Raw genomic sequence first — 53,372 nt, 5'->3', positions numbered from 1 at the left:
GAGCTTTCGGAATCGTTCAATTCTTCGCCGAAGCGGTGATAACTGACACGGCCCCCAGAATTGAGAGTCATGAAACCGAAACAACTTCTATCGAAACGGAAACCGCCGAGAACGCTAAGACTACCGGGGAAGGCGGTGCCGGCATCTGCGGTCCAGCTCTCCTGTCTACCCTCGCCCTCTTGCCACTTCTCTTCAGGCGGCGCTGACTTTTCTCCTTAATTCTTAATGGGAGTGACCTCAGCGGGCGTGTATCTCCACAATGTCGCCGTCCTCAAGCACGTGGTCAGGACCAACCCTCTGTCCCGGGAACTTCACGCTCTTACCCCACACCCTCGCGTAGCGGAAGTTCTTGGCGAAGTCCTTGTGTATTCTCTCCGCCACATCGAGGACCGTTGAACCCTTCTTAAGGGCTATCGGAGGATATGCGGGCTCCTCACCTGGGCTTTTGGTGAAGACCCTTATTATGTCCGCTACCTCATACAGCGCCTCCTTCACGGCCTCGAGGTTTATTCCTTTCTTCGCCGAGACGGGCACTATCTTAAAGCGGTCCCCGTAAGCCTTAACTAATCTCTCGTAATTCTCCTTGCTACCCGGGGCATCCCCTTTGTTGGCGATTATTATAGCCTTCTTCCAGACGAGGCTGTCGTCGAGGGCATCGGCGAACTCCTCCAATGTCACGGGCTCCTTGACGGTTATCTCGGCCGAGTGAATTCTCTCCTCGCGGAGCATCCTCATAACTTCGTCCAGATCACCTTTTATGTTCTCAGCCCCGTTTATCACTATGCCGCCACTCGGTGTCTTCCTTATCTCAACCCTTGGCCTCCTTTTGTTCACCTTTATGCCCGCCCTCTCAAACTCCCTCAGAAGTATTTCCATCTGCTTGGCCGGGTCCTCACTGAGGTTTATGACGATGGCTATGGCGTCGGCGTTTCTGACCACCGCGAGCAACTGCGGCCCCATGCCCTTCCCGAGGGCGGCTCCCTCTATGAGGCCTGGCACCTCGACGAGCTGTATCTGGACATCCTTGTAGTTCATCATGGCCGGTATTGGCTCGGTCGTCGTGAAGGGATAGTCGGCGCTCTCAACATCCACTCCCGTTAAGGCCCTTAGGAGCTCCGACTTGCCAACGTTCGGGAAACCAACGAGGACTATTTGGGCTGCCCCTTCCTTCTTAACCGCCAGCGAGTAGCCGCCACCCTTCCTCTGCTGCCTTTGCTTCTCCAGTTCCTTCCTGAGCTCGGCGAGCTTGCGCTTTATCATCAGCCTGAGCTTCTCGGTTCCCTTGTGCTTGGGCACTGTGGCGTACATTTTCTCAAGTGCCCGAATCTTTTCGGGAATCGTCTTGGCGTTCCTGTATTCCTCCTCGGCTTCTAAGTACTCTGCCGTTACGTTCGTGGGCATAAACCTGCCCCTCCGTTCTCTCCTCTCAGGGGTCCTCTTATAAATCTATGGCCCACAAGGTTTAAGTGATTCGAGGTGATTATATCCATCGGTGGTTGCCATGGTGAAGGTGAAGTTCTTGGGGCATGCGGCTTTCTACATCGAGGGAAGCAAGAAAATCCTGATAGACCCCTTCCTGAGCGGAAACCCAGTAGCTGCAGCAAAGCCTGAGGAGCTTGAGGCTGACCTCATACTCGTGACCCACGCCCACGGGGACCACGTTGGAGATGCCGCCGAGATAGCCAGGAGGACTGGTGCCAAAATAGTGGCAATGTACGACATCGCCAATTACCTCGTCGAGAACAACAAGGGCATAACAACCGTGGGCATGAACTACGGCCCGACTGAGATTGACGGCGTCAAGATCGTCCAAGTTCCAGCCTGGCACTCCAGCAGCGATGGCAAGTACAGCATCGGAAACGCCTGCGGCTACATCATCGAGCTCGACGGCGTTAAAATCTACCACGCGGGCGACACCTTCGTCTTCAAGGACATGGAGCTCTTCGCAGAGCTCTATGGACCCATAGATCTAGCCCTGCTCCCGATAGGCGGCCACTTCACGATGGGCGTGGAGGAGGCCGCGAAGGCCGTGGAGCTGCTTAAGCCGAAGAAGGTCATCCCAATGCACTACAACACCTGGCCACCGATTTCCGCCGACCCCGAGGAGTTCAAGAGGCTCGTGGGTGACAAGGCCGAAGTGATAATCCTCAAGCCCGGTGAGATGATAGAGCTCTAAAGTCCCAGCTTCTTCTTTACCTCTTCCACGGTTTTTCCCTTCACGAGAACGTCCTTCTCCCTGCTCGTCTCTCCCCTGACTATCTCAACCTCGGCACCCAGTAGCTTTGAGAGGAACTTAACGAGCTCCCTGTTGGCCTTTCCGCCTACGGGCGGTGCTGTTACGCTGACCTTTATCCTTTCCCTCCACTCGTCGATTCCCTCAACCGCGTTCTTTTTCGCGTTGGGTCTAACGTAGAGGGAAAGGAGGACGCCATAACCGGTTTCCTTAATCATGCCTCCGCCTCCCCAAATATCCTCTCGATGAACCACTTCTCATCAAATGGCCTTAGGTCATCGTAGCCTTGGCCAACGCCGACGAAGAGTATTGGAGCGTTTATGACGTGGCTTATGCTCAGCGCAGCACCGCCCCTCGCATCCGCATCGAGCTTGGTGAGGATGACGCCCCCTATCCTCACGGCCTCGTTAAATTGACGGGCCTGCTCGACTATGGCGTTCCCAGCCAGAGCGTCACCGACAAAGATCACGAGGTTCGGCCTCGTGACGCGGGCTATCTTCCGCATCTCGTCCATCAAATTCCTGTTCGTCTCGCTTCTTCCGGCCGTGTCTATGAGAACGACGTCTATTCCCCTAGCCTTCGCGTGCTGGATGGCGTCGTAGGCGACGGCGGCAGGGTCAGCCCCGTAATCGTGCTTTATAACCCTCACCCCAACGCGTCTGGCATGCTCCTCAAGCTGCTCTATGGCCCCTGCCCTGAAGGTGTCGCTGGCCGCGATGACAACGCTCAGGCCATTCTTCTTGAGCCAGTGTGCAAGCTTTGCTATCGTCGTGGTTTTCCCCGAACCATTGAACCCGACGAAGAGTATCACGTAGGGCTTCTCGGACTTCTTTATCTCCTCAAGGAGATCCACTTCCCTCTCGGGCCTGAGGATCTCAAGGACGGCCTCCTTAACGGCCTCTTCGATAACTTTCGCCTTGTCCGTGCCTATCCGAACCTTTTTACCGACGAGCCTTTCCTTTATCTTCTCCCTGAGGGCGTCTACAACTTCCAGAGCCACGTCCGCCTCCAGAAGTTCGAGTTCAAGCTCGTCGAGAGCCTCATCAACGTCCTTCTCCTTTATCTCCACCTGAATAAGCCTGTCTAGGAGTCCCTTTTTCTTGGCCTCTTCCTCCTCCCTCTCGACGTTCTCCTCGACCCTCTTCACGAAGGCCTTCAGCTTCTCCCTAAGCTTTCCGAACATGCCCATCCCCACCTCCAATTCAACTCCGGGTTATAAACCGTTTCGTTCTTAAGGCCATGGGGGTATAAGGGCCACAAGGTGAACCGGATGAAGATCAGGCTGGAGCACGGTGCCGGTGGAGAGGTTATGGAAGAGCTCCTCAGGGATGTAATCCTGAAGAACCTAACGCTCAAGAGCGCCGGCGGAGTAGGTCTGGATGCGCTCGACGACGGCGCGACGATACCCTTCGGCGACAAGCACATCGTTTTCACGATAGACGGCCACACCGTTAAGCCAATATTCTTTCCGGGCGGCGACATAGGTCGCTTAGCGGTAAGCGGAACCGTGAACGACTTGGCGGTAATGGGTGCCAAGCCAATAGCCCTCGCAAACTCCATGATAATCGGTGAGGGATTTGACGGGGACGACCTCGTAAGAATCCTTCGCTCAATGGACGAGACCGCAAAGGAAGTGCCCGTCCCGATAGTCACTGGGGACACCAAGGTCGTCGAGGAAGGGATAGGGATGTTCATAATCACGGCGGGAATCGGAATTGCAGAGAGGCCGATAAGTGATGCTGGGGCCCAAATAGGAGATGTTATCCTCGTCAGCGGCACGATAGGGGACCATGGAATAGCACTTATGAGCCACCGCGAGGGGATAAGCTTTGAGACGGAGCTGAAGAGTGACGTGGCCCCTGTGTGGGAGGTCGTCGAGGCAGTAGCGAAGGCGATAGGATGGGAAAACATCCACGCCATGAAAGACCCGACGAGGGGTGGTTTAAGTAACGCCCTCAACGAGATGGCCAGAAAGGCCAACGTGGGTATACTGATAAGGGAGGCTGACGTCCCGGTGAGGCCGGAGGTCAGGGCGGCCAGCGAGATGCTTGGAATAAGCCCCTTCGACGTGGCCAACGAGGGCAAGGTCGTTATGAGCGTGGCGAGAGAGTTCGCAGAAGAAGCTTTGGAGGCAATGAGAAAGACGGAGAAGGGCAGGAATGCGGCAATAATTGGAGAAGTAATCGGCGAATACCGCGGCAAGGTCTTGATGGAGACGGGCATAGGAGGAAAGCGCTTTTTGGAGCCACCCGTTGGGGACCCGATCCCGAGGGTCTGCTAACGCCTCATTTCCCTTGGGAACATCTTTACGAAGCTGAGCACGTTCTTTACATCTTTTTTTATCGTCTCGGGCTCGGGCTTCAGGAAGACATAGATAACGTTGGTGCTAGGAACAAGGGATACGTGCTTCACGTTTCTCACGTTGGAAAAGCCCTTCACGAATTCGACCAGCCTCTCTATGTCCGCCCTCTTCTCGAAGAGAACCTCGAACTGAACGCCCCCGACATCGATTACATCCCTCACGAGCAGGGGCTCGTTCTCTATCTTCGGCTTGATCCTGTAGTAGCCCTTCTGAATGAGATGGATTTCCCTCGTGATCTCAAAGCTGGGCCTGACGACGATGTAAAGCTTGTCATGCCTGCTTATGAGCTTCGATACTGGAAAATATAGAAGGCTCTGCCTTGGTAAAAGGGTCAGCGTGTACTCGAACTTCTCCACGTTATCTCGTCTAACCTTGTACTCGGCCTTGAAGCCGACGTAACCGCCAAGCCAGATGTAGTTCTTGTCCTCCGGTCTCACGATATCCTCGATACTTTTAAGGTAATGTTGCATCAGGAGGAGGTTGATTCTACGTCCTTTATAGAACTGGAGGGTCGCGACACCCGCAAGAACCATCACGATAAGAATTACGTCAGAGCTCACCATGGGCCACCCTCCACTATAACCTTTCCGAGTTCAATCAGCTTCTCAAGCCCTCTTGGCTCCTCGGCCATCATTGGTATGCGGATGACCTCGACACCAGGAAACTTTTCCTCAACAAGCCCCAAGACTTTCTCCTGCGCTTCCATCTTTACCCTAAGCTCATCCGGTGGATTCTCTAGCCTCAGGATTTTGTTCATGACGATGAGGGTGAACGGAATGCCGAACCTCCTCAGCATAGCAAACGCCCTCTCCGTCTCGTAAAGGGGTAGCATCTCGGGGTTCATGACCGCCACGACGCTCGTCTTCTCGGGATCCGTTAGAACAGCCTCTATATCGCTAACCTCCTCCCTATAGGCCATGAGCTCCCTGAGAACAGCGTCTTCATGGGGGTCACTTGGCAGCTTGAACTTTCTCTCTCCGTGTATCTTCTCTATCGCCTTCCTTCTATCAAGTATCTTCAGCCTCAGCTCTATCAGCTTGTCGGCCCACGTCCTTGCTATGCGGGGAAGGGCGAGCACGCGGAGGGTGAGGCCTGTAGGAGGAGTATCAAAGATTATTACATCCCACTCATCGCCCCGGCTAAGTACTCTCCTGATGACCTCAAGGGTTGCATATTCCTCGATTCCAGGACTATAGCGCAGGACCTCAAAGTACTTCTCGAGGTTTATCACGGTAAGATACCTGTAGGTGTGCTTTAGGGTCTCCTCAATGTGCTTGAGGTAGGCTTTTATCATTCCCTCCATATCCACTTCGCTCGCGTAGAGATTTTCCGCGATCTCCCTGGGCCTGTCCTCTAGCCTGACCCCGAGCACGTCCCCAAGGTTATGGGCGGGATCCAGGGAAACCACGAGCGTCCTGTAGCCCTTCTGGGCAAGTGCCAAGGAGATTGCGGCACTCATCGTTGTCTTTCCTACGCCCCCCTTTCCTATGACGAACACCGCTCTATAACCTTTCTTGGGGAGGAAGCACTCTCTCATCTCACGTCACCTCGAAGAGGCCCGCAAGTTCGGCGAACACATCGTCGAGGTTCTCTGCACGCCTCTGCATCACGATGAACTCCCTGGCCATGTGGGGGAGCAACCTCAAAGTTAGGGTGGTGGGCGGACTGGGTATCCCAATGAAGGAGCCCATAAGGAGGAGAGCAAAAACGTTCTCGAGCTCTCTGAGCTCGAATTCAATATACTCGGTTGACTGATCCTTGAAGGACTGAAAGAACCCTCTTAGGAACTCCCTAAGGCTCTCCAAAAACATGACATCACCCCAAAAAAGAAAGGAGAAAAATCAGGCCGGAGTGGCCTCCTTTACGTACTCCTCCGCAGGTCTCTTCCAGGCGAGATAGAAGTCGTAGGCGAGGAGGACGTTGAGGACTAAGCCGACGAGGAGGGCGCCCTTGGTTCCGATTGTCGTAAGGAGGTTCGGTAGTGGTACCTCGAAGATGTACCAGATTATTGCGGCCGTCACCGTCACCCAGAGGAACAGTGCCGGTATCAGGACTGCGTAGCTCCACTTACCAGCTTTCTGCACCTTGGCCACCCAGAGGGCTGATGTCATGAGGGCTATCGAGGCAAGGAGCTGGTTCATTGCGGCGAAGGCCGGCCAGAGGACTTTATAGCCTGAGTTCCAAGCGAGGGCTGTTCCAAGAAGGGCTATTATAGCAGAGGCGACCCACTTGTTGGTTATTACCCTCATGATGCCCTTGCCCGTGTCCGCTATCATTCCGAAGAGCTCCTGCCAGGCGAATCTTCCAAGCCTCGTGGCCGTATCAAGGGATGTCAGAGTGAAGGCCGAGATCCACAGGGTAGCGAAGGTCTTGCCGAGGTCCATGTCAAGGCCGTAGAAGTCGTGGAGACCGTTCGCGTAACCACCTATGAAGGTTCCGAGACCTCCCTTGAAGATGTACTGGCTTCCCCACTCCGCCACGCTGACACCCGTTAGCTTGACGCCGTACACGCCTATGGCCGTAATGACTATGGTGCTGAGAAAGCCCTCAGTGAACATGCCACCATATCCGACGAGGAGGCCATGGAGCTCGTTGTCAAGTTGCTTACTCGACGTTCCAGAACCTACAAGAGAGTGGAATCCGCTTAGTGCTCCACAGGCGATAACGAGTGGTATTGTGGGCCAGAACGGGGAGGGTTGCTTGGCCACGACGTTAGCAACGAAGCCCGTGTAGGCTGGAGCTTCAAATGTCTTTGCAATGCCGATGAAGGCTATACCGCCGATGAGGAGGCCAAACCAGAGGATGTAAGCGTTAAGGTAGTCTCTGGGCTGGAGGAGCATCCAGACGGGCAGTGAGGATGCCACGATTATGTAAATCATCAGGATGATGTTCCAGTAGTGGTAGGCCGTTGTGTACGCGGCAACATTAGTTACATCCGTCTGTCCGCTGACGAAAATCAACGGATGCTTGAGGCCAATCCAGACTGCCAGGGCCAAGAGAATAAGCCCTATGGCCGTTCCAAGATAGAAGTTTATCTTGACCCTGTAGAGCAACCACCCGAGCAGTAGTGCTATCAGCAGGAATAGTATAGTCGCCGTGGCGGCCTGTGGCGTAGTTGTCAGTAGCTTAGCGGTCACAGCAACGAACGCTGCCACCACGAGCAGTAGCGTGAACCATATGTAGATCTCGAAGGCTACACCTGTCCTCTTGCTCATTATTTTGCCCGCTATCCACTGGATGGACTTACCATCGTAGCGGACGGATGCCATGAGGGCCAGGTAGTCATGCACTGCTCCTATGAAGACGTTGCCGAACCATATCCAGAGTATTGCCGGCAACCATCCCCAAGCTATGGCTAGGGCTGGACCAACTATGGGGCCAGCACCGGCTATGCTGGCGAAGTGGTGACCGTAGAGGACAAGGGGATGCGCTGGCACGTAGTCCACGCCGTCGTAGAGCCTGTGGGCAGGAGTGGGCCTGTTAGGGTCAGCCCTGACAACCTTGTTCTGGAGGGCCTTACCATACGTCATGTAAAAGAATACGTATATCACGGCCGCTATCAGGATGAGAACGGCCGAGTTCATAGCCACCACCAGACTTTAGTCGTTGTTAGTACTTAATATTGTTTTCGTTGTTCATTGAAACCACACAAGCTTGGCACTGCCGTTTTCCTCCAACCACCGCAGAAGTTCCTTGGCAAACGCGAATTTCTTTGCCTTGCTCTCCCACAAGGGAGCATGTTCTTTGAGCCACGGCTTGCTCCATTTGCCGACGAAGGAGCCGAAATCAAAGCCTACGAGGATTATCTTCTCAGCCCCAAGAGCCTCCGCAAGGAACGCTGCCCTGTCCCCATCCGTAAAACCTCCGAAGTTGTAAATTATGTCGAGGGGCTCCGTCTGGCATGTTCCCAAGACGTTATCGAAGAGGGCTCCATAAGCCCCGATTTTATCCATGTTGTCACCGTGGGCGTGAATCACCATGAAGGCTCCCTTCTCGTTGGCCTTCCTCAGATCGAGGAGCCTGCCGTCCAGGTCGGTAACAACTATGTCAGGAATTATTTCGCGTTCGAGGAGCGCTGTTGTTGCACCATCGGCTGCTATGAGCGTCCCATCTGAGAAGTCATGCTCTTCAAGGACCTTTTCAAGGCTCGGGCCGGCGCCGAAGACGTAAACCTTCTTCCCAACCACGACCTCGAGCTCCTCCTTCAGAAGGTACGTATCGTTCTCAAGGAGCACCGCCCGCAAAAGCTCCGCAGCTTCCCTATCCCTCTCCACGGAGTATCCCATCTCTCTCACTATCCGCTCGTAGAAGGGTTTCCACTCCTCCCACTCCATTCAACCACCTCTCAGCATCTTGTCCATCTTCACAATCTCCCTCCACTGCCTTCCAGGCCAGTATATCTGTCCACAACTCTCGCAGACGTAGAATTCGTCATAGGCCTCGTAAACGCTCGGTGGAACCTTTCCCCTAACCTCCTCCTTTCTTGTAGGCTTTATCGGGCCATTGCATTTGGGACAGCGGGCCCCCGCTGGGAACAGTTCCTCGAACTCGACACCTTCCTCCCTCAGTTGGGCAACCTGCTCTTCAAGGGAGTTGGCCCTAATCAAGATGACGGGAATGCCGAGTCGGGAAGCCCTTTCCGCGAGGCCTGAGTCCCGCGTGAGGATTATCCTCTGCTCGGCCCGGGCAATCCTGAGTATATCATCGTCGTCCTCAACACCGTAGAGGGTGTCGTAGCCGTAAAGGCGGAGCCAGCGGGCCAAGCGGCCAAGCATCATGTCCGCGATGAACTTCCTCATCGAAAGGTATTAATTTCGGCTGAAGTTAAAGCCCTACCGGTGGTGGAATGCACTACGAGGAAGTCAAGATGCTGCTCGAGCGCTCCTCCGACTTTCTCGAGTTCGCCAATAGGGCGTTTAAGGATGGAAAGTACAGCCTCGCGACTTTTCTCGCTGAGCAGGCAGTTCAGCCAAGAAAAGGTTGCCGAGTTCGTTAGGGAAAATGGGGAGCGACGTTGACCTTCTCATAAAGGTCAGAGAAGCGCCGAAAACTCCCCGCGAGAGGGCCGAGCTCGAGATAAGGATTGAAGAGCTGGCCGATCTTCCAGACAATCATCCCTTCGAATTCCACATCGTTGATGAGAAGGGCTTCCAGCGCTATATCAGGATTCTCGGCGTGAAACCCGTGAGAGTGGAGTAAAGCTTCTAGGAACATAAGCATGTGGGGGTAGCTTCTCACTCCTAAGCCCCGCTAAGGCTCGTCCCAGGCTTTAACGATCCATACCACAACAACGTGGATGAGGCAGCCGAGATCGGCCTTGAAATTGCGGAAAGAACAGTTCTGAGCCACATATCGCATAAGAACTTGCCTTTTCTGGAGCTCATCCGCTACTCCGCTACATAAAGGAGAGGTGGATCAGCAGGGTTCTCATAGCTACGACGGCTAAGGGTAGCGAAAGGAAGATAAACCCGACATCCAACCTTTGAATGCCCGAGGAGTACCTTGGGTTGCGATGACCTCGGGACCCCCAGGGGGCCGACATCTCCAAATGGCCCCCAATCCTTTTAAGCCCCGCCGGCGGTTTTTCTTCATGCTTGAGAATGTCATTGAGGATGTAAGGATCTTCGCAGAAGAGGTTGGTCTCTACGAAAAGAGGATTCTCGTCCTCTTTTCCGGTGGAAAAGACAGCTCTCTTACCCTATACCTGCTAAAAAAGGCCGGGCTTGATGTAGCCGCCCTGACGTTCTTCCACCGCTGGAGCTGGCCCGAGGTTCGCAGCTGGGCGATGAAATTCACAAAAGAGATCGGCGTCGAGCACTATCTAGTTGACATCACGGAAGGCCTCCTTCGAGAGGCTATAGGGCGGAAGGGACCTATCTGCATCCACTGCAAGAAGGTCATGCTGTGGAACGCCAAGTGGTTTGCCCTTAATAACGGCTTTTCCGTGCTTGCAAAGGGGGATAATGCCAACGATAAGATAATCGGGGCCCTCCTCGACCAGTGCCCCGGAGATATCAGGCTCTGCGAGCTCCCCAGAATAGGGATTCCCTTTTTCAGACCACTGATAAAATACAGGGCCGAAGAAGTCGAGGCCCTAGCCGAGGAGGCCGGGATAAGGCCCTACAGAATGTACGAGCACGGGAGAAGGAGGCAGTGGCGAGAAGGGTGCCCTCTTCAGTACATCGACAGGGAGGAAAGGATAACGCCTGAGCTTATGGACCTCGCCTATAAGGTGAACTACGTGATTAGCAGGCTGGCCCGAAGGAAGAAGGTGAGGATGAGCGTCAGGGTGCCAAGCTTCGAGGTGATGTGCTGGAACTGCGATGAGGAGACGCTAAGGGAGGCAGAGAAAATCGTGAAGAGGTTCAGTCAGTAGGGGAACATTATAACTGCGGCGATGGCGGCGGCGGGTCTGTCCTTGACGGTTATCTCGGCCGAGACAACCCTAAACTCTTTGAGCTTCCAGCCTCTGACTCGAAAGCCTTCCTCGACCATCTTCCTCACCATCTCCTCGGCCTCCTTCTTCGTGCAGTAGCCCGCGTACTCGTATATCAAGCCACCCTCGTTCCCCTCGCTTATGCCGACGCCGAGGGCTGCGCTTATCGTTGAACCGGGCTCATCGCTCTCTATGTGAGCATAAACGGTGGGCAAGAGCATCCCTATGGGGATGTTCTTAGGAAGCTCGTCGAGCCACTCGATGTGAGCGGGTATAACACTGCTGAGCTTGACGAGGTTAACGTTCCCGATTCCCATCTTGAGGAGGGCGTTGTCGAATGCGTTCAGCTTCGTACCGCCCTCCGCGGTTGCGGCGAGCATTATCGCCTTTTTGGGAGTCGTCCAGCTCATTCCCTCCCACCTCAGACGGTTTCTGGCCAAGGGGTAAGTTGGGAATTGACTTTTAAAGGTTTCGCAGGCCTTAAACTTTTAAACCTCTGAAAAGAGGCCTTATCTGGTGGGAAATGTGCTTAACACCATCGTGCTTATAAGGACGGACAGCTTCGACAAGGCCCTCACGGCACTTGCCGACCTCGTGAGGTACGGGGGAATGACGATAAGAGGGGAGCCAAGGATAATTCCTCCTGCCCTCTCGGACTGGGCCTTTGAGCAGATAGTGGGGGAGAAGCCGAGGAAGAAAGTGAGGGCGCACGTCGTGGCCCAGATAGACCTTCCGGCATCGAAGGCCATAGGAAGGATAAGGGACATACACCCGCCGGCCCACATAGTTGTTATCCCAGTGGGCACGAATGTTCACAGGGAGCTTCTCAGAATGTGGGGGAGCTTCAAGAAGCTAAAGGGGTTCTACCCCCCGAAGGAAAGGAAGTATCCAAATTTGGAAGGAGAATTTGAGCCTACTTCTTCCTCTTCCTGATCCTTATCCTCGCGATGTCCCCGAGGGTCGGCTCGTAGTCTCTAGGAATTAAAGGCCTCTGCTCGTAGTCGGCCTCCACCTTTTCCACGAGCTTTATCTTGAAGTACTTCTCTAATTTCCTCGCCTCCTCGATCGTGGGCATGTACTCACCGTGGGCAATCCTCCTCAGGACATTCACCGAGAGGCCAACCCTGTGGGACAGTTCCTCGTAGCTGAGGCCACTTCTCCTGATTGCCTCCATTACGCGCTCCGCGTAGTCCTCCACTATGTCCTCCGTTATTAATGGCCTTTCTCTCTTCACCTGTGGCCTCGGCCTGCTCACCGTCATCCTCCTGATGGGTTCCCTGCCCTTAGGCATTATGCTGAAGGTTCCCGGTTGCTTCCTGCCGTACTTCCGATAGCAGTCGTCGCAGACGAGGAGCTCTGCCCCCTCGAGCCTTACCACATGGCCCTCGCCCCGTATCTCCCTGCCGCAGAGCTCGCAGTACCTCGGCTTTGCCTTGGCCATAACCATCCCTCAAACCCAGTGAGGAATAATTATTAAAAAGCCTGCGGTTAACGACGCTTGGCGATGATGAGAGCGAATTGCGCCGAGAGGTGAGGAGAAGCGGGCGCTGAGCGAGGTGAAGCCCTTGGTAGAGGTTGATCTTAAGAAGACGACCCATGAGATGGTGCGAAACGGCACGTGGAAGTTCGAGGGCGGCATCTTTTGGCAGGCCTTAGAGGGGGGCGTCGTAGGGTTCGACGGAGAGACCTTCTTGTTCCCCGAGGAATGGGGCCGGCGAGAGAGGAAGATAGCAAAGGAAAAGATGAAATTCATCCTCGGCCTCGACACGGACCTCGACTCCTTTTACGCTGAGATATCAGATTCTAAGTTCGCCTTTCTGATAGAGGAGTTCTACGGACTGACGGTTCCGGCAGCCCCAACCCCCTATCAGGCCCTCGTTGAGGTGGTTGCCCAACAACAGGTGAGCTTCGAGTTCGCCCAGAGGACGATTAGGAATCTCGTAGAGATTGCCGGCGAAAGGGTAGGCGACCTCTACGTCTTTCCAACGGCAGAAAGGATAGCTGCTTTAAGCGAGAAGGATCTCCGAAGGGCGAAGTTAGGTTATCGGGCGGGCTACATAAAGTCCCTCACGGCCTTACACCTTCGGGGGGAGTTGGACCTCGAGCTGTGGAATCGGGAAGATGAGGAGGCAATAAAATACTTAATGAGATTCCGCGGAATCGGCCGCTGGAGTGCTGAGCTCTTTCTCCTCTACGGTCTGCGGAAGAACGTCTATCCCGCAGGCGATTTAGGGCTGAGGAGGGGAGTTGCAAAGATATTCGGCCTCAGGCTCAAGGAGGTCCGGGAGAAGGACGTCAGGGAGCTGATAGACCCGTACGGAAAGTGGAAGAGCCTCTTAGCCTTCTACGTCCTGTGTTACGACAGGAAGACCGAGATGGAAAGGGGGAGGTGATAGGATGCACATAAGGGAGTTTCAGGAGATGATAAAGGACATCTACTTCCACAAGGACAGGAAGAGGGGTGTTGAGAGGACATTCTTCTGGCTCGTTGAGGAGGTTGGGGAGCTGGCAGAGGCCATAAGGAAGGGGGACAAGGAGGCCATGGATGAGGAGTTCGCCGACGTCCTCGCATGGCTCGCGAGTCTCGCCAATTTACTTGGGATTGACCTCGAGAAAGCCGCGGAGAAGAAGTATCCAGGCGTCTGCCCCTACTGCGGGAAGAAGGCGTGTGAGTGTGAAGAGTGATTACGTCGAGTTAATGGTTGTGTTGTACACTTCACTGAAAGTTCTCTCTATGCTTGATTTCGTTCCATTGATCTTTTGGTATGCCATATCAGCCGCACTTCTCTCGTCTATCATGTACCTTGCTGTTATGAGAATTAAAATAAGCCCCGCCACGACGATAATAAGATATTCAATGGCACCCTGAGCTCTTTTCATACTTTTCCTCCTCCCATAACAAAAATTCAAGAAAGGAAAATTAAGAATTAAGAGGGACGCAATTTGAGATGTGTCATCCAGCAGTGCTCCGGTTGAGCTCATTGAGGGTCTCATTAATAGCTCCAGCTGTCTGTTCTATCCTTGTACCCTGCTCAATGCCACTTCTGCTAAGGTACCTAACGACCACCAAGATTATTATCAACGCCGCCGCTATCATGAAGAGATACTCTATTGCACCCTGGGCCCTCCTCATCGAGACCACCTCCTTGGAACTTTTCAGATTAAATTTTCGCAAACTCTATATATACCTTTTTCCTCAAATTTGCACTAAGTAATCCCCATTTCTGCGGGGGTGCAGAAATAATGTTGGTGATACTGCATTGTGAAGGGACAAACGTTGGAGAATGTCTAAAGAAGCTTGAAGAATCTGCAATGGAGAAGCTCCCCCACAGGGGTAAAATCAAGGGATCTAAGATAAGAATTGGGATGGGTGCATTCATGTCCGTGTCCGTCATTCTGACAATTGACCCCGCCGAGCCATATAAACCGGGTGTCATCACGGCATACGCGGTAGCAGGTAGCAAAGAGACCGCCCTCGAAGAGCTTCAGGCCAAGCTGAACGAAAGGATTAGGCCCGATATGGTTCTTGAGGACTTCGACGTGGAGGTTTACACGACCCCCGTAACTAGGAGGACATACGCTGTAGGTGTGGTAACATACAACCGCCCGGCAAAGGGTGAATTTGAGGACATGAAACTTGTCGACAGGAGGAAGCTTCTGGCAAAGCTCTTAGAGTTGCTGAATTACAATCCAAAGGCCTTAAACATATCGGAGCTTGCTAGGATGTTTGGAGTCTCGAGGGATTCCATATACAACGACATCCAGCAGATATTGGGGGAGAGGAGGGCTAAATCTTAAACCTAAGTATCGCGCCGAGGCCGCCAAAGGCCCTGTAGAACTGCTGACCCTCCTCGGTGTCGAGGGATATTATCTCCACGTCCGAGCCCGCCTCCTCGGCCATCTTTATGAGCTCTTCCGCGACGTCCCATTTCTCGAAGCTGATGTTTTGGCTCCCACACTTCGGGCAACGAGTGAGTCGCTTCTTATAGGTCTCGAACTCCTCCTCGCTCATCGTCTTGAGCTCCTCCCAGCCGCAGGCGTTGCACTTTGCCCTCACGCGGACCTTGGCGTATCCCTCACTTATGAGCAACTTGTCAACGGCTCCTATCTCAAGGGCCTTCCTAACTTCCCTCTCTCCATAGGTCGCGAGGCCCGTATCTTTGACAACATGAGTCAGAAACGTCTGAATGAGCTTTTTTTCCTTGATCGCCTCGTGGTCCCTGAGAATGTCGCTTGCCTTCTCCACGAGCTCTCTGAGACCGTATTCGCCGTGATAGCTGATATCGACAACGCCGATAATCTTCTTCTTGAGCTCGTGGTGGAGATAGTCTCCCTCGACGAATTCCTCCTTGGTCGGCCCTGGACCGCCGATTATTATTCCTTTCAGCTCTCCCTTCTCAAGAAGGGGCAGGAAGGCTCTATTAGCGTGCTCTCCTATTCGCTTCATGAACTCATGGGTCTCCTGTTCCCTTATCCTCTCGTATCTTCGAGCTGACTGACCGCCCGCCCTCGTCTTGCCCGGTACGTTCGATGTTAGCTCGTCAAGAACCTCGATGCGCTTGCCCCTGAGCAGGCCGATTGTGGCTTCGTTCTTCTCGACGGTTATGAGGCCGTAAGCGTCCTTTGTGCGAATCATCTCCTCAAGCGGCTCGGTGACGAAAGTCTGGTCACATCGATAGAGACGGACGTTCAGCGGCTCGGGCGGGATTATCGCCCAGAGCTTTATATCCGTTACTCCCTCCATCTCGCTGACGTTGCCCACGAATAGCGCCAGACCTGTCTCCGGGGTCTGCTTGTAGAGCTTTAGGTGCTGCATGGCCCTTTCAAGGGCTCCGAGGACGTTCTTCCTTGTCGTCTTTGACTTTATATTCTGCGCCGTCCCGTACTCCTCGCGAAGCTGCTGCATGACCTTGCTTAGGTCATAGCCGGCGGGAATATAAAGGGATACGAGTTCCGTCCCTCTCCCCCTTATCTTCTTTAGCTCTTCAATCTTCTTCCTGAGCTCGTAAAGTTGAGCATCACGGTGAGACATGAGCATCACCCCCTTCTCGCGTCCAAAGGTTTAAAAGCCGGCCCGTTTATAAAGGTTTGGCATGGGGGAGGCCTTTGAGAATTGAGAGAGTCTTCGTGGAGGGACATGAGGACAGGAACGTCCAGAGAGTTCTGCGGGAGTTAGGGGTAGAAACAACTGGGGATGAAGGGGCTCCAAAGTTGGGCACCTACTATCTTGAGGTTGGAGAAGTCAAGTTCGAGGCTAAGAACCTCGAAGGCCTGAAGTCGGTTTTTGAGAATTTACTGGGCACATACGTAGTCGTCCCGGCTTACAACGAGGAAAAAACCGTAGGGAAGGTTCTAGACGAGTTGCTCGAGTACTTTCCCCCAGAAAGGATTATCGTTGTGAACGATGGTAGCAGGGACAGGACCGAGGAGATAGCGAGGGAAAGAGGCGTCCGAGTAATAACGCATCTAGTGAATCGGGGACTCGGGGGGGCCCTTGGCACGGGCATCGAATACGCCCTTAGGAAGGGAGCCAGGGCCATCGTAACGTTCGATGCCGACGGTCAGCACAAAGTCGAGGACGCTCTAAGGGTCATGAAACCCGTCATTGAGGGCAGGGCCGACCTCGCCATAGGGTCGAGGCTCAAAGGAGATGTCAGCCAGATGCCTCTGATTAAGAGGATTGGAAATACTGCATTAGACTTGATAACGACGATTTTCTCAGGTCGATACGTCAGCGATAGCCAGAGCGGCCTCCGATGTCTCTCTAGGGATTGTGCCTCCCGGATTCGGATAACGTGCGATAGGTACGCTGTCTCGAGTGAGATAATAATCGAGGCCTCGAAAAAGGGATGTAGAATAGTGGAAGTTCCAATAAAGGCGATCTACACAAAGTACTCTATGAGAAAGGGCACGAACGTTGTGGAGGGAATTAAGATAGCCTTCAATCTTTTAATTGACAAGCTGAGGTGATGGCCATGTATATGGTCCAGCACATTGCCCTCCTCGTTATCGGGCTTCTGATGGTTCATGTGCTTAAGAAGTACAGGGAGAAGGAGTTTGAATGGGGAGACTTCATATTCTGGGAGGCCCTCCTAGCAGTGCTCCTCATGGTAAGCTTACGACCCGTCGAGATATCCCAAGAAATCAAGGAAATACTTGGACTGGGCAGAGGGCTCGACGCCCTCTTCGTCGTCGCGATTGGAGGAGTTTACCTCCTCGTCTTCCGGCTCTACCTTATGATAGACAAAGTTGAAAGAGAAATAACGGAGCTGACGAGGGAGGTAGGGATAAGGCTCAGGGAGCTCGAGGACAGGATAGAGCGAAAAGCTTAATTTCTTTCCCTGGCAAAATGACCATAGGGGTGCGATTTAATGGAGCCCAGCGAGTTCAAGCTGAATCAGGAGGGCCTCAGGGCTGTGTTGCCACCTCTAGAGGCTGAGATAATGGAATATATGTGGCAAGTTAAGGCAGCAACGGCGGGCGAGGTCTATGAATACCTGAAGAAGACTCATCCAGACATCAGACGCTCCACCGTAAGCATATTGATGAACAGGCTTTGTGAGAAGGGCCTCCTGAGCAGGAGGATGGAGAGGGGAAGGGGCGGTATCAGGTACGTGTACAGCGTCACGACAAGCAGGGAGGAGTTCGAGAGAAGGATTGTGGAGAGAATTCTTGAAGCCCTCATAAACAACTTCCGCGAGGCTACTTATGCATACCTCTCTAAAATTAAGAAGTAAAGCGGGTCGAGGCTGATGCTCAGGCTCATAGTGGTGGCCCAGCTCCTCATAACCCTTCTCTCCCTCGGCCGCCTAGGATTGAGTATGGTGCTCTTCTCTGGGGCCGTGCTCTCCGCAATGTACCTGCTGGTCAGTAGGAAAATGCCTTCAGGTAGGTACTCCAAAATCCAATGGGCAGATATGCCCTGGCTATATGATGGAATAGCAAGAATGGCCGCGAAGCTGAGGATAAATATGCCCACCATTTACATTGAGGACACCTACGTGCCAAACGCCTACTCCTTTGGAACGTCCATAGTTCTCTCCGCCGGCCTCTTTGAGGTTCTCAGCGATGTTGAGATACTTGCAGTTGCCGCCCACGAAATGGGCCACATAAAGAACGGAGACACAATCCTCTTCCCTCTTGTGAGCTATGGACGTTACCTCATGCTCCTGGTCAGCGTTGCAACTGCCGTTTTATCTCATTCCACAATCGTTCGGTACATATCCCTCCTCCTATTCGTAACCTACGAGGTGGAAAGGAGAAGGTTCCTGAGGAGGAGAGAATTCAAGGCTGATGACGTGGCTGTAAGAGTACTTGACACCCCCTACGCTCTTAAGAACGCCCTTGAGGAGCTCAAATACTACGAGGACGTAAGGGAAAGGCTAGCAAGGAACACGGTCCTGCCCAGTATAGAGCCCTCCCTTGAGAGGTGGGAGAAAACCAAGTCATCTTGGACGTATCTTATGAGCACTCACCCAAGCTACGATGAGAGGATATTGAGGATAATGTCCATTGTCGAGAGCTCTAAGCTCCTTGAGGCGCTGAAATGAGGGGTGATTGCCATGGATGTTGAGGTATTCCTTGATAAGGAAAAAGCTGAGCGGATAAAGCGCATCAGGCCAACCAAAGACGAATACTTCATGCTCATAGCCAAGCTCGTCTCCCTAAGGGCTACTTGCCCGAGGTTGAGAGTTGGGGCCGTTGCCGTTAAGGATGGCTACATACTAGCCACTGGCTACAACGGGGCCCCCAGAAGTATGGACCACTGTATAGACGCAGGATGCCTTCTCGTCGACGGCCACTGCCACAGGGCCGTTCACGCGGAGCAAAACGTCATAGCGATGGCGGCAAGGAAGGGAATAAGTCTCGAGGGAGCAACGCTCTACGTGACCCACTTCCCCTGTGATACGTGCCTCAAGCTCCTAATAAACGCCGGAATAAAGGAGATAGTCTACGAGGAGATGTATCCTAATAAGGTCACGGAGATACTTCTGAAAGAGGCTCAAGAAAAGGGGCTAATCAAGATACGCCAGTTCAAACTGTCGAAAGAGAGGGTCAGACAGTTCCTTGAGGCTCTCTTCCCCGAGTTCTGCGGCTGCGAGAAGTAGCTACCTCCCAAACCTTCTCTCCCTCTTCTGATACTCCCTGATGATGCGCAGGAAGTCTATCTTCCTGAACTCGGGGAAGTACACATCAACGAAGAAGAGCTCGCTGTAGGCAATCTGGTACAGGAGGAAGTTGCTTATTCTGACCTCCCCGCCCGTCCTTATCACGATGTCCGGGTCGGGCATGTTTGGAACGTAAAGATATCGCTTCAAGAGCTCCTCGTCTATTTCTTCTGGTCTAAGCTTTCCGACAAGGGCATCTCTGACGATGTCCTTGACAGCATCCACTATCTCGCTCCTGCCCCCGTAGGCTAGGGCTATGTTCAGGACATAATTGTTGTACTTCCTCGTGGCTCTCTCAGCTTCCTCCGCGGCCTCCCTCACGTTCTTTGGCAGGAGATCCTTCCTCCCTATGACGTTCACCCTTATCCCGTATTCATGCACCCTCCTGTCTTTAACGAGTTCCCTGAACTTTCTCTCAAAAAGCTCCATAAGTCTGTCCACTTCATCTTTGGAGCGCTTGAAGTTCTCCGTGGAGAAGGCGTAGACGGTGAGCATCCTTATGCCGAGCTCGTGGCACCACTGAACTATTTCCTCTAACTTTTTGGAACCAAAAAGATGGCCGTACCAGGGTGGTTTTTCAAGCTTTCTCGCCCACCGCCGGTTGCCATCCATTATTATGGCAATGTGTTTGGGCAGGTTGCCTGCCTTTACCTTTTCGAAAAGGTATCTTTCGTAGAGGTCATAGGCAGGTTTGAAAAGAATTTTAGGGAGGTAAGAAACGAGCCTATATATCATCTCTCACTCAACCCTCTTCCGTCCCTTCAGGTGCTTCTCCGCGAGCTCGACGTATACCTCGGCGTTCTTCTTCGTCCACTCTATTTCCTCTTCGCTGAGCTGTCTAACAACCTTGCCCGGTACTCCTATGACAAGGCTATAATCCGGTATCTCCTTGCCGGGCGGAACTAAAGCGCCCGCCCCTATTATGACGTGATCTCCGATTTTTGCCCCATCCAAAATGACAGCCCCCATGCCGATTATCACATAATTACCGACTCTGGCCCCATGGATAACGGCGTTGTGGCCTATGGTAACGTATTCACCTATCTCGGTCGGCTTGCCATGAGAGGTGTGAATGCTCACGTTGTCTTGGATGTTGGAGTAACGGCCAACGTATATCCGCTCTATATCACCCCTCAGGACAGCCGAAGGCCAGACGCTCGTCTTTTCTTCGAGGACGACGTCACCTATGATGACGGCGCTTTCATCTATGAACGCGGATGGGTGAATTTTAGGTCTCTTACCATCGAGCTCGTATACCGACATCTCCACCACCGGATTCGGATTTCCCAAGAAGCTTTTAAGCTTAACCACGGAGAAAATATAAAGGCGATGAAGATAATTTCGCTAGCTGAAAGGTGATGACTACCCTCGCAACCGAGCCCTCACTTAAGCCTTTCCAATATTATGGCCGGGCACACCTTGGTTACGCCGTCTATTCTCCCTATCTTGTTCGAAATTATGTCCGCGAGGTCTTCCCCATCTCTCGCCCATATCACGGCCATTATCATGTGGTCGCCGCTCGAAAGGTATAGCTCTCTAACGAAGTCGAACTCCTTGAGCTTCTCAGCCACATCAAAGATCTTTTCGGGCCTCGTATCGACGCCAGTTATCGTTACTAGGGAATAGCCAAGCTTTTTAGGATTAAGCCTCACCGTGTAACCCTCGATTATGCCTTTTTCTTCTAGGGCCTTGACTCTCTTCCTGACGGCAGTCTCGCTGATGCCGAGCACCTTTGCTATCTCTGTGAAGGGCGTCCGGGCGTCCTTGACGAGTATGTCTAGTATAATCTTGTCCCTCTCATCTATCATTTTTCAAACCACCTAAGTCTAACTATCGCACTAAACTATTTTAAAATGTTCGGTCCCAATATTGTGGCTTCGAGAAGGATTATTATTGTGGCAAACTAAGGAGGAGAAGAGAAGAGGAGGGAAAAATCACTTCTTGACCCAGCCCCTATCAAGCATGGCCCTGTAGACCCTCTGAACAGCGACGACGTATGCTGCATCACGCATGTTAATGTTCTTCTCCTTGGCGGTGTTGTAGACGTCCCAGAAGGCCTTGGTCATCTTCTCGTCAAGCCTCTTCCTGGTCTCCTCGATTGTCCAGTAGTAGCCGGTTATGTTCTGGACCCACTCGAAGTAGCTGACGGTGACACCACCGGCGTTACAGAGGAAGTCTGGTATTATGAGGATGCCCTTCTCGAAGAGTATCTCGTCGGCCTCTGGCGTTGTCGGACCGTTGGCAAGCTCCGCTATGATTTTTGCCTTGATGTTGTCGGCGTTCTTCTTGGTTATAACTTCCTCGATGGCGGCTGGTGCTAGAACGTCGACCTCAAGCTCGAGAATCTCCTCGTTGGTTATGTTTGTTGCGCCTGGGAAGTCCTTGACCGAGCCGTGCTCCTTCTTCCACTTGAGGACCTCGTCGGCGTTCAATCCATCGGGGTTGTAAATTCCACCTCTGCTGTCGCTCACTGCAACGACCTTCATGCCAAACTCCTCGCTCATTATCTTGGCCATGTAGTAACCGGCGTTACCGTAACCCTGGATGGCAATGGTCTTGCCCTTGAGACCGTCCCAGCCAAGGGCCTTTGCCGCTTCTCTGACGGTGTAGGCTCCACCCCTGGCGGTAGCGTCAATCCTGGCGACGATACCACCAACGCTTGGTGGCTTGCCGGTGATGATTCCGAAGGATGGGTCCCTCCTCCTGCTGATGGCCTCGTACTCATCCATCATCCAGGCCATTATCTGCGGGTTGGTGTAGACGTCAGGAGCGGGAATGTCAGTGTAGGGGCTGATGACATCGTAGATGGCCCTTATGTAGCCCCTAGCGAGCCTCTCTTTCTCCCTGTCGGAGAGCTCCTTCGGATTGCAGATGATACCACCCTTACCGCCGCCGTAGGGAAGATCCATAACGGCGGTCTTCCAGGTCATCCAGGCGGCAAGAGCCTTGACGGTGCTGAGGGTCTCCTCGGGGTGCCACCTTATGCCACCCTTAGTGGGACCACGGGCCCAGTTGTGCTGGACACGGAAGCCGGTAAAGACCTTCACAGAACCGTCGTCCATCTCGACGGGAATGGTAACCTCGACAATCCTCATGGGCCTCTTGAGGAACTCAAGGGCCTCCTCACTTATGTCCATATACTGGGCAGCCCTTTCGAGCTGCTTAACGGCAATCTCATACGGGTCCTGCTCAACCATGTCTATCACCCCAATTTAGTTGATTGGCGATACAAACTTGAGCAATAGCCTATATAAACCTTTCGGTAAACAAGGGTGGAAATCCTTTTGTTTCATTTAACCCGGCACAAAAGAGGGATTTCAAGATAAAAGTCCAATCACAAAAAAGAGTTGGAGAAAAGAAGCATTGTGCGCCCGAATTTTACATACATCACTGTACACATAAGGACGGCAATGGCCCAGATATTTTAAGGAGATAAAATTGCGGGCCCTCAGTGGGAAGTCGGTCATCACAATTCAGCTCACTCCACTTCCAATCATCGGGACCCCTTGATATCTGCTACTTGCGACTTCTTCTCCTCAATCCTACCCTTTCTTCCTTCGATGATTTCTCTCTTCCTCCTTTCAATATCCTCCCTAAAGGCCCACTTGAGCAGAGGGGGGGTTATCAGCACGGACACCGTGATAAATATCAAGGTGGCGGCTATAAACTTAGATGCGTCCTCAGGCGGAATTGCTCCACCATGAATCGCCACCATCAGGTTGACAAGGGCCACCTCCGTTCTCGGAATCGATGCTATTCCAGCTTGAAGGGACATCCAAAAGTTCTCCCTCGTGAAGAGGAACTTCTTCCCCCTACCCCAAGCTGTTATCCAGGCCCCAAAGCCCCTACCGACAACCTTGCCGACAACAGCTATGACCGTCATAACCGCGGCAAGTGTCAATGCCTCCTTATGCTCAAAGACTCTAAGGTTGAGCATCGCGCCCGTGTGCACGAAGAAGAACGGTATCAGGAGACCGTAGCCTATGGCCTTCACGTCCTCCATCAGACGCCTCCCCTCGGGCAATTTAGATAGAATTAGGCCCATCATGAAGGCACCCTCAATTGCGGCCGCGAACCACCCTTCAGCGAGGGCCGCAAAGAGGAACATCATACCCACGACCATTCCCAGGACGCCTTTCTCAACGTGGAGGCGCTCGGCTAATCCCACGTAGCGGTCGATAGTGAACCACCCAATAATGCCCGTGATTATGAAGAACAAGATTATCTTGAGGGTAAGACCAAGGAGACTGCCAGTTCCAACGGCGAAGATTATCAGGGCAATCCCGAGAAAGTCGTCTATAACGCTCGCGCTCAGGGAGGCCGCACCGACTTCACTCCTGAGCACGCCAAGGTCCATCATCACCCTAACTGTTATCCCTATGCTCGTGGCGGTGAGTAGAACTCCTCCAGCGAAGGCCTCTCTGCTCGGATAACCCATCTCCATCAGGACGAACCAGCCAAGAACAAGGGGAACGAAAACTCCGAAGAGTGTAGAAACGACCGCCGTCAGACCCGTCCTCTTCAGTTGCTCAATATCCGTGTCAAGAGCTCCTAAGAAGAGGAGGAATATTATTCCGAGCTTGGCCAAGAAGCTCGCAATATCGCTGGCATCCATCGTTATTGGAAGATAGTTGGGTCGGACTATACCAAAGTAAACGAGGTTGCCAAGAAGCATTCCCATAAGGAGCTCTCCAAGCACTCCTGGTAGCTCGAACCTCTCTACTATGGCATCCCCTATCTTGGCAAGCATCAGGGAGACTCCAAGCGCGAAGAGGAGCCACGTTGCGTCCATTGGGCACCACCCACCCTCATTAATCTGATGAACTCGTTTATCAACAATCTCAGGCTGATCTCGCCCTTCAGCTTTCCTCTCTCATCCGTTATTGCGAGGATTGCAACTCTATATCTTTTCATTTTCTCAAGGGCCTCAAGCACCGTTGCTTCTTCCTCTACCGTCAGAACGTTCCTTTCCATGATGTCTCTGGCCTTCTCGGCCCCCGCCATGATAGACTTAAGCATGGAACTTATACTGCCCAGCCTTGCCCTCTGCCTTGTTGGGGGAAGCAGTATGTCAACCACGTCAAGGTATCTAATGACCCCAGTGAGCTCCATGCTTTCCCTGCTCCTTACCACCCAAACGTGATGCCTCGTTCTGAGTATCTTGAGGACGTCCACTATGGCAGATTCCTCCTCCACTATGGGCATCGAGGTTATCGGCGGCGTTATCTGTCTTACCTTCATCGAGTGGAAGGCCTGAAGTGCCCTCTCTATTTCTCCCACCACCGCCACCCGATACTGTTTTCACACCTCGGTATAAACGGTTTTCTCCTCTTCAGCCACCACTCAAAACCGGCATAACTCTGACTTCATCTTCATCCCCGACTTCAGCCTCCTCGCTGGCCACCATGCCGTTAACGATGATTATCTTATCCCTGAACTCGTCGAACCTCGGTATTACCTCCCTGAGAATTTCTCCCACTTTCTTCCTTCCCTTCACTCTAACCTCGAGTTCCCCTGCACCGGCTAGGTGAGCAAAAGCTCCCATGAGCCTTATCCTCAAGGGCATCACCAAAAGAGGTTTAAGAGCATCAGTTAAAAAACCTTCCATGTTTCGAGGCCTGAGAATCTCCGTAGTGGTGCCCGCTTACAACGAAGCGAAAAGGATAAGTGGCGTCTTGTCAAGAATTCCAGACTTCGTTGATGAAGTAATAGTGGTTGATGACGGCTCAAAGGATGAAACTGCGGATATCGCGGAGCGTCATGGTGCCAATGTGGTTAGACTGCCAAAGAACAGGGGAAAGGGTGCCGCAATGCGCGAGGGCGTTAAGAAGGCGACTGGCGACGTTATAGTCTTTATGGACGCGGACGGCCAGCATGATCCGGCCGAGATAGAACGGCTTATCCTCCCGATAGCCGAGAACCGGGCCGACTTCGTCATAGGGAGGAGGGTCATTAAGGAGGGAAGGAGGTCCCTCATAAGAAAGCTCAGTAACTTTGTAACTACAACTCTCCTGAGGCTCAAGCTTGGCGTAGATATTAGGGACACCCAGAGTGGATTCAGGGCCATTAGAAGGGATTTTTTGCCTGAAATAGAGAGCGAGCGCTATGAAGTCGAGACGGAGATCCTCATAAAGGCCGTGAAGATGGGGGCCAGGGTAGCGGAAGTTCCGGTAAGCACCACCTATGAGGTTGAGACGGGCCACTTCAGGTTTGAAGACATCGTGAGATTCCTGAAGACACTCCTCAGGTATTAGGCAAATTTATAACTTTTGGAGCCCTATCTCTATCGGTGGTTTCCTTGAGGGCCAGGACGAGGCTTCTTGATGTCAACACCGGAAACTTTACGGTTTTCATAAATCCCGAGGATGCCAAGGAGGGAAGGCTGCATCCAGAGGATCTAGTGAAGATTGAAACGGGCAAGAGGACAGTCTACGGAACCGTGGCGATCGGGGACTTTGTGGGTAGGGGAGAGATTGGAATATCGCAAGACATCCTTGAGGTTCAGCCCTTCTCCGAGGGAGAGGCCGTCGTCGTGGTTCCAGCTGGAACTCCCGAGAGCGTCCGGTACATAAGGAAGAAAATGAGGGGTGAGAAGCTGAGGAAGGTAGAGATAGAGGCCATAGTCAAGGACATCGTTGATAGGAAGCTCCGCGATGTAGAGATTAGCGCCTTCGTTACCGCCCTCGAGATAAACGGCCTCGACATGGACGAGATAGCAGCCCTAACGGTGGCCATGGCCGAGACAGGTCACATGCTCGACATAGATAGAAAGCCCATAATGGACGTTCACAGCATAGGAGGTGTCCCAGGAAACAAAACGAACGTTCTCGTCGTCCCGATAGTCGCCGCCGCTGGTCTGACGATTCCGAAGACGAGTTCCAGGGCAATAACGAGCGCCGCCGGAACGGCAGATGTCGTTGAGGTCCTTACCAACGTTACCTTGAGCCTCGATGAGATTAAGAGGATAGTGGAAAAGATTGGAGCGTGCCTCGTGTGGGGTGGAGCCCTTAACCTAGCACCCGCGGATGACATAACGATAAAGGTCGAACGCAGGCTGAGTATCGACCCGAGGGGCCTCATGCTGGCCAGCATAATGTCTAAGAAATACGCCATAGGAAGCCAGTACATTCTCATCGACATCCCGACCGGAAGAGGCGTCAAGGTCGAGAGCATGGAAGAGGCCCGCTCCCTCGCAAGAGACTTTATAGAGCTCGGGAAGAGGCTCGGCCAATACGTTGAAGTTGCGATAACGTACGGAGGTCAGCCGATAGGCCACACCGTAGGCCCGGCCCTTGAGGCAAAGGAGGCCCTCGAAGCCCTGATGACCGGAAAGGGGCCGGGAAGTCTCATAGAGAAGGCCCTCGGTCTGGCAGGGATACTCCTAGAGATGGGCGGCGTTGCCCCGGCGGGAATGGGAAAGAAGATAGCCCGAGAAATCTTGGAGAGCGGAAAGGCTTACCAGAAGATGCGGGAGATAATAGCGGAGCAGGGTGGCGATCCCGACATAAAGCCCGATGACGTACCAATCGGCGATAAGACGTACACTTTCACAGCACCGACAAGCGGTTACGTTACCGGGATAGACAACAGGGCCGTGACAGCAATAGCGAGAGAGGCAGGGGCTCCTGAGGACAAAGGGGCCGGGATAACCTTCCACGTTAAGGTCGGTGAGAAAGTTAAGGAGGGAGATCCGCTCTTCACAATCCACGCTGAAAGCGAGACAAGGCTTGACAGGGCTATAGTGCTGGCAAGGAGGCTTGACCCCATAAAGATAGAGGGAATGGTGCTTCAGAGGATAGGGAACATTTGATACCTTTCGCTTTCTTTTCGCTGGCTCAAAAGTAAGTGAAGAAAAGAGAAATTAAACGCCTTATGGAAGGAGGTCGTTGGTGAAACCATCTGCTATAACGGGTGTTTGCCGCTCGCAGTTGGCGAAGGCGTAGTCAAAGGCCTCCTCAACGGTGACGTCTGGAGTGGCAGGGTCTCCATCATGGTCGTAGAGGTCGGCGTAGCCCTCGTTGATGCCCTCAAGGAAGAAGTAGTACGTGAACTGACCGTGTCCCCACTCGGCGCTCTCAAGTGAGAACTCCCTTTCCCCAGAGGCCATGATGACTATCCTGCCATCTGCAGCTAAATCGGTCATTCCGCCTGAGTAGCAGCTGTCGAAGATGAATATTATCCTGTCAGTCGGGAAGTCCTCGAACCAGGCCCTTAGCTGTCCGTCCCATATAAGGAGAAAGCTTCCGTCCGGGTTGCCGTCGTGAGTGACTATCGCTTCGTCAATTATCTCATTATCTCCATCCTCAGCCCTTCCGGTTGAGCCATGGCCACTGAAGTAGAACACAACCTCATCTCCCGGCTGGACCTTCGACTTGAGCTCCATAACGGCGTTGTATATGTTGTAGAAGCTCGCGTCCATGTTGAGGAGGAGGATTATATTTTCTGGCTTGAAGCCGTAGACGTTAATTAAGGTGTTATAAACCAGCAGGGCATCATCGTCCGTATACTGAAGGTCGCTCGATGTGCCAGGATAATCAGCTATGCCTATGACTATTGCATACTTCTCCCCTTCAACTGGCTCACCAAGAATGCCAGTTGCAGCTGTCGTTGTGCTTGTTCCTCCACCTCTTCCGCCGCGGAATCCTCCGGCCTTTGGAATGTAGTCTACGGTTATCTTGTGCCCTATCTTCACGTCTTCAGCATACAGGGGCTTGGAGTAGTCTATTCCATGCCTCTGGGGAACAGGGGATGCTATTGGCAGACTTAGCAGAACCACCAAGACTATAAATATAGCTGAAAGCTTCTTCATGGGCATCACCGCACCTTAGTATTGACTCGTGTATAAAAATTTTTCTTTAATATTTGGATCTTCCTCAGAATGAAATTACAAGCCAACAAATTAGCTCTCTAGAAAGGAAATGAGATAAAAGAAGTTTTAGTGCTTCCCGTGCCTCTCGTACCATCCCCACTCTTTTTTTGGCCCAAAAGCCCTAACTCCTTTGTGGACGAGGGTCACTCTCAGCTCCTTGGCAATCTCAGATGTAATTTCGCCCCGCTTTTCCATCCAGTTGATTATCTCAAGTGCCTCCTCGTCGGTCTCGCACCTACGGAGGAAATCTATGATAGTCGGGTTATAACCCGAGAAGTCTATTCCCTCTTCCTCTTCCTTAAGGAACTGGTATTCATCGAGCCTAATACCCTCTATAGGAAGCCCCTCTTCCCCATCCAGCTCCTTTGCAAGGGCCGGAAACTTTTCCTTGAATTCTTCAAGCTCGTATTCCTGCCAAGGAAGCTCGTCTATCGGATTTTTCTTTTTGATATCTTCTTTCCTCTCCATAGCAAGGGCCACTCGGTAAAAACCCTTTTAAGTTTTTGGTGTTGATGCATGTTTTCAGGAGAAAGATATTTAACTTGGATGCCGCAAAAGTTCATTAACCATTTTGTGGAGAGGAGGGAGCAACATTGGAAGGCAGGTCAATAGTCTTCGCCTCCGGAAAGGGCGGAACTGGTAAAACCACAACGGTTGCTAACATCGGAGTAGCACTGGCTCAATTTGGAAAGGACGTCATACTGATAGACGCGGACATAACAATGGCAAACCTGAGCCTCATTCTCGGAATGGAAGACATTCCCATAACGCTCCACGACGTCCTTGCAGGCGAGGCAGATTTGAAGGACGCCATATATGAGGGGCCCGCCGGTGTCAAGGTAATTCCCGGTGGACTCAGCCTTGAGAAGGTTAAGAAGGCCAAGCCTGAGAGGCTCAGGGAGCTCATAAGAGAGATCGGCCAGATGGCCGACTTCATACTTATCGATGCGCCCGCGGGCCTTGAGCTGACATCTGTAACGGCACTCCTCATAGGAAAGGAGCTCATCGTCGTCACGAACCCTGAGATATCAGCCATAACAGACTCCCTCAAGACAAAGCTCGTCGCCGAGAAGCTGGGCACGCTTCCGCTCGGTGCAATCCTTAACAGGGTAACGAGCGAGAAGACAGAGCTAACCAAGGAAGAAATTGAGGCTATTCTTGAGGTCCCTGTCATGGGCATGGTCCCCGAAGATCCGGAGGTCAAGAGGGCCTCTGCATATGGTGTTCCCCTCGTCATAAAGAATCCAACAAGTCCGGCGGCCATAGCTTACAGGCAGATAGCCGCCAAGCTTGCTGGAGTTAAGTGGACTCCACCCGAACCCGAGAGCCCTGTCAAGAGAATATTCAGAGCACTCTTTGGAGGGAGGCGCTGATGAATGGGCTGGTTTACGTCCTTATCCTAATACTCTTTGTCCTCAACGTAATTCTAGCCATGCTCTACCTCTCCGCAAAGAGGAACCCCTACTATGTGGTTTACGATGAGGAAACAAAGACCGCTCTCAAGAGGCGTGTTATGCACCTTAAGGAGGACCTTGAGTCAGAGCTCACAGAGTTCGATGTTGCTGAGTGGGAGAGACAACTTGAGAAATCCCTAGAAGAAGAGATAAAGGGCCTCTGAGCCCTCACGCAGCAACTTTTTTCCAATTGGGTACAGTCATAAATCTCTTTCTTCCAATATTCATGGCCTCAATTGCCACCAGGACATCCCTAGCAACTTCCTTCAGTTCCTCCGGGATTATAGCTTCCTCACCCATCGCGTAGCTGAGCACCTCCTCCAGAGGAGCCTCCACGAGCTTTCCCTTGAACATCCTCACGAAGCCGTCTTCGATGACAACTAGAGCTTCGGGATACACCAGTCTCACAACCATTTTACTCACCTCCGTTAACTATAATATATTAAGCGGGCTTTAAGTTTTTCGCCTACCTTCTTCCTGCCGTTGTCTCCTCCTGGCCTTCTGCTCCCTTAAATAGGGATAACGCATCATATGACCACACTCCAGACATGTTATCACAACGTGGGGCATTCGTCTTTCCCTGAGCCTTACTCGAGCGTTGATGCCGGGAACGAGGAAGGCATGACACCTCTTACAGTACCTTCTCTTCCACTTTCTGGGCATCCTAACCTTCGCCTTCTGCTGAACCGCGAGCGCTATCTCCACGTACCTTCTCGCTAGCTCCCTGTCATAGGGAAAAACCCGTTCGGCCATTGTGAACAGCGTTTCTATTCTCTCAAGAGCTATCCTTTTTTTCTCCCTCTTTTCCCAGTCCCTCCTCATTCTGGCCTCACCATCCTGAGCCTTCCTAGGATTGGCTCGTATATGTAGCCGTCAGCCTTGAGCCTCTCGATTAGAATCTCAGCATCCTCCTTGGATAAGCCCCTCTCCAAAAGAGCCTCTACGAACTCTTCTCTGGTCACGGTTCCATCAACTGACGTCGCTTCAAGGTCGAGGAACACCCTAAGGGCTATCGAGGCCCTTCTATCTTCGCCAACGTATCTTCTGTGGTCCCTGAGAAGTGATATAAGCTCTTCTCTTGGAACCTCGTTGATCCACGTATCGAGAATTTCCTGTTCTATCGCCAGCACCCTCCTTACAAAGGCCCCCCTGAGCCTTCCCTCTATCCGACTCATTGAACCGAGGACGTGAAGGGAAAGGACGTACCTCCGCCCAACGTCAAGAAGGCTGTTCTTGACGAGCAGGGCATCCAATATCTCCCCATACTCCTCCCTATTTCTCCAAAGCCACCTCTCGAAGGCTTTTCTGAACTCCTCAACTTCCTCTCTGAGTGGATTAAGTGTCCCAATTTTCACCCGGCCCATAAATATCGTCGCCACCAGGTTAGGCCAGAGCTCCTCGAGCTCATGCATTTCGAAGGCAACCGGCTCGTTGAGTATGAAGGGTGTCTCGGAAAGGGAAGCGAGGTAATCCCTTGGACTCGGCCTTGCAAGCTTAGAGATTAGGAAAATCGCAGCCTTTCGAGCGAAAATGTTCATAGCCCACTTTGGAACGGGGATAGCCCTCCTCAGGAGGTTAGGAGTGGGAGAGTAGTATTTCAGGGAAGTGTTCGGGTCGAAGAGCGTGAAATCTAAACCAAGGCCCTCGTCTTCTATCTTCCACTTCCCAGCTTTCTCCAACCTAAGCTCCCTGGGAAGGAGGGCGAGGAAGCGACTCGTGAACTCGTGAATGGACTTCACTACCCTTTCATCGTCCTTGAGGACAGAAAATGTGAATCCCTCCCTCCATCCTAGGGGGTTCCCCAATATCTCCGGCCCGCCGAAAAGAGAGTACGTGAGGGCTTCTTCCACTTGCCTCGTCGCGTAGAAGGTTCTCGATATGAGATCCTCGATCTCACCCTTGGACAGAGCATATTCTTCGAGAGCCCAGTAATGGGCATAATCCGCCGGAGCTATCTCCTCCGCCACTATGACCCTCATATTGCCGCAGGGATACGGCTCTACCCTTCCCCTCACGATCACATAGTGCCCGCTCTTCAGAAGTCCCTTAATGATTGTTTTGCTGCCTATCCTCACGACGGCGTAGCCCCTGAAATCTGATCTTTCGAGCTCGCCCGGGGAGAGGGGAGAGATAAGGTACTCGATATCCTCTTGGCCAGGGCAGGGAGGTCTCCTTAGGAGCAAGAATCCATATATTTGAACATAGTCTCCCCTAAGCTCTTCGAAGAACTTCTGAACCCTCCTTCTGGGGTTCAGCCGAGGAAATACTTTCACCGCCCTGAGCAGGTCCAGCACCTCGTCCATCGTATCCAGTTAGGGGCCTGAATTTTAGAGCTTTCCTCACCAAAAAGCAATTAAATTGGTTAGGTGAATCTAATTCCAGGTGGTAGAGTTGAAAATATCAAAGAGGGAGGAAGAGTACCTCGAGGTCATGTACCTTCTCCAGAAGGACAAGGGCGTGATAAGAGTCAAGGACATAGCAAAGATATTGAAAGTGAGACCTCCGAGCGTTGTAGATGCCCTAAAGAAGCTTAGCCAGAAGGGACTTGTTCAATATGAGAAGTACGACAGGATACTCCTCACAGAGGAGGGCAAGAGAATAGCGGAGAAAACCCACTTAAAGCATCTTCTCCTCACACAGTTCTTCACTGACGTCCTTGGAATACCGACGGATATCGCCGAGGAGGACGCATGCCAGTTCGAGCACTACGTTCACGAGATAACCCTCCAGAGGATTAAGGAGTTCATCGAATACATCCAAGAGAACTGTCCTTACGTTCTGAAGCAGTTTCTGAAAAAATATAGATCAGAAGAGGCCGCCAAGGTAAGCGAAGTAGAGGACGAAGATGATGGCCAGTATGTACATTAGCGGATGGACCTCCTTCCAGCGGCCGCTGAAGACCTTGATTATCGTGTAGCTTATGAAGCCCATGCCTATTCCGTCGGCTATTGAGTACGTAAAGGGTATCGTTATGAGGACGAGGAAGGCCGGAATGGCCTCCGTCGGGTCTGTGAAGTCAACCTCTTTTATGGCACTGAGCATGTAGTAACCGACGATGACGAGGGCCGGTGCGGTAGCAAAGCCCGGAATGGAGCCGGCAAGCGGCCCTATGAAGAGGCCGAGCGCGAGAAACAGGAAGCCCGTCACGAGGGCAGTCATGCCCGTTCTTCCACCCTCCTCAATGCCAGCGGCGCTCTCGATGTATGTGGTCACGGTGGATGTTCCAAGGAGAGCACCCATTGTTGTACCAACGGCGTCCGTGAGGAGGACTTTGTCGGCGTCGGGTATCTTGCCTTCCTTAGTCAGGAACCCGGCCTTGGCACTAAGACCCGTGACGGTTCCTAGGGTGTCGAAGAAGTCGACCATGAAGAACGCGAAGATAGCACCGAAAGCACCGACGTTGAGGAGTCCCTGGAGGTCAAGCTTCAGGAAGGTGTAGCTTATGTCGGGCCAGGAGAAGAGCTTCTCAGGCCAGGGGGCAGCTCCCGTTAACCATCCCAAGATGCTGGTGACGAGTATTGATATCAAGAGAGCTCCTTTGATTCGGAGTGCAATAAGGACGGCGGCGAAGAACAGCCCGAAGAAGAAGAGGAGCACCGGCTTGGTGGCGAGGTTACCGGCATTGAGGGCCAGTATAGTTGGCCCACTCGTGATGACCCCAACATTCGAGAGCCCTATGAGGGTCAGAAAGAGGCCTATGCCTGCTCCGATAGCGTACTTCTGGCTGAGGGGTATGGCGTGGATTATGGCACTCCTGACTTTCGTCAAGGAGAGGATTATGAAGATTATGCCCTCGACGAAGACGGCCGCAAGGGCCACCTGCCACCCAAACTTAGGCGCAACCGTGAAGGCGAAGTATGCGTTTAGACCCATTCCTGGCGCAAGGGCAAAGGGCTTTTTGGCGTAAATACCCATCATTATCGTCGAGAAGCCCGCCGCAAGGGCCGTGACAGCTACAAGGGCCTCCCTAGCCTCGGGACCCATGGCGGTGCTGAGTATCTCCGGGTTCACGAAGAGAATGTACGCCATAGTCATGAAAGTTGTTACACCGGCTAAGATCTCTGTCTTCATGTCAGTGCCATACTTCTCGAACTCGAAATACTTCTCAAACCATCCCATTCCTGCACCTCCTTAGCTTTTGTCATGTCAATTGCTCGGGCATTTTTAAGGTTTATTAGACAAAAAAATGTCAATGGATTTACCCGGTGGCACCCTTGAGGGCATCCTTGCAGGGACACCCTCTCTCCTTCGGTATGTAAGATATGGCTCTCGTTATGAGGCGAACTATCTCTTCCCCCTTCTTCCCCATCAGTTCCACGACCTCGGTGTGGGTCAGCTTCCTGCCGCTCATGCCGGCCGCGAAGTTTGTCACTATGGCTACGGAGGCGTAACACATCTCCAGCTCCCTCGCGAGAACAGCCTCGGGACATTGGGTCATGCCCACGACGTCACCACCCAAAATGCGGTAGGCCCTTATCTCTGCTCTCGTCTCAAAGCGTGGGCCTTCCGTGCAGACGTAGGTCCCCCGTGGGTGATAAGACAAGCCCAGCTCCCTTGCCGCCCTTATTAGAGCCTCCCTTATCTCGGGGCAGTAAGGCTCCGTGAAGTCAACGTGGGCAACGAACTTCCACTCATGCGGACTTTCCTCCCCATCGTAGAAGGTTCTCGGTCTTGAAACTGTGAAGTCCATGAGCTGGTCGAGAATTACGAAGTCCCCTGGTTTCATTTCAGGGTTCATTGAACCCACCGCCGACGTTGCTATTATTCTTTCCACGCCCAGCTCGTGGAGTGCCCAGATGTTGGCCCGATAGTTAATCTTGTGGGGAGGAACGCTGTGCCCCTCGCCATGCCTTGCGAGGAAAGCAACTTCTTCCCCGTCCAAAAGCCCGACCCTGAGCTTAACGGGCCCGTAGGGGGTTTCCACAGTCACATCCTTCGGCTCTTCTACGGGGAATCCATAGACGCCGGAACCTCCTATAATGGCCACCCTAACCATGAGACCACCCATGATAGTGAGGAACACCACCTTTATAGGGGTATGGCAAAAGCGTTTTAAGAGGAAGACCAGAGTACTTCCCGGGAGGGCCGGTAGTTTAGCCAGGATAGAACGCCGGCCTCCGGAGCCGGAGGTCGCGGGTTCAAATCCCGCCCGGCCCGCCAGCCCACGTCATTTGTCTCCGAGCACAGCCTTTGCAACGTCCTTTCTCGGCCCCCTGAAGTATAGCACATCCGAAACGCCAACAACTCCGTGCTCTTCCCTGCCTATAAGTCTCCATTCTCTGAAGAACACGCTCCCGATGGCCAGCTGTGAAGCTATGTCCCAGAGCCTGAACTCCTGCTCCGCAACCTTATCAAAGCCCGGAAGCTTGTAATATGTCCGCCTGAACATTCCCCTCATAATGTTATAGCCCTCATGAAGCGAGATTAGCGTGTAGTCCCCTCCCTTTGCCTCTATCAGCATGTCCTTGTAGCCGATGCGATAGAGGATACCGTATACCCTGTCAGTTTCCTCGATGAGGAAGACACCATTATCTGAGAGAATGGAGGCGACGCCCGCGAAGAGCTTTACGGCATCGAAGGGATCAAAATGAGGCATCGTGAGACCCCAGAGAACTGCGATGTCATGCTTCCCCACGAGCTCTGCAACGTTCCGGGCATCCCCGATGACCTTTCTAACATCCGGCCCTATCTCCGCGATGTCCACCCAGGCGCTCACTTTTTCAAGGTCTTCCCTTCTGGCGTCCAGCACCGTAAGAAGCTTCGCACCCGTGGCCTTCGCAACAGCGGCCCCCGCTATTCCGGTGCCAGCGCAGATGTCCAGGACCCTGCCACCCCCCGGAAGGTCCGGCAAGGACTCAAAGAACTTCACTATCCGCCGGAACCTCTCCACAGCCCTTTCATCCTCAGGGTCCATCCTCCATCTCAGATAACGGTAGAGCTCCTCAAGGGACACAAAATCACCTCCCCTTCCCCTTCCTGCACCTTATATCAAGGCATATCTCATACTCTCTCCCGTCCTCCTCCCTGATTATAACGATGGGAGTGCCGTCACAGCAGGTCTTATTCGTCGGGATTATCTCGCCCCGCTGGAGTATAGGATAGGTAACATCGCACTTCGGCCAGTTGGAGCATCCGACGAACCTCTTTCCAGTCTTCCTGTTATACTTCACGACGAGGTCGCCGCCGCACTTGGGGCACTTGCCCACCACGACGATGTCCTCTCTCTTATCCTCCACGAGGTCTTCTCCTATAACTATTTTGGCGAGCTCCCTGCCTATCTCCAGCTCCTTCCTCTTGAACTCCTCCAGGATTTTCAGCAGCCGCTCCTTCGCCTCCTCTATAACGGCCTCCTTCGTGAGCTTGCCATTCATTATGAGTTCCATCTTTTCCTCGAACTCCCTCGTAAGCTCGACGCTCACTATTTCGGGCACGTGTTTCTCCAGGGTCTCCACTACCTTCATGCCGAGGGGCGTCACCTTGATGCTCTTCTTCCCCTCTATATAGCCCCTCTGGTAGAGAGTTTCAAGTATCTGGGCTCTCGTAGCCTTGGTTCCGAGGCCGAGGTCCTCCATCTTCTTAATCACAGCCGCAGGTGAGTAGCGGGCGGGCGGTTTAGTCTTCTTCTTCTCCCTCTTCACCTGAAGGACCCTAACAGGCTCGCCTCTCCTGAAACCCGGCAAGAGAACCTCATCGAACTTGACGTACTTTCCGTAAACCCTCAGCCAACCCTCCTTAACGGTCCTGGCACCGCTCAGGATGAAGCGGTGGGAACCTGCCTTAATCGTAACCTTCACGCTCTCCCTCACAGCCGGCTCCATAAAGAGGGCCAAGAACCTGCGCACTATCAGGTCGTAGAGGTTCTGCTCATCCTTCGTCAGCTCCCCCGGCTTTGGCACCTCACCCGTGGGGTATATAGCCGGATGAGCGGGATCTTCCTTCTTGCCCTCCACGGGCTTCAAGACTTCCTTGCCAAGAAGCATGTGGGCGAAGGGCCTGTATTCGGGAAGCTTGGAGAGCCCCTGAAGGATAGCCCCGAAGTTGAGGTTCTTTGGAAGTTTCTGGGACGAGGTTCTTGGATATGAGCAGTTGTGAACAACAACGCCGTTGGCGATGAAGTTGTGATAGTCTTCCACAACGAGGTCATACACCTTACCACGGTAGCGGAACTTCTCAATGCCATTTACCTTCAGAAGGTAAACGTCTCCCGTGGCGATTCTCCTCAGGTCTTCATCGGTCAGGGGAATGGCTGTTTCCTCGATGTTTATCGCACGCTTACCTGCCACTATTTCAATAACCCTTTCGAGGTCTTTCCGCTTGACTATGAGAAAGCTCCTCAGAACTTCGTAAAACCTGGGAACATCTTTGGGATAAACTTTCAACTCGTACACGACTCCGTTTTTATCTTTTTTCTCCAGCAGATAAGTCCTGACACCCAAGAGCTGCCACATCAGCTTGATGGTATAGATTACTTCCTTGTTCTTCGACGTCAGCACTATCTGGGGCGAGAGCGACTTTCTGCTTCCAGTGGGCTTAACTCTTATATGGGCATCAGCGTCACAGTAGCCTGCAAGGAAAGCCGCTATCCACCCAGGTCTTGATACAACAATACCCTGGATTCTAAATGTTCTCGTCTTGTTCCCATATGAGCAACCGAGCAGTTCAAAGAGCCTTGTCAGGGACTTACTGCGGATAATTATGAGCTTATACTTTGCATCGTACCTGAATGGCACTCCTAGGGAATTGGCGACCTCCCTGATGGCTCTCACGATGTCCTCTTCCCTTTCCTTTGCGGATATCACTAATGCGCCATTCTTTACGGTATAACTGCTACCGACAACAAAACCGTACAGATACCAGAACTCCTCGCTGAACTCGAAGCTGATTGGGGAGAGAGATGTGCTGTAGGCAAAGCCTCTAAACACACTTCTGAGTTCCTCCCGAGAAATAACTCCTTTGTCAAGCAGGAACTTCGCGATTGGCACGGGCATCTTGCCGCGGAGGTAGTTGTAATACGTTGACTCCCGTATGTTGAATTCTGCCATCACCTCAACCTTCAAACCCCTTTCCTTGAGCCTCCTCCTGAGATCCTTTCCGAATTCGGGGTCGTACAGGATGTAGTCCTTCATCGTGCGGGCGTTTTCTAAGAGGAAGTCAAGAAGTGTTGGCGGATTTTCTCTACCTTTAAAGCCTTCTCTTGCAATCACGAGAACGACCTGGTCGCTCTCCTTCAATTCTTCCGCTGGGACAAAAATGAGCTTATCGTCACGGCAAACGAGCACCGGATGGTCGGCGGTCAGATAAAGCTCGGTTCTGTCACCCAGGGTAACCTTGTACATAAGTTCGTCTGCATCACGCTCGAGGAGGCGGTATCTAGCCCTCGAAAGCTTCAGGTTAAAGTCGAGTGCAAGCACTTCTCCCTCTTTGGGTAGTTCGGCTATCTTCTTAATCCCGTCCGGGGTGGGTATTAGGGAATCCGGATGGAGGCAGTATCCTTTTTCATACAGGCTCTGCGCTATGTCGAGGGTCTTCTTAGGAGAGTAACCGAAGGCCGAGTAGGCTTCCCTCTGTAGAGTTCCAAGGTCAAAGGGGACGGGGGGATTCCTTTGGAGCCTCCTAACATCGATGTTCTCGACGATCGCATATCCTTTCCGGGCCTCCTGAACTATTCTCTTGGCTTCCTCCTCGTCCCAGACCTTGTCCTTCTCGTACGTGGCCGTCAGCTTCCGCCCATTCTTCTCGAGGATGAGCTTGATGATCCAGTAAGGCTTGGGCACAAAGTTCTGAATCTCCCTTTCCCTGTCCACTAGGAACTTTAGCGTCGGTCCCTGAACTCTACCGGTTGAGAGGACTACCCACTTTCCGCTGGCCCTTTTGATCGCGTGCGTTAGCGCCCGGGAGAGGTTCACTCCCCAGTACCAGTCGAGGACGTGACGAGCTATTCCAGCCCCCGCCATTCCAAAGTTTATTGTCGGCTCAAGGTTATACCACGCCTTAAGAAGATCCCTTTTTGTAAGGGCAGAGAACTTCATGCGCTTGGCTTTCCTGGGGTCGACGCCACAGGCATATTTTAGTGCGGTGTAGCCTATGACCTCGCCCTCCGTATCGTAATCCGTGGCCACGACAAACTCTTTCGCCCTCTTCGCGAGAACAGAAAGAGCCTTGATATAATCCTTCGCGTACTCCTTCCCTTTCTCCGCAACGTAAACGGGCACCCACTCGATATCGAATATTGGATAGCCAAAGAAGTCCCGCTTTGGGGCGAGGCCGTAGAGATGGCCCACTGCGGGGGCCACTATGAGCCTTTTCCCGTCCCTTGTCAGCTCGTAGTAGGGAACGCCGTAGATTGATTTCTTCACAGGTCTACCTTCGGCGAGGGCCGAGGCTATCTTGCGGGCGACGTTGGGCTTCTCGGCTATTATCAGGATCATCTTCCTTCCTCCACCCTCCTAATAAGCTCCTTAATCCTCTCGACTTTGTATTCCTCTATTACTCTAAGCACGCTCTCGAGCTCCCTCTCCTTCTCTTCCTCCGCCCATTCCTCGAGCTTTCTCCTCACGGCCTCCTCAAGGGCATTCCTCTCGACTACGGCAAACTCATCAACTCTCTTAACCTCAATCTCCCCTTCGAGGAGGACTGGAATTTTCCTTTCCCTCAAAGCCTCATAAACGGGAACGGGAAGTTCTTTTACGGTTATCAGGGCCTTAATTCTCTTCGCGGCCAGATGTTCCCCAATGCTCCTCCCCGCACCTGCTGGATTCAGCACGTAGAGGACATCACCCTTCTTTATTCCCACATTGCCTTCGAGCTCCTCTATCTCTTTCCAGGTCAAGTTCTCAATGACCTTAACTGGGATGACCTTTCCCCGGAGCTCCATGAGGCGCATCCTCTTCGTGAGCGCTAAGTCCCTGCTGAGCTTCTCTACCATCTCCCTCGCCTCTCTGAGCTTCTCCTCTAGCTGGGCTATTCTCCTGTCTCTCGCCTGAATTTCCTTCTCCCTTATGATCTTCGCCCTAACCTTTTCGTCGAATTCCCTCAGCATCTCCTCAAGCCTCTCTATCCTCTTCCTCTGCTTTTCCACGAGGCTCCTGAGCTCGGCGTTCTCCCTCTCCAAAATCTCGATGGTCCTCTCAAGTTCTCTTATTCTCTCGAGATAGGGCGTTACGTCCACCTCGGGCTCGTGTTTCTCCTTAACATCTTCCTTCGGCCTCTCGGCCATCTTAACCTTCATTATGGCCTCGCCAAGGTTGTAGCCGCTCAGAACGAGGGCCTTTATTTCATTCCTCTTCTTCCAGAGGCCCAGCTCCTTGAGTCTTGCCTCTATGTGCTCAAACTTCGGCTTATAGCGGAGATATGCCTTGTAGGCAGCAGCCAAAGCATCGCGCTGGTGGTCGTCCTCCACGGTTATGCCCAAGCTCCTAAGTAACTCGTTCTTTTCCTCAACCTTCAGACTCTCCCTTGGAACGAAGAGCTGGGCCTTGAAGGAGCGGGCCATCTTCTCCACGAGGCCCGGCGGTGGGTTCACGTCCGTCGCTATGATTATCGGATGGCCGAGTTCGCTTATGAAGCGAACTATTTCACTCAAGGCCATGTTTTTTTCACTGTAAACGGCGACCACGTTCCCGTCTAGATCAACGGCCGCTATACCGACAGTTATCCCGGGGTCGAGGCCGATTATTATGCTCCTCCTCTCCTCTATTGCCCTCTCAACCCTCAGTGGAACGAACTCTAGGACCTTCCTCTCCACGGGCCTTATCCTAACCTCAACATCCCCGCCACGCATAGGTCTTACGAGCCCCGCCAACTCCTCTCTGCTCGCGTAGACCTTGAACTCACCCCTCGCGACTCCTCTGTCTCTTTCCTCCGTTTCAAGATCAAAAGGAATGTCCGCTCTGCGAAGGGTTTCCTCTATCTCCCTCACCTTGGCCTGAACGAGACTGTAAACTCTTCTCCTGTAGCGATCTTGACTCCAGCCTCCCTTACCTTGGCTCCTGCCCCTAGTAACGGTTATTATAACCTCATCCTCAAAAGCGAGGACCTCATAGCCGACTCCCTTGGCCGCGAGCAGGGCACAGACCTTAGCCTCCTCGTAGGGGTCAAACTTGTCCCCTATTCTGATGCCGTGCTCTCTTGCGAGACTCCAAAGGGAGCGCTGTTCGCCTGGCCTACCAGTGACCTGAACAAGTTTCGTTCCCTCCGGCAACGCCCGCAAGAACTTTCTCAGATCATTGCCCAATTCGGTAACGCTGTCCATGGCAACTATGTCGGGCCTCTTGGCCCTTATGAAGCGTATCAAACGGTATAGGGTAAACTCACCCTTCTTCTCGAGCTTTCCGTTGAACCAGCTCACGACGGCGAACCTCTTGGGGTCCTCGCTGATTATGTCGAGGCCGAGTACGAGAATACGCATCACCCTCATGGAGCGCTTTCTGTGGGACACTCACCAACCGGGCTTAAAAGGTTTGATGGCGGAAAGGTTTAAGGTAGGAAGGGAGAGCCTTTTTCTGATGATCGAAAAACTTGCGAAGGTTCGTGAGGCCATTGAAAGGGGAAAACTAGAAGAGGCCATCAAGATATCCAAGAACATAAACGATCCCTACTGGAAGTCCTATGCCATGAAATGGCTGTCGCAAGCAATGGCTTCTAAAAACCCGGCCGAGGCTAGAAGATTGGCCAGCTCGATTCCAATTCCATCCCTCAGGAATGAGGCCCTTCTCTATCTGGCCTACGAGCTCTCAAAGAGGGGGAAGTTTAAGGATGCCGTGGATAGTGCTAGGCTGATAGTGGACGTATACATGAAGAAAAAAGCTCTGAGGAGCATCAGTGATGCCCTCGCAGAGGCCCTCAAGAAAATGAACATCATCGAGATAAGTTTAGGAGAGCTGGGCCTTGAGGAAGCTGATGTTGAGCTCCTTAAGCCCCTTCCCGAGGGTATAAAGTACGAGGATGGTAGGTTTCTCGTGGACGCTACCATCCTCCCGGTCTCAGAGGAGAAGGGAAGCGCCGTAGTGGAAATGCGGGACGAGAAGGCTAATCTCAAAGAGCCAGAGTTGGAACCTCTGGAGATGGAGCTCCTTGAGCTAACAGAAGAAAATTTCGAAAACTTGCCCGAACCATTCAGGTCGGCCCTTATCGAGAGCATTGGTCTTCACCGCCTCGAGGAGGGAGATGTGGAGGCTGCTGAGGAGCTGGTAGAAAAGATTACAATAGGGGGAGGAACCCTAGCTAGACTTCTCTTCTTCCTGGGAAGGGAAGAGCACTTAGAAAAAGTTAGGAGACCCGTAGACCGCATTCTCCTTGCCTACAGAGTGCTTCTCCTTAAACCCACCGATGATGCAATTCCCCTCATCTACACCCTCTTTTCAGACTTAAGGAATAGGAATCCCTGGAAGTTCGCTCGGCTCATGAAGTTCCTAGCCTTTGAACTCCTTGAAGAGGGAAGAAAGAGAAGGAACAAGGCCCTGCTCATAAAGTCCAAGGAGCTGTTCAGGAAGGGAAAGGAAGAGGAGCTCAGCGCCACAGCTCAAGCTTCTCTATGAACCTCTTGGCGTAGCGTATGTCTCTCTCAAGCTCCGCCTTCTGGAGAAGCTGCCTCTCTATGGCCCTTATGGCGTCGTGGACTGCTTGTATGGCTCCCCAAGTCTCTCCCCTTGCCACAAAGACCCCCTTGTCAGTAACGACCCTCATCCTGGCCTGATAAAGGTGGACACCACGGAATTTCTCGTTGAACCTGCGGATGTAGAGGTATATTATTCCCTCATTGCCTAAGAGATCTGAGTAGCCATCAACGAAGCGCTTTATATCGTTTATTATCCTCTCCCTCGTGAACTCGCTCAGGGCGGCTGCATCACCTCCGAGCTGGAGGTAGAAGCGGGCCTCCTTCTCGACCATCTTGGATATCGGAAGCAACAAGTCCTTGCCCGTTATGATACCAACAACCTTGTTATCCTCGTTAACGACGACGAGGCCGTTTATGTCATTGTCAATCATCGTAGCGACGGCCTCCCTTATGGTTGCATCCGGCATTATGGTTATGACACCCCTGATCATAGCCTCCCTGAGTTTCATGCTGAAGGGAGGTATCTTCTCCCCTACGAGCTCCCCCGCTTGGGCCCTGAAACGAGGCTTTATAAACCTGAGTATCAGGTCGTGAAGGGTCACAAGACCCTCTAAGCGACCTTCCTCGTCGACGATGGGAATCCTCGATATGGAGTGGTCTCTCATGACGGCGAGAGCCTTGGCGACCGTGTCGTCAGGCGAGAGCGTTATGACATCCTTTGTCATGAACTCCTCCACTTTCCTCTTTCCGAATTCCTCGGCGACAACTCTGTCAAGCAGGGCGAAGTCGCTTACGATGCCCATTATGTTGGCCTTGTCCTCTCCAACGGGCAGGGAGCGGAGATCCGTTTCAAGCATGAGCTTGGCGGCATGGCTGAGGTCATCCGTGGGCTTGACAACGGGTGCAGGCTTGTAAACGTCCCTGACTTTTGCCTTCGTGGGATCCCACTTAAGGTGAGACCTGATTATAAGGTCCTGGGTGAGGACACCCTTGTAAACGTTCCCATCGAAGACAAGAATGAGATCTGGATCCTCCTTCTCGATTACTCCAATCGCCTCAGAAAGCGGGGCGTTGATATCTATCTTCGCGTACTTGTCGGTGGTAACTTCCTGAACCTGTATCCCGACCACCTTTTCCACCTCCTAACAATATTTATTCGCTCCGCATCAATTTAAACCTTGTTGGTCCGTATAAATTTTAGTAAATGCGGGTTAATAAAAATTTCGCTCAGAGAAGCTCCCTTCCCGTGGTCGTCATAACGAGCTTTCCATGCTTAACTCCCTTCAGGCTTATGAGTCTGTCAGCTATCTCCTTTATCTTGCTCGCTCTCCCCTTCACAACGACGACCTCAAGGCAGTTGTGTTCGTCCATGTGAACATGGAGACTGGAAACTATCTCGTCCAAGTATTCGTGCTGGAGATCGAGAAGCTCCTTGACGACGTCTGCTTCATCGTGATTGTAGACTATCGTTATGGTTCCTGCAACCTCCATATCCCCCTTCTCCCACTCATACCTTACGATGAAATCCCTTATCAGATCCCGAATCGCCTCACTTCTGTTGGCGTACCCCTTTTCATTTATTATCTTGTCGAACTTCTGGAGAAGCTCCTCAGGAATAGAAACACCGAAGCGGACTATCTTCATCCAACCACCCAGAAAGGATAGGGGCTAGGTGTTAATAAGGTTAGTGCGGGGGCGGGGATTTGAACCCCGGAACCCCTACGGGACGGGACCCTAAATCCCGCGCCTTTGACCAGGCTCGGCAACCCCCGCTCCGTCCGATACTAATCAGCCCATCTTTTAAAGCTTACTCAAAGGCTTTAAAACTTGCAATGAAGAGGCCCTTGGGGAGACAATGATTCCAACGACAATATTCTACTCCCCGAAGTTCCTCGATCACAGGCCAAGAGGTTACCATCCTGAGAACCCGGGGAGGCTCGCCTTGGTTTTAGAAGCTCTTAGGGAGAGAGGACTGTGGGCGAACGTTAAAGAACCCAACCCGATTTCGGAGGAGGAGCTGCTATCAATACATGCTGCCGAATACGTTGAGGCGATTAGAACGGCCTCGAAGAGCTTCACGTACATAGATCCGGACACTTACGTCTCCCCCGGCACCTGGGAGGCCGCTCTTCTGGCGATGGGAGCCGCAAGGGAAGCCGCACTCCTTGGCACCAAAGAGAGAGGACTCCATCTCGTCCTATCAAGACCGCCGGGACACCACGCCGGTCGGTCAGGTCGCGCCCTAGGGGCCCCGACGCTCGGATTCTGCATATTCAACAACGCGGCGGCCGCCGCCCGGGTGGTGAAGGACGAGAAGGGGAAGGCTCTCGTCATAGACTTCGACGCCCACCACGGCAATGGAACTCAAGAGATATTCTGGACGGATTCCAACGTCGTTCACGTGGACATCCACGAGAGGGACATATACCCATGGACGGGTTATGAGGCGGACATTGGAGGGAAGGGAGCCGAAGGAAGTAAGGTGAACATCCCCATGCCCCACTACGCCGGGGATGACAACTACATACTTGCGTGGAACGAAGTGGTCCTTCCAATTGTAGAAGCACTCAAACCGAAGGTCATCATCGTGTCGGCGGGCTTTGACGGCTTCAAAGGAGAGAACCTGACTACCCTCATGCTCACGGAGAGGTTCTTTCACCATGCTGGGGCCACGCTCTCGAATTTCTCTGTGGTAATGGTTTTAGAGGGAGGATATGGTGTGGGCCTCAAGAAGGGACTCCCTGCCTTTATAGAGGGCTACGAAAGGGGGGAACCCATAGAAGAGCCACGAGATATTAGCTATGAAACTCTCAGGATAATCAGGGGCGTGAAGGAAGTTCAAAAGGAGTGGTGGCAGTTCTGACCTCCTCCCCGGCCTGAAGGGCGAGGGTTCCAACGAGTTAACCCCTCGCCATTGGCGGGGAGGTTTGAGGGGTCTTCATCAGGAACCCTTTCGAGGGTTCCCTGAACCCCTCAGGGGCGGTCTTGCCCCCATTACCCCTCACCCTGAAGGCTTTCAAACCCTCAGGGCTCGGGGTTATCGTTCTAACAACCTTCTTCAAGATATTAAACGCTCCAACAAGGTCGGCATTAAAAACAAGCCCCTCTGTGGGACACTTGAACTTCACTCAAGCGTTTTATCACCGTATTAAAACGCCAAACATGGGAAAGCAAGAAGTTTTGCTTCCTCCCCCTGCGTGAATTCCTTGCAATTTCCTTTGGATACCCCACGACAATTCTGCTAACGCCCAGGTGATAAAGCCTTTCAACAGTTTGTCTGACTGCAGTGTTAATGTAGTGTTTAGCTTGGAGTTTTGCTCTCTCGTGCATTCTTCTGAGTTTTCTACTCTTTTTACAGCCTGATTTGTTGATTTTAGACTGATACTCGGCAATCTTCTTCTGCCAATAAAAAGCAATGCTTTTTAATGGCCTACCATTAACTAAGAATGATTCACCATTCTCGACATAGACAGCCATTAAATTGTTTACTCCCAAGTCAATTCCAGCCGTGAGGTCTCCCAAAGGTTCTCTTGGGACTTTAATCCAACCATTCTTGGACAGCTTTTCTTTAACGTTAAAACTAATGTGAGCATACCATTTTCGCTTAACATCATCGTAGATAATTTCAAGTCTTCCCTGTTTTCCCTTCCAGTGTATTCTGCCTTTAAACTGGACTTCCAGCTTCTTGAATTTTCCAAGACCCTTCAAAATTAGCTTATTACCTTCAATCCTGTATTGGTCGTTTCTCAGGATTATTTCTTTTTCCATTCTCTTTTTGGTAGTTTGGTGGTTTTGGCTTCAACAATTTGGGGAGTTCTTTCCGCTTTTTGATTAGGGAAAAGAAGCTTTTCCAAGCTTCGACATTCTTCCTGCAGATTTGTTGGACTGTTGCAGAGCCAATCTCACGCTTGTATTTCTCATAAACGATTTTCTCAGTCCTATTAAAATCCACTGGCTTGTGGTTGAAGAATTGTTGTCTTCTTAAGTAGTTTACTTCATTCCAGACTTTTGCTCCAATATCAGCTATCTCAAAGAGGATTCTCTCAACTTCCTTTGATGCTTGGAGTTTAATCGTTACTGTTCTTTTCGTTTTAACTCACGCTCCCATTGTGTTTCAATGTAGTGTTTAACAATTTCGTCAGTTATGTATCCAACTGAGGCTACGAAATAGGAGCGAGACCACAATCTTCCCTTGGTCGTTTTTGCTCTTAACTCTGGAAATTCTTGCAAGAGTTTTCTTGCACTCTTCCCTTTCAAGTGGTTTATGATTTGTGCTGGTGAGAGGTTGGGTTTAGCTCTGAGGAAAACATGCACGTGGTCGGGCATTACTTCGAGAGAAATTACCTCACACCCGATTTCTTCAGCAAACTCCCTAAGCATTTGCTTTAGTCTTTCAGCGACTTTTCCGATGAGAATATCCCTACGGTATTTGGGTATCCATATAAAGTGATAAGCTATGAAATGCTTTGCATGTCTTGTTGAGCCAAACTTTGGTATTCTACTTTCCATATTGAACCCTCTAACGTATGGTATGCACTTAGAGTTTAAATACTTTAATACTTTTCACTTTCCTGCTAAAGGGCTTGTTTTAGAATTTCTGCATCCCCGCCCTAAAGGGCGAGGCTTTCAAAAGAAAAATGTAATAAGAGAGGTGGGGTTGAAATATGACAGGCATCAATGGGAAGCGTCTGCTTTGCTACATAATCCTAGTGGCAATTTTGATTACTTTTCCCTACTTCTTTACAAGGAAAACACCACCGGGATATATTATAGGCGGAGACACACTCGTCCACGCGGCAATAGCTCGGGGGATATCCCTTGGAAGAAACCCCTTTCTAGATCAGACTTACAATGTGTACCCGAACTGGTACCCGTTCTTTTACCATTTCCTCGTCGCGGGGATATCATGGGTGTTTGGCTTCTCAATTGAGAAGAGCATGATCATGTTGCAAGCGATTTTGGCAATCTCAATGGTACCAGTTATGTTCCACATAGCCAAGGAACTTTGGGGAGACAACGCCGGAATAGCGGCAGCATCCCTCTCCTTAATGCTATTAACAGCCCACATTTATCCTAATCCAAAGGAACTTGCCCCACTGCTTGGAGTACTGTCTCTTCTCTATTTCATCAGGCGGCAATGGATCGTATCGGGCATTCTAATGGGTCTCGCCATGTGGACACACTACGCGCTCGTGCTACCCCTGCTCGGCCTCCCTATAGTGGTTGGGATTCTAAAGGGAGAAAAGCGGGCGTTGTTGACGTTCCTCATAGCGTTGGCCATCTTCTCTCCCTTCATTATTAACGCCCTTATTCATGCCGAAGCACCTCCTCACATCGAGGACATATACAGGTTTTGGGAAACGGACACCCTGGAAAGGAAACTCATTAGCCTGCTTCCTCCCCTGTACCTCATTCCATTTCTTGGCCTAGCGATGATAAACTGGAGCAAGAGAAGAGAGACTGCCGTTACGACGTTGCTTCTATTCATTGGGCTCATATGGGTTGCTCGACTTTCTCCGGAGCTTCTCAAACCCTTTGGGATAAAACTCTGGTCATCCCGATTCAGCGGTTTACTCCCGTACATTTATACCCTCTTGGCGGCGTACGGTCTCTCCGCCGTTGGGGCATCCTCTAGGAAAATGGCGACGATGTTCCTAATCATACTATTCTTGTGTCCTGTGGCCGGGGCGTTGAATTTCTGGAACTCCATTAGAGAAGATCCTTTTGTGAAGGTTTCTGGAGTGGATTTTTCCCGTTATTTTCCGGGGGAGCACTTCCTAGAGGTTAGGGAGTGGATACTGAACAATACATGCCGGGATGATACGATAGCAACGAGCGAAGAGGCGGGGATGATGTTAAATGCGCTAACCGGAAGGCCAATTATAGCCACGATGTATGGGCATGGTAACACGTTCCTCGACAACGAGCAAAGGAGAAAAGACCTAAAAAAGCTGTTTACAGGGGATTGCAACGAGAAAAAGCTCGTTATTGAAAAATATCGCGTTAAGTATATCATCATCGAACCCTTTGTATACGAACGGTGGGGACAGGTTGATATGAGTTGCGTGGCATCTCCAGTTTACAGGATTGGGAACGTGACAATTATGGAGGTGAAAAAATGAGGCCTTTACAGAATTCTGGTGGTCCCGCGGCCCGGATTTGAACCGGGGACCTGCGGATCTACAGTCCGCCGCCACTACCAGGCTAGGCTACCGCGGGACCCTACTGCCCGAACCCGGTATCTGGTGGAAAGGTTGAGGTTTATAAACTTTTCGCGGGACAATGTTTTAAACCACCGCCCCTAACCTGAATCCATGGGGTGTCCTTTTTGTAAGCCTCGGGAAGAGGTCCTGCTCTACGAGGACAAGCTGATAAGGATACTGCTTGACTCGTATCCAGCAAACAGGGGTCACCTACTCGTAGTTCCTCGGAGGCATGTGACGCATCACGACGACCTCACGGAGGAAGAAAAAGTCGCACTGATTAGGGGCATCGAGCTCGCGATGAAAGCCCTCAGCCTCGTTCTCTCCCCGAACGGGTTTAACATAGGAATAAACATCGGCGAGACAGCAGGTCAGACGGTAGAGCATATCCACGTTCACGTGATTCCGAGGTATAGAGGAGACTGCAGGCATCCAAGGGGAGGTGTAAGGAAGGCTGTACTCGACATCGAGGACGAGAACTTAGCAGGGGACAAGGAAAGGTGGCTCAGGAATAGGCTAGGGGAAAAAGAAATCAGGGCCCTCAGGAGGGCACTGAATGAAATGTGAAACGGTGGTTTGGATTGCCATTGGCATTGTGATTCTTTACATGGCTTTCAGAATCATCGGCACCTTCTTCTCCCCACTATTTTTTGCCTTTGTGACGGCCTACGCTCTCTATCCTGTCCACACTCGCCTCTCGGAGAAAATAGGTTCTAAGACATCGGCGACCCTTCTCCTCCTTATCCTCCTCTCCTGCGGAATTGGGACACTGCTTCTCCTTGTCTACACGCTCACACCCCTCATTTCGGAAGCTTATGAATATCTTAGGGACGCTGAGAGACTCGTTAGTGGCCTTAAGCTCCCCCTTGGTCTTTCCGATGCTATCTCCTCGATAACCACCCAGATGATGGGAGGGCTGCAGGACTTCCTCCTATCCTTCACCTTTTCGATTCCGAAATACCTGCTCCAGCTCGTCGTTTACTTGTCCTTCGTTTATTTCTTCCTGGTTAGGGGTAGGGAACTTGTTGACCTTCTGAGGTTCCAGAACGAACGCCTTAATAGGATCATTGAGAGGGGCAACCTAACGCTCCAAGCCCTCATAAGAGCATGGCTCCTTCTAAACATCGCCAAGGGAATCCTTATGACCTTGGGATTCTTAATATTCAGGGTTTCCGACCTGCCTACAGCCCTCCTCGCCGGTCTGCTGACGGTCTTCTTCTCTTTCGTGCCCCTTTTCGAGGGATGGATGATATGGGTGGTCGGAGCATTCTATCTTTTCAGGGCGGGCAGGGTTCTCACTGCCCTTGCCTTCGCCATCTACGGCTTCATTTTTGTATCTCCCCTCCCCGACTTCACGATAAGACCAAGAATAGTGGCTAGGGAGGCCAAGTTCAACGAGATAATCGTCCTCATAGGGATGATAGGCGGGACATGGGGCCTCGGGCTGAAGGGCCTCATAATAGGGCCCATAGTCCTAAACGTTGCCATAGAAATCCTCAGGGAATGGAAAAGCCTTAAAGGGAAGGAAGTATCTTGACTCCGGCTTCTTCCATTTCCCTTATGGCCATCTCCTCGTCCCCAGGCTTAATGCCCTTGACGGCATCCTTCAGTAGGTAAACCTCGAAGCCGTGCTTCACAGCATCGAGGGCTGTGGCCTTGACACAATACTCGGTGGCAACGCCGCATATGTAGACGCGTCTAACGCCCTTTTCCTTTAGTATCCCGGCGAGGTTCGTTCCCTCGAAACCGGAGTAGGCCTCCTTGTCAGGCTCCGTGGCTTTGGATATTATCACCGCATCGGCCGGAAGTTCCACCACGAACTCTGCCCCTGGAGTGTTTTGAACACAGTGCCTCGGCCAAGGGCCGCCAAGCTCCCTAAAGCTGATGTGGTTATCGGGGTGCCAGTCCCTCGTGGCGACTATCAATGCTCCCTTCTCCCTGAACCGCCTTATGTACTCGTTCACGCGGGGGATTATCCTGTCGCCGTCAGGAACGGGCAGAGCACCGCCGGGCATGAAATCCCTCTGCATGTCAACAACTATAAGGGCCTCCTCGGGCATCTGCCTCACCGGAATAGATTCGCGAAAAAGGTTAAAATCCTTACCAGAACAGCCAGCCATTTATGAACTTCCGGGTCCCTCCCAACTTGAGGAAAGCAACGTAGTCGACTTGCCTTAAACATCATATGCCTACCTTCATAGGTTTAGCTTTTTTAACCGAAAGTATGCTCTTTAAGATGTTCTCCTTGATCCAGTAATCTCTAATTTCCCAGATAACGTTCTTTGGCTTGTGTGAAAGCACTCTGAAGAGAAGAGTGTCAAACTTTATGCAGCCTTCACCCATTGCTTTATGCTCATCCCTCACACCGTTGTTGTCATGCAAATGAACGTGTTCTATGCCGGGCAAAAGGAAATATTCGTTAATGTTTATTCCGTATTTCATGGAGGTAAGAAATGCGTGTCCAATGTCAAAGCACACAGAGACGTTTTCTTCAAGGAACGGCAAAAGCTCATGCGGGAATGCCCCAATCCTGTTGTCCGTGAGGTTTTCAACAACAAGTTTTATCCCATAATCCTCCGCTATGGTTGCAATCTCCATAAGTTGTTTTCTCGTGTTTATGAAGGCTTTGTGGTAGCTCTCTCTGATATCTCCTCCGTGAACGACGACATAGCGAGCATCAAGGAGCTGGGCTATTTTAAACACGTTCTCCATGATTCTTATGTTTCTCCTTGAGTTTACGCCAAGGTCGATGGAAACGTTTTTTCCATCCGAGCATGGAGCGTGAATTGTGAAGTTTATGTCAAGCGACAAAATCCCATGGAGAACTTCCCAGTCTATGCCCTCCTCACTTAAAACGGGGGTGTCGTCAAATCCTAGCTCAACAACATCAACTGGAAGTTCGTCAACTGAAAACCCATGTCCGGAGATTTCCCTTATTATGTATGAGTTCACACCGACTTTCATCTCCTACCCCTCTCCCATTGTTTCAGTCAGTATAAGGAAGAAAATGACACAACTTGTTTTGCAGTTACGGTAACGATCTCCTTTTGAGGAACGGTCTCTTTTGGGTTTGTGTCACGGTTTTTACGATCTGTGTAGGATTATTGCCCCCGATACAGCCGCCTGAAATAACGGCAAACTGAGGAACTCTATCAATCGTCAGGGCGAAGACCCTATTCATGGTATCACCAAGGGATGATAAGGCCGTGCGGATATAAAGATTTCCGCAATAGAATATAGTTTAGCCGGTAGGTATATAGATAGCAATGTAGAACTATAGAAAATATTTATCACTTCGATCAACATACTCCCGCTTCCGCACATCGAGGTTAATCAATCATTGCATTTGCTATTGGAGCTTTCGGGGGCTGGATGGTCATAGACACGCCGAGGTCTCTTATGTAGGTCCAGTTGTATCAACTCCTTAAGAAGAATGCATCCTAAATGAGTTCGGTCCTAAAAATCATGCCAGGATGATCTAAATTCACTTCTAGGCTTTTCATACCTGCTGAGCCTGTCATAAATTGCACTCCCAACTGTTTTTGCAATATCAACGCTTGTAAACTCATGCTCGCCTTTCCTAAATGGCCCAACAGCAAAGCTTTCTGTTATCTTCACGTAGTTTTCAATGATAGAGTTTCATGCTCATACTCCGACTTATAAGCTTAGCTCAGAAAAGTTCCCCATTAATGAATCTTTTTGTTAGTTCACTTTTTGGTCTTTCGAACACTTCCTTAGTTTTGCCAACTTCAACTATCCTTCCAGCGTACATGTGGGCGACCCTGTCTGCGAGCCTCTTCGCCTGGAACATGTTGTGGGTCGAGAATACTATCGTCGTGCCGTTCTCCTTGGTAATCTCCCTCACGATGTCCTCTATTATAGCCGAGTTCGTTGGGTCAAGATTGGCTGTAGGCTCGTCCATCAGGAGGAGCTTCGGCTCAAGAACTATCGCTCTCGCTATTGCAACCCTCTGCTTTTCTCCGCCGGACAGCGTTTTGGCCTTTCTCTTTTCGTAGCCCTTAAGCCTCACGAGGGAGAGCACCTCGTGAACTTTTTTCTCTATCTCAGCCTTAGAGTAGCCCCTCAGCTTTAACCCATAGGCGATGTTCTTGAAAACGGTCGTGTTGAACATTACCGGGGTCTGAAACACCATGGTAATGCTTTTTCTCAGCTCCCCCGGCCGGCTCCAGTTGACGGGCTTCCCATCGAAAACGTACTCTCCAGAATCGGGCCTCTCAAGCAGGGCCAAAATCCTCAGCAGGGTGGTCTTCCCTGCTCCACTGTGCCCCATAACGCAGAATATCTCGCCCTTTTTGACCTCAAGGTTTATCCCGTCGAGAACCTTCTTCCCTTCATATGACTTGGAGATGTTGCTGATCCTCACGAGGCTCATTCCAACCACTTCCTCACGAGGTTTGAGAGCAGGTTCACGGCAAGGACTATGCCCATGAGGATTATGCCAAGGGCAATAGCTATGCTTATCTCCGCCCTGACGGTGTACATCTGTATTGCCGTGGTGAGAACCCTGGTGTTGTAAACGCCGCCCCTGACGTAGATGTTACCTCCTATCATGAGGGCTATGCCGAGCTCGGATATTGCCCTGTTGAAGGCCGCAATAATCGCCAATACTATCCCGCCGATGCTCTCTCTGACCACCTGGAAGGATGCACGTATCTCATCGGCACCGAGAGTTAAGGCCAGCTCCCTAATCTCGCCCTCTATCGACTCCAGAGAGTTCACGACTATGCTCATGATTATCGGGGTTATCAACAATGCTTGACCGACGCTTATCCCCATCTCCGTGTAGAGAAGGCCGAGGGAACCGAGCGGGCCGAGGGGGACGAACATAAGGTAGAGCACTAGCCCCCAGATAACGGTCGGGACTCCCATGAGACCGTTTATAAGGGTCTTAACCAGCCACTTGCCGGGGAAGTCCTTCAGGCCGAGGAGCACTGAAATAGGCAGAGACCATGCCACCGCCATCAGTGTAGCTATGCCTGAAACCTTGATGGAACGGATGGCTATCTCTATCACATACGGATCGTCTATAAGCTTCACCGCCTCTGAAAATCCCTGGATTATGTAGTCCCA

The 53,372-nt window shown here is 51.9% G+C and carries 63 protein-coding genes, 3 tRNA genes and 3 pseudogenes (2 of these 69 running past the window's edge); 27 read left to right on the top strand and 42 right to left on the bottom strand.

Going from position 1 to position 53,372, the window contains the following annotated elements:
• Positions 1-206 carry the 3' portion of a lectin-like domain-containing protein gene (locus PYCH_RS02565; RefSeq protein WP_013905267.1) on the top strand. Its footprint begins 2,584 nt before the window's first position, so 206 of the gene's 2,790 nt are visible here — the last part of the coding sequence; its start codon lies beyond the left edge, outside the window; it ends in the stop codon at positions 204-206.
• A gap of 31 nt (positions 207-237) precedes the next feature.
• Here the strand turns inward: PYCH_RS02565 and PYCH_RS02560 are convergent, their stop codons facing one another.
• Positions 238-1,401: an OBG GTPase family GTP-binding protein gene (locus PYCH_RS02560; RefSeq protein WP_013905266.1), complete on the bottom strand. Its 1,164-nt coding sequence runs from the start codon at positions 1,399-1,401 to the stop codon at positions 238-240.
• Between the two features lie 100 nt (positions 1,402-1,501).
• Here PYCH_RS02560 and PYCH_RS02555 point away from each other — a divergent pair, with 100 nt between their 5' ends.
• Positions 1,502-2,176, top strand: a complete 675-nt coding sequence (locus tag PYCH_RS02555; protein WP_048058170.1) for a metal-dependent hydrolase — start codon at positions 1,502-1,504, stop codon at positions 2,174-2,176.
• Here PYCH_RS02555 and PYCH_RS02550 read toward each other — a convergent pair.
• Together PYCH_RS02550 and ftsY are read right to left on the bottom strand one after the other, a co-directional pair.
• A complete protein-coding gene (locus tag PYCH_RS02550; protein WP_013905264.1) occupies positions 2,173-2,451 on the bottom strand; it encodes a DUF167 domain-containing protein in 279 nt (92 codons plus the stop codon). The two genes, PYCH_RS02555 and PYCH_RS02550, sit on opposite strands and share 4 nt — an antisense overlap.
• Complete coding sequence (gene ftsY, locus PYCH_RS02545; protein WP_013905263.1) at positions 2,448-3,416, bottom strand: signal recognition particle-docking protein FtsY; 969 nt, start codon at positions 3,414-3,416, stop codon at positions 2,448-2,450. Before ftsY ends, PYCH_RS02550 begins: the two co-directional genes overlap by 4 nt.
• Before the next feature lie 87 nt (positions 3,417-3,503).
• Between ftsY and hypE the strand changes: the two genes are divergently transcribed.
• Entirely contained in the window at positions 3,504-4,514 is a 1,011-nt protein-coding gene (gene hypE / locus PYCH_RS02540; protein ID WP_013905262.1) for a hydrogenase expression/formation protein HypE, read from the top strand.
• Here hypE and PYCH_RS02535 read toward each other — a convergent pair.
• The 6 genes from PYCH_RS02535 to PYCH_RS02510 are packed head-to-tail and all read right to left on the bottom strand — an operon-like array spanning position 4,511 to position 9,394.
• Complete coding sequence (locus PYCH_RS02535) at positions 4,511-5,158, bottom strand: hypothetical protein (RefSeq protein WP_013905261.1); 648 nt, start codon at positions 5,156-5,158, stop codon at positions 4,511-4,513. The two genes, hypE and PYCH_RS02535, sit on opposite strands and share 4 nt — an antisense overlap.
• Positions 5,152-6,132, bottom strand: coding sequence for an ArsA family ATPase (locus PYCH_RS02530; RefSeq protein ID WP_013905260.1), 981 nt, complete (start codon positions 6,130-6,132; stop codon positions 5,152-5,154). Before PYCH_RS02530 ends, PYCH_RS02535 begins: the two co-directional genes overlap by 7 nt.
• Position 6,133: 1 nt before the next feature.
• Positions 6,134-6,406: a hypothetical protein gene (locus tag PYCH_RS02525; protein ID WP_013905259.1), complete on the bottom strand. Its 273-nt coding sequence runs from the start codon at positions 6,404-6,406 to the stop codon at positions 6,134-6,136.
• A gap of 30 nt (positions 6,407-6,436) precedes the next feature.
• Positions 6,437-8,179 carry a carbon starvation CstA family protein gene (locus PYCH_RS02520; protein ID WP_013905258.1) on the bottom strand — a complete coding sequence of 581 codons (1,743 nt, stop codon included), beginning with the start codon at positions 8,177-8,179 and terminating at the stop codon, positions 6,437-6,439.
• Between the two features lie 51 nt (positions 8,180-8,230).
• The gene (locus PYCH_RS02515; RefSeq protein WP_013905257.1) at positions 8,231-8,929 is read right to left on the bottom strand and encodes a 6-hydroxymethylpterin diphosphokinase MptE-like protein; all 699 of its coding nucleotides are present in this window, start codon (positions 8,927-8,929) and stop codon (positions 8,231-8,233) included.
• Positions 8,930-9,394: a DUF5615 family PIN-like protein gene (locus tag PYCH_RS02510; protein ID WP_013905256.1), complete on the bottom strand. Its 465-nt coding sequence runs from the start codon at positions 9,392-9,394 to the stop codon at positions 8,930-8,932.
• A 47-nt stretch (positions 9,395-9,441) separates the two neighbouring features.
• Between PYCH_RS02510 and PYCH_RS09575 the strand changes: the two genes are divergently transcribed.
• The 4 genes and pseudogenes from PYCH_RS09575 (at position 9,442) to PYCH_RS02500 (ending at position 10,971) form a co-directional block, all read left to right on the top strand.
• Positions 9,442-9,591 (top strand): HEPN domain-containing protein, encoded by a 150-nt coding sequence (locus PYCH_RS09575; RefSeq protein WP_013905255.1) that lies wholly within the window; start codon positions 9,442-9,444, stop codon positions 9,589-9,591.
• 5 nt (positions 9,592-9,596) lie between these two features.
• Positions 9,597-9,794, top strand: coding sequence for a hypothetical protein (locus PYCH_RS02505; RefSeq protein ID WP_013905254.1), 198 nt, complete (start codon positions 9,597-9,599; stop codon positions 9,792-9,794).
• 48 nt (positions 9,795-9,842) lie between these two features.
• Positions 9,843-10,081 (top strand): annotated as a pseudogene (locus PYCH_RS09570) (hypothetical protein); the annotation flags it as partial.
• Positions 10,082-10,185: 104 nt separating this feature from the next.
• A complete protein-coding gene (locus PYCH_RS02500; RefSeq protein ID WP_013905253.1) occupies positions 10,186-10,971 on the top strand; it encodes a 7-cyano-7-deazaguanine synthase in 786 nt (261 codons plus the stop codon).
• Here the strand turns inward: PYCH_RS02500 and PYCH_RS02495 are convergent.
• A complete protein-coding gene (locus tag PYCH_RS02495) occupies positions 10,965-11,441 on the bottom strand; it encodes a pyruvoyl-dependent arginine decarboxylase (protein WP_013905252.1) in 477 nt (158 codons plus the stop codon). The genes PYCH_RS02500 and PYCH_RS02495 overlap by 7 nt on opposite strands.
• 115 nt (positions 11,442-11,556) lie before the next feature.
• Between PYCH_RS02495 and PYCH_RS02490 the strand changes: the two genes are divergently transcribed.
• On the top strand, positions 11,557-11,964 hold the full coding sequence (locus tag PYCH_RS02490; protein WP_013905251.1) for a DUF356 domain-containing protein: 408 nt from the start codon (positions 11,557-11,559) through the stop codon (positions 11,962-11,964).
• Here the strand turns inward: PYCH_RS02490 and PYCH_RS02485 are convergent.
• Positions 11,945-12,472: a multiprotein bridging factor aMBF1 gene (locus PYCH_RS02485; RefSeq protein ID WP_048058169.1), complete on the bottom strand. Its 528-nt coding sequence runs from the start codon at positions 12,470-12,472 to the stop codon at positions 11,945-11,947. The two genes, PYCH_RS02490 and PYCH_RS02485, sit on opposite strands and share 20 nt — an antisense overlap.
• A 124-nt stretch (positions 12,473-12,596) precedes the next feature.
• On the opposite strand from PYCH_RS02485, the gene PYCH_RS02480 reads away from it, so the two are divergent.
• The gene (locus PYCH_RS02480) at positions 12,597-13,424 is read left to right on the top strand and encodes a DNA-3-methyladenine glycosylase family protein (protein ID WP_013905249.1); all 828 of its coding nucleotides are present in this window, start codon (positions 12,597-12,599) and stop codon (positions 13,422-13,424) included.
• Between the two features lie 4 nt (positions 13,425-13,428).
• Complete coding sequence (locus PYCH_RS02475; protein WP_013905248.1) at positions 13,429-13,716, top strand: MazG nucleotide pyrophosphohydrolase domain-containing protein; 288 nt, start codon at positions 13,429-13,431, stop codon at positions 13,714-13,716.
• Here the strand turns inward: PYCH_RS02475 and PYCH_RS02470 are convergent, their stop codons facing one another.
• Positions 13,717-13,911, bottom strand: coding sequence for a class III signal peptide-containing protein (locus PYCH_RS02470; protein ID WP_013905247.1), 195 nt, complete (start codon positions 13,909-13,911; stop codon positions 13,717-13,719). It abuts the gene before it with no gap.
• A 73-nt stretch (positions 13,912-13,984) separates the two neighbouring features.
• Positions 13,985-14,164 carry a class III signal peptide-containing protein gene (locus tag PYCH_RS02465; protein ID WP_013905246.1) on the bottom strand — a complete coding sequence of 60 codons (180 nt, stop codon included), beginning with the start codon at positions 14,162-14,164 and terminating at the stop codon, positions 13,985-13,987.
• A 110-nt stretch (positions 14,165-14,274) separates the two neighbouring features.
• Between PYCH_RS02465 and PYCH_RS02460 the strand changes: the two genes are divergently transcribed.
• The gene (locus PYCH_RS02460) at positions 14,275-14,829 is read left to right on the top strand and encodes an HTH domain-containing protein (RefSeq protein WP_013905245.1); all 555 of its coding nucleotides are present in this window, start codon (positions 14,275-14,277) and stop codon (positions 14,827-14,829) included.
• Here PYCH_RS02460 and prf1 read toward each other — a convergent pair.
• Positions 14,819-16,063, bottom strand: a complete 1,245-nt coding sequence (prf1, locus tag PYCH_RS02455) for a peptide chain release factor aRF-1 (RefSeq protein WP_013905244.1) — start codon at positions 16,061-16,063, stop codon at positions 14,819-14,821. The two genes, PYCH_RS02460 and prf1, sit on opposite strands and share 11 nt — an antisense overlap.
• Positions 16,064-16,137: 74 nt before the next feature.
• On the opposite strand from prf1, the gene PYCH_RS02450 reads away from it, so the two are divergent.
• From PYCH_RS02450 to PYCH_RS02430, 5 genes are read left to right on the top strand one after another with little or no spacing between them, the layout of a single operon-like run.
• Positions 16,138-17,001: a glycosyltransferase family 2 protein gene (locus PYCH_RS02450; RefSeq protein WP_013905243.1), complete on the top strand. Its 864-nt coding sequence runs from the start codon at positions 16,138-16,140 to the stop codon at positions 16,999-17,001.
• A gap of 5 nt (positions 17,002-17,006) precedes the next feature.
• Positions 17,007-17,363, top strand: a complete 357-nt coding sequence (locus PYCH_RS02445; protein ID WP_013905242.1) for a DUF2304 domain-containing protein — start codon at positions 17,007-17,009, stop codon at positions 17,361-17,363.
• A 39-nt stretch (positions 17,364-17,402) separates the two neighbouring features.
• Positions 17,403-17,768: a BlaI/MecI/CopY family transcriptional regulator gene (locus tag PYCH_RS02440; protein WP_013905241.1), complete on the top strand. Its 366-nt coding sequence runs from the start codon at positions 17,403-17,405 to the stop codon at positions 17,766-17,768.
• Positions 17,769-17,783: 15 nt separating this feature from the next.
• A complete protein-coding gene (locus PYCH_RS02435; protein ID WP_013905240.1) occupies positions 17,784-18,581 on the top strand; it encodes a M48 family metallopeptidase in 798 nt (265 codons plus the stop codon).
• Positions 18,582-18,593: 12 nt separating this feature from the next.
• Positions 18,594-19,139: a deoxycytidylate deaminase gene (locus PYCH_RS02430; RefSeq protein ID WP_013905239.1), complete on the top strand. Its 546-nt coding sequence runs from the start codon at positions 18,594-18,596 to the stop codon at positions 19,137-19,139.
• Here PYCH_RS02430 and uppS read toward each other — a convergent pair whose 3' ends face one another.
• The 7 genes from uppS to PYCH_RS02395 form a co-directional block, all read right to left on the bottom strand.
• Complete coding sequence (uppS, locus tag PYCH_RS02425) at positions 19,140-19,934, bottom strand: polyprenyl diphosphate synthase (protein ID WP_013905238.1); 795 nt, start codon at positions 19,932-19,934, stop codon at positions 19,140-19,142.
• Between the two features lie 3 nt (positions 19,935-19,937).
• Positions 19,938-20,462, bottom strand: a complete 525-nt coding sequence (locus tag PYCH_RS02420) for a gamma carbonic anhydrase family protein (RefSeq protein ID WP_013905237.1) — start codon at positions 20,460-20,462, stop codon at positions 19,938-19,940.
• Between the two features lie 119 nt (positions 20,463-20,581).
• Positions 20,582-21,007, bottom strand: coding sequence for an HTH-type transcriptional regulator LrpA (gene lrpA, locus PYCH_RS02415; protein WP_013905236.1), 426 nt, complete (start codon positions 21,005-21,007; stop codon positions 20,582-20,584).
• 126 nt (positions 21,008-21,133) lie between these two features.
• A complete protein-coding gene (gene gdhA / locus PYCH_RS02410; protein WP_013905235.1) occupies positions 21,134-22,396 on the bottom strand; it encodes a glutamate dehydrogenase in 1,263 nt (420 codons plus the stop codon).
• Between the two features lie 296 nt (positions 22,397-22,692).
• The gene (locus PYCH_RS02405) at positions 22,693-23,991 is read right to left on the bottom strand and encodes a cation:proton antiporter (protein WP_013905234.1); all 1,299 of its coding nucleotides are present in this window, start codon (positions 23,989-23,991) and stop codon (positions 22,693-22,695) included.
• Positions 23,949-24,440 (bottom strand): CBS domain-containing protein, encoded by a 492-nt coding sequence (locus PYCH_RS02400; RefSeq protein WP_048058349.1) that lies wholly within the window; start codon positions 24,438-24,440, stop codon positions 23,949-23,951. Before PYCH_RS02400 ends, PYCH_RS02405 begins: the two co-directional genes overlap by 43 nt.
• 91 nt (positions 24,441-24,531) lie before the next feature.
• Positions 24,532-24,759: a MoaD/ThiS family protein gene (locus PYCH_RS02395; RefSeq protein WP_013905232.1), complete on the bottom strand. Its 228-nt coding sequence runs from the start codon at positions 24,757-24,759 to the stop codon at positions 24,532-24,534.
• 46 nt (positions 24,760-24,805) lie between these two features.
• On the opposite strand from PYCH_RS02395, the gene PYCH_RS02390 reads away from it, so the two are divergent.
• Both PYCH_RS02390 and PYCH_RS02385 read left to right on the top strand, forming a co-directional pair.
• Positions 24,806-25,453, top strand: a complete 648-nt coding sequence (locus PYCH_RS02390; protein WP_048058348.1) for a glycosyltransferase family 2 protein — start codon at positions 24,806-24,808, stop codon at positions 25,451-25,453.
• 44 nt (positions 25,454-25,497) lie between these two features.
• On the top strand, positions 25,498-27,009 hold the full coding sequence (locus PYCH_RS02385; RefSeq protein ID WP_013905230.1) for an AMP phosphorylase: 1,512 nt from the start codon (positions 25,498-25,500) through the stop codon (positions 27,007-27,009).
• Between the two features lie 60 nt (positions 27,010-27,069).
• Here PYCH_RS02385 and PYCH_RS02380 read toward each other — a convergent pair whose 3' ends face one another.
• Positions 27,070-28,014 carry a caspase family protein gene (locus PYCH_RS02380; protein WP_013905229.1) on the bottom strand — a complete coding sequence of 315 codons (945 nt, stop codon included), beginning with the start codon at positions 28,012-28,014 and terminating at the stop codon, positions 27,070-27,072.
• A gap of 120 nt (positions 28,015-28,134) precedes the next feature.
• Positions 28,135-28,536, bottom strand: coding sequence for a DUF2095 family protein (locus PYCH_RS02375; protein ID WP_048058167.1), 402 nt, complete (start codon positions 28,534-28,536; stop codon positions 28,135-28,137).
• A 125-nt stretch (positions 28,537-28,661) separates the two neighbouring features.
• Between PYCH_RS02375 and minD the strand changes: the two genes are divergently transcribed.
• Together minD and PYCH_RS02365 are read left to right on the top strand one after the other, a co-directional pair.
• On the top strand, positions 28,662-29,441 hold the full coding sequence (minD, locus tag PYCH_RS02370; RefSeq protein ID WP_013905227.1) for a cell division ATPase MinD: 780 nt from the start codon (positions 28,662-28,664) through the stop codon (positions 29,439-29,441).
• Entirely contained in the window at positions 29,441-29,686 is a 246-nt protein-coding gene (locus tag PYCH_RS02365; RefSeq protein WP_013905226.1) for a hypothetical protein, read from the top strand. Before minD ends, PYCH_RS02365 begins: the two co-directional genes overlap by 1 nt.
• Before the next feature lie 4 nt (positions 29,687-29,690).
• Here the strand turns inward: PYCH_RS02365 and PYCH_RS02360 are convergent, their stop codons facing one another.
• From PYCH_RS02360 to PYCH_RS02350, 3 genes are read right to left on the bottom strand one after another with little or no spacing between them, the layout of a single operon-like run.
• Positions 29,691-29,936, bottom strand: coding sequence for a hypothetical protein (locus tag PYCH_RS02360; RefSeq protein ID WP_013905225.1), 246 nt, complete (start codon positions 29,934-29,936; stop codon positions 29,691-29,693).
• A gap of 39 nt (positions 29,937-29,975) precedes the next feature.
• Positions 29,976-30,344 carry a ribonuclease P protein component 4 gene (locus tag PYCH_RS02355; RefSeq protein ID WP_013905224.1) on the bottom strand — a complete coding sequence of 123 codons (369 nt, stop codon included), beginning with the start codon at positions 30,342-30,344 and terminating at the stop codon, positions 29,976-29,978.
• The gene (locus tag PYCH_RS02350; protein ID WP_013905223.1) at positions 30,341-31,825 is read right to left on the bottom strand and encodes a hypothetical protein; all 1,485 of its coding nucleotides are present in this window, start codon (positions 31,823-31,825) and stop codon (positions 30,341-30,343) included. Before PYCH_RS02350 ends, PYCH_RS02355 begins: the two co-directional genes overlap by 4 nt.
• Positions 31,826-31,913: 88 nt before the next feature.
• Here PYCH_RS02350 and PYCH_RS02345 point away from each other — a divergent pair, with 88 nt between their 5' ends.
• On the top strand, positions 31,914-32,390 hold the full coding sequence (locus PYCH_RS02345; protein WP_048058166.1) for a metal-dependent transcriptional regulator: 477 nt from the start codon (positions 31,914-31,916) through the stop codon (positions 32,388-32,390).
• On the opposite strand, the gene PYCH_RS02340 is transcribed toward PYCH_RS02345, so the two are convergent.
• Positions 32,328-33,641 (bottom strand): NCS2 family permease, encoded by a 1,314-nt coding sequence (locus PYCH_RS02340; RefSeq protein ID WP_013905222.1) that lies wholly within the window; start codon positions 33,639-33,641, stop codon positions 32,328-32,330. The two genes, PYCH_RS02345 and PYCH_RS02340, sit on opposite strands and share 63 nt — an antisense overlap.
• 79 nt (positions 33,642-33,720) lie before the next feature.
• Positions 33,721-34,518, bottom strand: coding sequence for an S-methyl-5'-thioadenosine phosphorylase (gene mtnP / locus PYCH_RS02335; RefSeq protein ID WP_048058165.1), 798 nt, complete (start codon positions 34,516-34,518; stop codon positions 33,721-33,723).
• Positions 34,519-34,604: 86 nt separating this feature from the next.
• On the opposite strand from mtnP, the gene PYCH_RS02330 reads away from it, so the two are divergent.
• Positions 34,605-34,682, top strand: a tRNA-Arg gene (locus PYCH_RS02330).
• A 7-nt stretch (positions 34,683-34,689) separates the two neighbouring features.
• On the opposite strand, the gene PYCH_RS02325 is transcribed toward PYCH_RS02330, so the two are convergent.
• Genes PYCH_RS02325 through PYCH_RS02315 form a run of 3 tightly spaced genes read right to left on the bottom strand, consistent with a single transcriptional unit; the run spans position 34,690 to position 40,929 of the window.
• A complete protein-coding gene (locus PYCH_RS02325) occupies positions 34,690-35,475 on the bottom strand; it encodes a class I SAM-dependent methyltransferase (RefSeq protein ID WP_013905220.1) in 786 nt (261 codons plus the stop codon).
• Between the two features lie 4 nt (positions 35,476-35,479).
• Complete coding sequence (gene topA, locus PYCH_RS02320; RefSeq protein WP_013905219.1) at positions 35,480-38,950, bottom strand: DNA topoisomerase I; 3,471 nt, start codon at positions 38,948-38,950, stop codon at positions 35,480-35,482.
• A complete protein-coding gene (locus tag PYCH_RS02315; protein ID WP_048058347.1) occupies positions 38,947-40,929 on the bottom strand; it encodes a DUF460 domain-containing protein in 1,983 nt (660 codons plus the stop codon). Before PYCH_RS02315 ends, topA begins: the two co-directional genes overlap by 4 nt.
• A gap of 97 nt (positions 40,930-41,026) precedes the next feature.
• Between PYCH_RS02315 and PYCH_RS02310 the strand changes: the two genes are divergently transcribed.
• The gene (locus tag PYCH_RS02310; protein WP_048058346.1) at positions 41,027-42,058 is read left to right on the top strand and encodes a hypothetical protein; all 1,032 of its coding nucleotides are present in this window, start codon (positions 41,027-41,029) and stop codon (positions 42,056-42,058) included.
• Here PYCH_RS02310 and PYCH_RS02305 read toward each other — a convergent pair.
• From PYCH_RS02305 to PYCH_RS02295, 3 genes are all read right to left on the bottom strand, one after another.
• Positions 42,030-43,208 (bottom strand): CBS domain-containing protein, encoded by a 1,179-nt coding sequence (locus PYCH_RS02305; protein WP_013905216.1) that lies wholly within the window; start codon positions 43,206-43,208, stop codon positions 42,030-42,032. The two genes, PYCH_RS02310 and PYCH_RS02305, sit on opposite strands and share 29 nt — an antisense overlap.
• A 97-nt stretch (positions 43,209-43,305) precedes the next feature.
• On the bottom strand, positions 43,306-43,722 hold the full coding sequence (gene nikR, locus PYCH_RS02300; protein ID WP_013905215.1) for a nickel-responsive transcriptional regulator NikR: 417 nt from the start codon (positions 43,720-43,722) through the stop codon (positions 43,306-43,308).
• Positions 43,723-43,766: 44 nt separating this feature from the next.
• Positions 43,767-43,851: transfer RNA gene (locus tag PYCH_RS02295), tRNA-Leu, on the bottom strand.
• Between the two features lie 82 nt (positions 43,852-43,933).
• Between PYCH_RS02295 and PYCH_RS02290 the strand changes: the two genes are divergently transcribed.
• A complete protein-coding gene (locus PYCH_RS02290) occupies positions 43,934-44,941 on the top strand; it encodes a histone deacetylase family protein (protein ID WP_013905214.1) in 1,008 nt (335 codons plus the stop codon).
• A 37-nt stretch (positions 44,942-44,978) separates the two neighbouring features.
• Here the strand turns inward: PYCH_RS02290 and PYCH_RS02285 are convergent.
• Together PYCH_RS02285 and tnpA are read right to left on the bottom strand one after the other, a co-directional pair.
• Positions 44,979-46,117, bottom strand: a pseudogene (locus PYCH_RS02285) (RNA-guided endonuclease InsQ/TnpB family protein).
• A gap of 35 nt (positions 46,118-46,152) precedes the next feature.
• Positions 46,153-46,587 carry an IS200/IS605 family transposase gene (gene tnpA, locus PYCH_RS02280; protein WP_013905211.1) on the bottom strand — a complete coding sequence of 145 codons (435 nt, stop codon included), beginning with the start codon at positions 46,585-46,587 and terminating at the stop codon, positions 46,153-46,155.
• 155 nt (positions 46,588-46,742) lie between these two features.
• Between tnpA and PYCH_RS02275 the strand changes: the two genes are divergently transcribed.
• The gene (locus PYCH_RS02275; RefSeq protein ID WP_013905210.1) at positions 46,743-48,200 is read left to right on the top strand and encodes a glycosyltransferase family 39 protein; all 1,458 of its coding nucleotides are present in this window, start codon (positions 46,743-46,745) and stop codon (positions 48,198-48,200) included.
• A gap of 19 nt (positions 48,201-48,219) precedes the next feature.
• On the opposite strand, the gene PYCH_RS02270 is transcribed toward PYCH_RS02275, so the two are convergent.
• Positions 48,220-48,297, bottom strand: a tRNA-Tyr gene (locus tag PYCH_RS02270).
• Between the two features lie 95 nt (positions 48,298-48,392).
• Between PYCH_RS02270 and PYCH_RS02265 the strand changes: the two genes are divergently transcribed.
• Positions 48,393-48,848: an HIT family protein gene (locus tag PYCH_RS02265; protein WP_048058164.1), complete on the top strand. Its 456-nt coding sequence runs from the start codon at positions 48,393-48,395 to the stop codon at positions 48,846-48,848.
• Entirely contained in the window at positions 48,838-49,818 is a 981-nt protein-coding gene (locus PYCH_RS02260; protein WP_013905208.1) for an AI-2E family transporter, read from the top strand. The genes PYCH_RS02265 and PYCH_RS02260 overlap by 11 nt, the downstream gene beginning before the upstream one ends.
• Here PYCH_RS02260 and PYCH_RS02255 read toward each other — a convergent pair.
• The 5 genes and pseudogenes from PYCH_RS02255 to PYCH_RS02240 form a co-directional block, all read right to left on the bottom strand.
• Positions 49,796-50,341, bottom strand: a complete 546-nt coding sequence (locus PYCH_RS02255) for a nicotinamidase (protein WP_013905207.1) — start codon at positions 50,339-50,341, stop codon at positions 49,796-49,798. The genes PYCH_RS02260 and PYCH_RS02255 overlap by 23 nt on opposite strands.
• Before the next feature lie 121 nt (positions 50,342-50,462).
• Entirely contained in the window at positions 50,463-51,245 is a 783-nt protein-coding gene (locus tag PYCH_RS02250; protein ID WP_013905206.1) for a sugar phosphate isomerase/epimerase family protein, read from the bottom strand.
• Between the two features lie 368 nt (positions 51,246-51,613).
• A pseudogene (locus PYCH_RS09565) lies at positions 51,614-51,911 on the bottom strand (THUMP domain-containing protein); the annotation flags it as partial.
• 40 nt (positions 51,912-51,951) lie between these two features.
• The gene (locus tag PYCH_RS02245) at positions 51,952-52,674 is read right to left on the bottom strand and encodes an ABC transporter ATP-binding protein (protein ID WP_013905204.1); all 723 of its coding nucleotides are present in this window, start codon (positions 52,672-52,674) and stop codon (positions 51,952-51,954) included.
• Positions 52,671-53,372 carry the 3' portion of an ABC transporter permease gene (locus PYCH_RS02240; protein ID WP_013905203.1) on the bottom strand. The gene runs 6 nt beyond the window's last position, so 702 of the gene's 708 nt are visible here — the last part of the coding sequence; the start codon falls outside the window, past its right edge — the gene reads right to left on this strand; it ends in the stop codon at positions 52,671-52,673. Before PYCH_RS02240 ends, PYCH_RS02245 begins: the two co-directional genes overlap by 4 nt.

The sequence above is a fragment of the Pyrococcus yayanosii CH1 genome, from assembly GCF_000215995.1.
GTDB lineage: Archaea > Methanobacteriota_B > Thermococci > Thermococcales > Thermococcaceae > Pyrococcus > Pyrococcus yayanosii.
This window is presented reverse-complemented; position numbering and strand designations above follow the sequence as displayed.

What these genes read in the sequence shown, in the direction of transcription:
- nikR (WP_013905215.1), bottom strand. Translation starts at nt 43,722, where the DNA reads ATGAAGATAGTCCGCTTCGGTGTTTCTATTCCTGAGGAGCTTCTCCAG.
- mtnP (WP_048058165.1), bottom strand. Translation starts at nt 34,518, where the DNA reads ATGGTTAGGGTGGCCATTATAGGAGGTTCCGGCGTCTATGGATTCCCC.
- ftsY (WP_013905263.1), bottom strand. Translation starts at nt 3,416, where the DNA reads ATGTTCGGAAAGCTTAGGGAGAAGCTGAAGGCCTTCGTGAAGAGGGTC.
- uppS (WP_013905238.1), bottom strand. Translation starts at nt 19,934, where the DNA reads ATGATATATAGGCTCGTTTCTTACCTCCCTAAAATTCTTTTCAAACCT.
- PYCH_RS02290 (WP_013905214.1), top strand. Translation starts at nt 43,934, where the DNA reads ATGATTCCAACGACAATATTCTACTCCCCGAAGTTCCTCGATCACAGG.
- PYCH_RS02560 (WP_013905266.1), bottom strand. Translation starts at nt 1,401, where the DNA reads ATGCCCACGAACGTAACGGCAGAGTACTTAGAAGCCGAGGAGGAATAC.
- prf1 (WP_013905244.1), bottom strand. Translation starts at nt 16,063, where the DNA reads ATGTCTCACCGTGATGCTCAACTTTACGAGCTCAGGAAGAAGATTGAA.
- PYCH_RS02555 (WP_048058170.1), top strand. Translation starts at nt 1,502, where the DNA reads ATGGTGAAGGTGAAGTTCTTGGGGCATGCGGCTTTCTACATCGAGGGA.
- PYCH_RS02255 (WP_013905207.1), bottom strand. Translation starts at nt 50,341, where the DNA reads ATGCCCGAGGAGGCCCTTATAGTTGTTGACATGCAGAGGGATTTCATG.
- PYCH_RS02260 (WP_013905208.1), top strand. Translation starts at nt 48,838, where the DNA reads ATGAAATGTGAAACGGTGGTTTGGATTGCCATTGGCATTGTGATTCTT.
- PYCH_RS02390 (WP_048058348.1), top strand. Translation starts at nt 24,806, where the DNA reads ATGTTTCGAGGCCTGAGAATCTCCGTAGTGGTGCCCGCTTACAACGAA.
- PYCH_RS02505 (WP_013905254.1), top strand. Translation starts at nt 9,597, where the DNA reads ATGGGGAGCGACGTTGACCTTCTCATAAAGGTCAGAGAAGCGCCGAAA.
- PYCH_RS02405 (WP_013905234.1), bottom strand. Translation starts at nt 23,991, where the DNA reads ATGGACGCAACGTGGCTCCTCTTCGCGCTTGGAGTCTCCCTGATGCTT.
- PYCH_RS02535 (WP_013905261.1), bottom strand. Translation starts at nt 5,158, where the DNA reads ATGGTGAGCTCTGACGTAATTCTTATCGTGATGGTTCTTGCGGGTGTC.
- PYCH_RS02530 (WP_013905260.1), bottom strand. Translation starts at nt 6,132, where the DNA reads ATGAGAGAGTGCTTCCTCCCCAAGAAAGGTTATAGAGCGGTGTTCGTC.
- PYCH_RS02355 (WP_013905224.1), bottom strand. Translation starts at nt 30,344, where the DNA reads ATGAGGAGGGACTGGGAAAAGAGGGAGAAAAAAAGGATAGCTCTTGAG.
- PYCH_RS02310 (WP_048058346.1), top strand. Translation starts at nt 41,027, where the DNA reads ATGATCGAAAAACTTGCGAAGGTTCGTGAGGCCATTGAAAGGGGAAAA.
- PYCH_RS09575 (WP_013905255.1), top strand. Translation starts at nt 9,442, where the DNA reads ATGCACTACGAGGAAGTCAAGATGCTGCTCGAGCGCTCCTCCGACTTT.
- PYCH_RS02515 (WP_013905257.1), bottom strand. Translation starts at nt 8,929, where the DNA reads ATGGAGTGGGAGGAGTGGAAACCCTTCTACGAGCGGATAGTGAGAGAG.
- PYCH_RS02485 (WP_048058169.1), bottom strand. Translation starts at nt 12,472, where the DNA reads ATGGCCAAGGCAAAGCCGAGGTACTGCGAGCTCTGCGGCAGGGAGATA.
- PYCH_RS02420 (WP_013905237.1), bottom strand. Translation starts at nt 20,462, where the DNA reads ATGTCGGTATACGAGCTCGATGGTAAGAGACCTAAAATTCACCCATCC.
- PYCH_RS02445 (WP_013905242.1), top strand. Translation starts at nt 17,007, where the DNA reads ATGTATATGGTCCAGCACATTGCCCTCCTCGTTATCGGGCTTCTGATG.
- PYCH_RS02360 (WP_013905225.1), bottom strand. Translation starts at nt 29,936, where the DNA reads ATGGTTGTGAGACTGGTGTATCCCGAAGCTCTAGTTGTCATCGAAGAC.
- tnpA (WP_013905211.1), bottom strand. Translation starts at nt 46,587, where the DNA reads ATGGAAAGTAGAATACCAAAGTTTGGCTCAACAAGACATGCAAAGCAT.
- PYCH_RS02460 (WP_013905245.1), top strand. Translation starts at nt 14,275, where the DNA reads ATGTTGGTGATACTGCATTGTGAAGGGACAAACGTTGGAGAATGTCTA.
- PYCH_RS02350 (WP_013905223.1), bottom strand. Translation starts at nt 31,825, where the DNA reads ATGGACGAGGTGCTGGACCTGCTCAGGGCGGTGAAAGTATTTCCTCGG.
- PYCH_RS02525 (WP_013905259.1), bottom strand. Translation starts at nt 6,406, where the DNA reads ATGTTTTTGGAGAGCCTTAGGGAGTTCCTAAGAGGGTTCTTTCAGTCC.
- PYCH_RS02340 (WP_013905222.1), bottom strand. Translation starts at nt 33,641, where the DNA reads ATGGGATGGTTTGAGAAGTATTTCGAGTTCGAGAAGTATGGCACTGAC.
- PYCH_RS02440 (WP_013905241.1), top strand. Translation starts at nt 17,403, where the DNA reads ATGGAGCCCAGCGAGTTCAAGCTGAATCAGGAGGGCCTCAGGGCTGTG.
- PYCH_RS02520 (WP_013905258.1), bottom strand. Translation starts at nt 8,179, where the DNA reads ATGAACTCGGCCGTTCTCATCCTGATAGCGGCCGTGATATACGTATTC.
- PYCH_RS02495 (WP_013905252.1), bottom strand. Translation starts at nt 11,441, where the DNA reads ATGAGCTGGACGACTCCCAAAAAGGCGATAATGCTCGCCGCAACCGCG.
- PYCH_RS02400 (WP_048058349.1), bottom strand. Translation starts at nt 24,440, where the DNA reads ATGAAGGTAAGACAGATAACGCCGCCGATAACCTCGATGCCCATAGTG.
- PYCH_RS02550 (WP_013905264.1), bottom strand. Translation starts at nt 2,451, where the DNA reads ATGATTAAGGAAACCGGTTATGGCGTCCTCCTTTCCCTCTACGTTAGA.
- PYCH_RS02365 (WP_013905226.1), top strand. Translation starts at nt 29,441, where the DNA reads ATGAATGGGCTGGTTTACGTCCTTATCCTAATACTCTTTGTCCTCAAC.
- topA (WP_013905219.1), bottom strand. Translation starts at nt 38,950, where the DNA reads ATGATCCTGATAATAGCCGAGAAGCCCAACGTCGCCCGCAAGATAGCC.
- PYCH_RS02510 (WP_013905256.1), bottom strand. Translation starts at nt 9,394, where the DNA reads ATGAGGAAGTTCATCGCGGACATGATGCTTGGCCGCTTGGCCCGCTGG.
- lrpA (WP_013905236.1), bottom strand. Translation starts at nt 21,007, where the DNA reads ATGATAGATGAGAGGGACAAGATTATACTAGACATACTCGTCAAGGAC.
- PYCH_RS02435 (WP_013905240.1), top strand. Translation starts at nt 17,784, where the DNA reads ATGCTCAGGCTCATAGTGGTGGCCCAGCTCCTCATAACCCTTCTCTCC.
- PYCH_RS02265 (WP_048058164.1), top strand. Translation starts at nt 48,393, where the DNA reads ATGGGGTGTCCTTTTTGTAAGCCTCGGGAAGAGGTCCTGCTCTACGAG.
- PYCH_RS02465 (WP_013905246.1), bottom strand. Translation starts at nt 14,164, where the DNA reads ATGAGGAGGGCCCAGGGTGCAATAGAGTATCTCTTCATGATAGCGGCG.
- hypE (WP_013905262.1), top strand. Translation starts at nt 3,504, where the DNA reads ATGAAGATCAGGCTGGAGCACGGTGCCGGTGGAGAGGTTATGGAAGAG.
- PYCH_RS02315 (WP_048058347.1), bottom strand. Translation starts at nt 40,929, where the DNA reads ATGCGTATTCTCGTACTCGGCCTCGACATAATCAGCGAGGACCCCAAG.
- PYCH_RS02275 (WP_013905210.1), top strand. Translation starts at nt 46,743, where the DNA reads ATGACAGGCATCAATGGGAAGCGTCTGCTTTGCTACATAATCCTAGTG.
- PYCH_RS02500 (WP_013905253.1), top strand. Translation starts at nt 10,186, where the DNA reads ATGCTTGAGAATGTCATTGAGGATGTAAGGATCTTCGCAGAAGAGGTT.
- PYCH_RS02380 (WP_013905229.1), bottom strand. Translation starts at nt 28,014, where the DNA reads ATGCCCATGAAGAAGCTTTCAGCTATATTTATAGTCTTGGTGGTTCTG.
- PYCH_RS02250 (WP_013905206.1), bottom strand. Translation starts at nt 51,245, where the DNA reads ATGAAAGTCGGTGTGAACTCATACATAATAAGGGAAATCTCCGGACAT.
- PYCH_RS02430 (WP_013905239.1), top strand. Translation starts at nt 18,594, where the DNA reads ATGGATGTTGAGGTATTCCTTGATAAGGAAAAAGCTGAGCGGATAAAG.
- PYCH_RS02475 (WP_013905248.1), top strand. Translation starts at nt 13,429, where the DNA reads ATGCACATAAGGGAGTTTCAGGAGATGATAAAGGACATCTACTTCCAC.
- PYCH_RS02245 (WP_013905204.1), bottom strand. Translation starts at nt 52,674, where the DNA reads ATGAGCCTCGTGAGGATCAGCAACATCTCCAAGTCATATGAAGGGAAG.
- PYCH_RS02470 (WP_013905247.1), bottom strand. Translation starts at nt 13,911, where the DNA reads ATGAAAAGAGCTCAGGGTGCCATTGAATATCTTATTATCGTCGTGGCG.
- PYCH_RS02375 (WP_048058167.1), bottom strand. Translation starts at nt 28,536, where the DNA reads ATGGAGAGGAAAGAAGATATCAAAAAGAAAAATCCGATAGACGAGCTT.
- gdhA (WP_013905235.1), bottom strand. Translation starts at nt 22,396, where the DNA reads ATGGTTGAGCAGGACCCGTATGAGATTGCCGTTAAGCAGCTCGAAAGG.